The organism is Serratia sp. Tan611, from assembly GCF_905188235.1.
Lineage (GTDB): Bacteria > Pseudomonadota > Gammaproteobacteria > Enterobacterales > Enterobacteriaceae > Serratia_B > Serratia_B rhizosphaerae.
Genome location: NZ_LR994655.1, coordinates 57,672 through 115,342, shown reverse-complemented (window position 1 = coordinate 115,342; position 57,671 = coordinate 57,672). Strand labels below are relative to the sequence as shown.

Sequence of the window (57,671 nt, the reverse complement as noted above, 5' to 3'; positions counted from 1 at the left end):
CTATTTTTTAGTCGAGAATCAGGATGATTCTTAAGCAATGGGCGTGTTGCCGCTTCAGGACGCGGGGCGAGGCAGGAGAAAAAACAAAAAATGGAGGGTTTCCCCTCCATTGATCAGCGCTCGAACGCGTTATTTCACGTTTAATATAACATCAATATTGCCACGGGTGGCATTGGAATATGGGCAAACCACGTGCGCTTTCTGCACCAGATCTTCCGCCACGCTGCGCTCAACCCCCGGCAGACTGATATCCAACTGCACTTCAATGCCGAAACCGTTCGGGATTTCTCCGATGCCCACCGTGCCCTCAATGGCGGCATCGGCAGGAATTTTGACCTTTTCCTTCGCCGCGACGAACTTCAGCGCGCCGAGAAAACAGGCGGAATACCCTGCGGCAAACAGCTGTTCCGGGTTGGTGACCTCGCCGCCGGCGCCGCCCATCTCTTTCGGCACGCCCAGTTTCACGTCCAGTACGCCGTCAGATGAGGTAGCACGACCATCACGGCCGCCGGTGGCTTTTGCATGAGCGCGGTACACAACTTTTTCAATAGACATCTTTGCTTCCTTTTTTCGAGTGGGCCAACAGGCGTCGCCCGTCATAGATGCCGCGGCGCCAGATGAGCTCGCGATTAAATCGCACACTATATACTTAACAGACTCATTTTCAGTTTAGCGCACGATCGACGATCGTGCGTGCTGCCCGCCACCCGGCGTTACACCTGTCCGAGCAGGTTGCCGCGCAGCGTTTCCAGCTGCTGCTTCAGGCTCTGTACGTCCTCCAGGCTACAGGCAGAAGCACACATCACCGCTTCCGGCACCGACTGCGCCTTGGCGCGCAGCGCACGGCCGGCGTCGGTCAGCGCAATAATCACCTGCCGCTCGTCGGCGGCGGCACGATAGCGCACCAACAGCCCGGCGGCCTCCAGACGTTTCAGCAGCGGCGTCAGCGTGGCGGAGTCCAGAAACAGCCGCTCGCCAATATCGGATACGGTGATCTCATCCCGCTCCCACAGCACCAGCATCACCAGATATTGCGGATAGGTCAGCTCCAGCTGGCTGAGCAGTTTGCGATACACCTTATGCAGCGCCAGGTTGGCCGAGTAGAGCGCGAAACACATCTGTTGATCGAGCTGCAGCGCGTTTTTTTCGTTGAATGTATTGTTATCTTTCATTGTTTAAACATATATAGCACACGATAAAATAGCAAGCTAACACCCGACGATTGTGCTATTTTTTTATTTACAGGAACGCATTTGCGTGCCACAGGACGGGAGGGAACAGCCATGAGCGCAACGCTGGTAGAACGTGCGCGCCGCTATGCCACCAAGGCGCATGCGGCCATCGATCAACGCCGTAAATACACCAATGATCCCTATATTGTGCATCCGCAGGCGGTGATGGAGCTGGTCCGCAGCGTTCCCCATACCGACGAAATGCTGGCGGCGGCCTGGCTGCACGACACGGTGGAAGACACGCCAACCACGCTGGCCGACCTGGAAAGCCGCTTTGGCCCGCAGGTGGCGGAACTGGTCGGCATGCTGACCAACGTCAGCACGCCCGGCAGCGGCAACCGTTACCAGCGTAAGAATGACGACCGACGCCACAGCGCGCAGGCCTCACCGCAGGCAAAAACCATCAAGCTGGCGGATTTGATCGACAACACCCGCTCGCTGCTGACCTACGACAGCCACTTCGCCCGCACCTATCTGATTGAAAAACAGCGCCTGCTGGAAGTCCTGACCGAAGGGGATCGCCAACTCTGGCAGCAGGCCCACCATATCGTCGAACAGGGGCTGGCGGCGCTGCTGCTGCCTCCGCACAGCGTACCCGCCAGTTGGTTTGAGCATGCGCGTCAGCGCTACCGCGACAGTGAACGCGCATCCGCCTGAGCGCCGGACAACACCCGCCAATAGATAAGCTTAACTAACTAAATAATCTGCCACCAGGCGTGCGCTGCCGGCGGTGGCGGAGAAATAACCGGGTGAAAACTCGGTATTTATATCCATACCCTGACGTAAAATAGCGTTATTTTCAGCCGTCTGTATGTAAAATATTTTACATCAGCGCGTTACCTATCCCTTCAGCGGTCTTACCAACAATAACCATCAGAATTATTAATATTATTCTGGACAAAAATACTTCATGGGATTATTACTGGACCAGCGTAATTTGCTTTAGGGATTAAAAGCCATGACGTTGCGTAATGAGATAGGACGTATCCTGATTACCGGCGCCGGAGGCCGGGTGGCCACCGTCTATCGACGGGCTATCGCCGGACGCCATGCGCTGCGGCTGGCGGAGCGCGATACCGCCCTCCTGACCGATATCGGCGCGCATGATGAAATCATCGCCTGCGACATCCGCGATCTGCAGGCCTGCCGCCGCGCCTGCGACGGCATCGACACCGTGCTGCACCTGGCCGCCGACCCCTCGCCCGACGCCGATTTTTGCGGCTCGCTCAAAGACAACAATATCCTCGGCACCTTTAATATCTTCCGCGCCGCCAAAGACGCCGGCTGCCGGCGCGTGGTGTTCGCCAGCAGCGCGCAGGCGGTGGAAGGCTATCCGCTGGATTATCAGGTGCGGCCGGACGACGCGCCGCGACCGAAAAACCTGTACGGTGCCAGCAAGGCGTTCGGCGAAGGCATCGCCGCCTATTTTGCCTATCAGGAGGGATTATCCGCGCTGTCGGTGCGTCTCGCCAACTTCTGCACGCTGGAGCCGGGCCAGCAGGTCAGCGCCCGCGATATGAGCGCCTTCCTCAGCCACCGCGACGCTGCCGACCTGCTGGACCGCTGTATTCGCGTCGACGGTGTGCATTATGCGGTAGTGCACGGCATCTCCGACAACCGCTACAAACGGCTGTCGCTGGAGGAAACCTCCCGCCTGCTGGATTATCACCCGCAGGATGATGCTTTCCGTTTATTGGGGTTTGTCTGAGCGTTGCTCAGATCGGCGAGCGGCGCAACGCGCGTAAATGGCTGGCGATGCCCCAGTACTGCAGCGTCAGCCCCTGACTGCCGGCTTCAACAATCGAATAGCTGCCGCTCAGATGGCCGTACTTGCTGGTTTCTTCTTTGGGGTTGGCGCCCTGTAACTGCCAGATCAGCGCCTGAATGGCATGGCCGTGCGTCACCACCCCGGCGGTGCCGCAGGAGCCGGCGGGGAAACTGCGGAAAAAAGACATCAGCCGCTGTACCACCTGCAGCGCCGACTCGCCCTGCGGCGCAGTCGCCGTCGGTTCGCCGGCAAAAATACGGGCGAAACCGCTTGGGTCGCTGGAGATGGCCTGATGGTAGGATTGGCCCTGATAACAGCCGAAATGTTGTTCATAGAGGCGCTCATCGCTGCGCACAACGCACTTGCAGTGCGCCGCCAGCGCCTGCGCGGTGGTCATTGCCCGGCCGGAAGGAGAACTGAAAATCTGCGTCAGCGTGGTGTCTTTCAGCGCCGCCATCAGTGCTGCGATCTGGCGATAGCCATCGGCCGTCACCGGGCTGTCATGCTGTCCCTGAATGATCCCTTCGCGACTTCCCTGTGATTCTGCATGCCTGATGACGATAAAGCGCATAGCTCCCCCTCCGTGATGAAGGTTAACTATAGTTCATCGTGATAAAAGTGCTGGCTCACATATCACCAAATGTTTTACAAGCGGTAAATCACGGCAACGGCGGCGGCCACAACGGCCGCTATCACGTTATCAGGCTACTGATAAATATGGCGTTCCATCACCGTCATGGTGAACACCAGCACATCCGCGCCCTGATTGCGGTAGGCGTGCGGCACATCGGTTTTGGCGACGGCGGAGCTGCCCGCCGGCACCGTCAGCGACACATCGCCGACCTGCACGGTCAGACTACCGCTTTCAACATGCAGCAGTTCCGTGGTGCCTGCCGGATGCCCCTCTGAGGCAAAATCTTCACCGGGCTGCATGTCCCAGCGCCAAAGCTCCAGCATATCCGGGCCGCTGGTGCCGGCCAGCAGCCGGGCGCTGCCGCCCTGCGGTCCGTGCCACAGCGTGGGAATGTCCTGCTGTGAGATCAGGTGCGCCTGCGGTTTACTGGCGACATCGACAATATCGGCGACGGACAGCCCCATCGCGGCGGCGATTTTGCACAAAATGGCGATGCTGGGGTTAGCCTGCGCTTTCTCCACCTCCACCAGCATGCCTTTGCTGATGCCGGCGCGGCGCGACAGTTCGTCGAGCGACAGCTTCTGCTGACGGCGAAACTCCCGGATACGCCCGGCGACGGCGGCGCTTACCGAGACGACATCGGCCCCCGCTTCGGTCGTTTTATTGACTTTTTTGGTCATTGGTCGCTAGTATGCAATAAATTGGTCATTACAGGATTATTCTATGCCTAGCGTCACCCCGTCAATCGATCCGCAGATTACCCGCCTTGCGCCAGCCTTCCGGGCGCTGAGCATTCTGGTGGAACCCGTGCCGGTACGCCACCCTGACGTCGGGGAAACCGCGCTGCAGCAGGCCTGCCAGGCGGTGATGGCCGGCGAGCCGACGTGGGCGGACGCGCATCTGGCGGCCTGGGATAACGTGTTCAAGGCATTCGGCGCCAAACCCAAACGCACCCCCTGTTCGGCACTGGCGCTGCGCAAACGCGTACAGCGCGACGGCATGATGCCCGCCATCGACCCGGTGGTGGATCTCTACAACGCGGTCAGCCTGCGCTATGCGGTGCCGGTCGGCGGCGAGAACCTGGCCGCCTACGCCGGTCAGCCGCGGCTGGTCATCGCCGACGGCACAGAGCTGTTCGACACCATCAAAGAGGGGCAGCCGGCCCACGAAGCGCCGGAAGCGGGGGAAGTGGTATGGCGTGATGATACCGGCGTCACCTGCCGGCGCTGGAACTGGCGTCAGGGCGTCAGAACCCGCCTGAGCGTGGAAAGCCCGCTGATGTGGTTTATCCTCGAAAGCCTGCCGGAGATGCCGCTCGAGGCGCTGCAGCAGGCCGGCGACGCGCTGATCCAGGGACTGGAGGCGATGATGCCCGGCGCGGCAGTCCAGCGGCAGTTGATCGGGCCGGGAGCGTAGTCAAGCATCCCCTCTCTGGCGCTGCTACACTTTTGTGGCGCCGAGATATTTTTCAATGAGAGGGAACGCCGCATGCCTTACCGACAATCAGCCAACAGCAATAAATGGTTCGGAAAACTGGCCGGAGTGCTGCTCGGCATCGCCGCCTGCCTGCCGGCCCTTGCCAACGCCGCCCCGATAACGCTGACGCCGGACAGGCAAGACGCCTTTCGCTCCGCGTTTTATCAGGCCTACAGCGACAGCATGGAAAAAGGCGGCTGGACCAACGTCATCAAGGAAGGGCGAAAACCCAAATTACACATCGTCGATTGCGCCAACGATCTGTGCGTGGTCAATCTGATTGTCGACGCCGGGTTTGATGAGCAGCCGTATCTGGTGCATATCGGGGCCAACGAGACGTTTTCAGGCATGACGGCCGTGCGCTATTACGGCAGGGCGCTCGGCAAGGCCGCTTTCGTCACGGTTAACAACCGGCCTGCGATTTATGTCACCTCCAAAACGCATATGGGCACCCAGGCCGAGCAGCTGTTTGCCGTTGACGGCGAAAAAGTCGGCAAGATGCTGGCGCTGCGCACTTTCTCCGGGGGAAAAACCGAAAACGAGCAAGGCGATCGGCACGCCTTGCAGCGGGCGGCGACGTTGAGCCGGCAAACTGTACCGCCGGTGGTTTTTTGATGTCGCGACAAGGTTAACGCACTGGCTGACGCTGCCCTCTTGCTGCTGTTTTTACCAGTCAGGACCTCGTTGTTCTTCGCCGACACCAGGTTCACATCCCGCGCCGCTTCCAGACTGACGTCCTTGCCCGCCTGCAGCTGGCTGCCCGTCACGTTGACGTCACCCTCTTTGGCGCGGATGGTCAGGTTATCGCCCGCCGTCAGGCTGCTGCCCTGCGCGCTGCTCTGTCCGCTGTGCTGCACGGACTTGGAAGACTGGCTGCCGTAAGACAGGCTGATCCCCACCGAATTATTGTTCGACGGATCGTCACCCTTCGCCGCATCCATCCGCCCGGCCTGCACCGCCGCATTCAGCGCAACTCATTGATATGGCTTCGCAAGCCTAAGTCAGAACCCGCCACACCCCAAGCCCGCAGACATATTATCGGCTATCGCCCCAACGGTGGCAGACCCAATCCCCCCCCGCAGCTCACCCTCACCGGTAAATGGCTGGAGCCGCTGGGCTTTACCACCGGCCAGAAGATAGAGGTGCTTGCCGCACCGGGGCAGCTGATCGCCCGGCTGGCTGAAGAGACATAACCGACTGACCAGTAAAGTAAAAATCCCAGCCGTAAGGGCTGGGGTTTCTTATTAGTCATCATACAGGAAGCTGATGTTTATTTTCTCTTCCGGTATATCAATGGTTATTTCACAAGAAGTCCACGCGGGTTTTCCGTTAGTCATATTATTCTTGATATAGAAATTTCTCATTTCGACCAGCAGAAGACGAAGGTCATAACTGGCTAATTTATCTGGTACAAACCAATCTTTTTCATCTTCCTGATCAATATAATCATATTCATACTCACATGACTCACCATCAAGAGGTAAATTTGCACGAGCGATAATCTTCTTGGCATTTTCAGGCCCAGCATCTACTAATAACTGACCAATTTTATTATGCAGATCATCTAGTTCGCTCATTTTACCCCCCCTGGAGTATTGCTAATATCTTTAATGACAGGGCGACCGCCATCGATAGAGTATGTCACACTAAAGCTATCAGGCCGTTTGTTATTTCCCGAGTAAACAGGCTCTATCTTAACGTCAACCTGCTTCCCATCTTTTAGAGCTTTAGCCCAAGAATTTTCCATACTTTTCCAGACACCTTTATTAAGATTTCCATCCATAGGAACAAGATTCAACTTTTCCCCTGGACCATTAAAGATACTGGCTATTAAATGCCCACCTTCATTACCCGTATTTCCGCATTTCCCTGCTTTACATTGCTGATACCCATTACGATCATTTTTCGTCGGGGACAAAGTACTTGCAGCTAGACTAGTTCGACCTTGTGCATCCGTATGGAATGTTTTATCACCATCCACCTTATAAACCGTATTCGGTTCTGGCTTGTTCATCGCCTTGTTCCAGGCTCCTTTCTTACCCGAGTCTACAACAACGATGTTTTTACCGGCCTCAGGTTTACCACCTTTACCCATTCCACCGGTAACAGCACCTAAAGCAGCACCAGCCAAAAGTTCGGCCTGCTGGCTGTCTATTCCGTATCGGTTTTTAAGCTGATTCGCAAACTCTGTGCTCGATACAACCCCTTCCGCTTCTATCTGTTGCGCCAGTAATGAAGACATATCATTCTTCATTTTTGACGGTACATCCGCGCCTAAGACCCTATCGATTGCCTCACGAACCAGCATTCCATTAGCCGGAATATCTCCATATTTTTCTTTACAAGCGGAAGGATTGGAAGAGCATACCGCTATCATTTCCTGCTGCTGCTTAAGACTCAGATCTTCCATTTCTTTGACGACTTTTCCGCAGTCGCCACGGGCTTCACACCCTTTCGCTCTCGCCGCAAAGTCATCAATCTGCTCGGCATGCAGCAAGTTATTCTCTACCGTCGTCTTACCAGACTGCGCTCCTGCCAACGTATCAGCTGTGCTGCCTCCAATCAATCCTCCCGCCAGGCCTGACGCCAGCGTGGCCAGTGCCGACACCGTCTGTTTTTCTGTCTCACTCAGTTCACTTACCGGCTTGCCGTACGCATTAACCGCTATCATCCCGATAAGCTCACCCGTGGCCGCACCGCCTGCACCAACCAGCGCATTATTGCCCTGCGCCGCCGCCAACGCGGCATTCACTGCGGCGTGCGCCAGTACCTTGCCTGCATCATCCAGGCCACTGCTGCCGATGATATTCGCAATATACGGCGCTGAACCGCCCGCTATCGCCTTCGTCAGGTCTCCGCCGGCCAGCCCCTGGATCACCGCCGTCGCCGCCTGCATCGCACGCTGTACCTTGCCGCCCGTACCAAACCCGGAGTCATTCAGCGCCTGGTTGTACGCCGTTTCATAGGCCTGTTTCTGGATCGCTTCCGCCGTCGTCGGCTTGCCTTCTTTCTCCAGTTTTTCCCTGGCCGCTGCTAATGCAGCCGGGTCTTTCTGTTTCTCCCTGGCTTCTTTCGTCGCTGCTATCGCACCTTCCGTCTCTGCAATATTCATCAGTTGGCTGCCAATTTCGCCAATCAGCTGCGCTTCCTTCAGTCGGTTCTGCTCCTTTTCCTTATCAAATATCGGGCTTAACGCCTGATTGGCGTGCTCCACGTCGCGGCTCAGCGCCTTAACATCCTGCTGCTGCTTGTCCTGGTCGCGGATAACTATCGCGCCCTCGCTCACCGCCGACTTCGTCGTCGAACTGGCATGCCCCTCGTTGTTCGCGCCCACCAGCAGGTTGTTCGCCACGTTACCCAAGAACTGGCCGCCGACGCTGCCGCTGGTGCTCACGCTCACGCTTTGGTGCTCGGTCTTAAAGTCCGCCTGATTGTGGATATCCTTAAAGCCCAGCGTTCCCGTCTCCAGCCGGTTCTTGTCCGCCGTCGCCGTACTGCCTATCACCGCGCCTTCCAGCTGCGTATGTTCACCCACCTTGACGTCAAAACCGCCCTTGCCGGCAAAAATACCCGTCTGCTCCTGCACGCTGTCGTAGTTGCTGTGCAGTTTGTCGCGGCTGGCGCTGACACCCGCCGATGCATTCATCGAACCAAAGGTGAAGCTGCCACCGACGCTGCCGCTCTGCTGTTTGGCATCGTAACGGTCGCTGTCCCGCTCCGAGGTCAGCGACAGGTTGCGCCCGACGTCCGCGCTCACCTGTTCGCCGCTCACCTGCGCGCCCTTCAGCGTGGTGTCACGTCCGCTGCTGATGTTGACCCGCTGGCCCGCATTGACCGTAGTTTCCCCATGCGTTGTGCCGTTACCGCTCTCCGAACCTTTGCCCTTGTTCACGCTGGCGGAAACGCTCAGGCCCGCGCCGCCGGAGCCTACGCCAAGTCCCAGACCAACGCTGCCGCCCTTGCTGCTGTTTTTACCGGTCAGGAACTCGGTGTTCTTCGCCGATACCAGGTTCACATCCCGCGCCGCCTCCAGACTGACGTCCTTGCCCGCCTGCAGCTGGCTGCCCGTCACGTTGACGTCGCCCTCTTTAGCGCGGATGGTCAGGTTGTCGCCCGCCGTCAGGCTGCTGCCCTGCGCGGTGTTCTGCCCGCTGTGCTGTACGGACTTGGAAGACTGGCTGCCGTAAGACAGGCTGATCCCCACCGAATTATTGTTCGACGGATCGTTACCCTTCGCCGCATCCATCCGCCCGGCTTGTACCGCCTGTACGCCGGACAGCGCCGCCTTGGTGCCCTGCAGCGCCTGCAGCCGGCCGCTGCTCTCTTTGCGCGCCTGCTGGGCGGTGCTCACCGCGGTATTCAGCGCGCTGCCCACCGCGCCCGACAGCGCCACGCTCAGCCCGCTCTGTTTGGTCTCGAAGGTTTCCGTACGGGTGCGCTGGTCATAGCCCGGGTCGATCTGCACGCTGTCGCCGCTAAGCGTCATATCCTTGCCGGCCACCAGATCGGCGCCGCCGATATGCAGCTGCTTGCCCGCCGTGATGTTCACGTTGCCCTGATTGCTGCCCACCGTGCTGACGCTCTGGCTCTGGGTGGTGCCCTTCTCGTCAATCTGATGCCGGCTGGACTGGCTGCCGATGGTGAAGCCCAGCCCGCCGCCGCTCAGCAGCCCTTTCTTTTTCTTCTCTTCCAGCAGGTAGTGCGCGTCGGTCTCGGTGGCGGCGGAAATATCGACGTTGTTGCCCGCCTGCAGGTTGACGTCATGGTCTGCGACAACCGCCGAGCCGCTCACCGTCAGATCGTTGCCGGCGCTGATGCTGACGCTGTCGCCGCTCAGCAGGCTGCCCTTCTCGCGCGTCACCCGGTCGTTTTTCACCGTGCGGCTGCTCTGCTTCTTCAGGAAGCCTTTCTTCTCGGAGCGCTCTTCCGAGTACGTCGCCTCGCTTTCGGTGGCGCTGTTGAGCATGACGTCATTTTTCGCCTGCAGGGCGATCGCCCCGTCGTCGCTGTGCAGCGTGCTGCCGGTGACCGTCACGTCCCCGTCGCGCGCCACCACCGTCACGCCGTTCTGGCCGCTGAAGGTGCTGCCCAGCGCGTCGCTGCGCGAACTCTCTTCCTCGCGCCGGCTCTTGGTCTTGCCGACCCGTTTGTTCTCGCTGTCGCGGTCGTTAACCTGCTGCCGCGCCTCTTTGATGGTCACGTTCTGCCCGCTCAGGCCGATGCGTCCCTCCTGGCTGTCAACCTGCGCGCCCTCCGCCAGCAGGTTGTTACCCGCCGTCAGCGTCACGCCCTGGTCGCCGCTCAGGGTGCTGAGCAGCAGGCGCTCTTCCTCACGGCTGTTGTTCACCGACGAGGTGCGGCTGTCGGCCTTCAGGTTGGTGCGGTTGGTGGTGCTCTCCGCCAGCAGCTTAACGTCGCCGCCCGCTTGTACACCGAGCTGGCCGCCGGCCTTGGCCTGGCTGCCCTGCAGCGTAATATCCTGCCCGGCCTTCAGCGTCAGGTTGTTGCCGGCGCTGAGCGTGCTGCCCAGCGCCTGCTGCCACTCGCCGCTGACCTGCGCCATCCGCGAGCCGGCCTCTTCCATCCCGCCGCTGGTGCGGTTGCCCATCGCGCCGGAAATCACCTGCAGATCCGCCGTGTGGCTGCTTCTGGCGGCGCCGATCTCCAGATTGTTGCGCGCGCTCAGGCTCAGGTTGTGCGTCGCGTCCAGCTTCGCCCCCTGCAGGCGGATATCGCCGCCGCTCAGGCTGATGTCATTGGCGCTCATCGACGCCTGACGCAGCGCATCCTGCAGGTTGGTGCTCATGGTCAGGCTGTCCGCCTGCACGTTGATGCTGTCGGCGCGGATATCGCCGCTCTGATGCATAAACTGGCCGGCGTCAATGGTCAGCGCCTGATCGGCAAACAGGTTGCCGGCGTTGTGGATACTGTCCGCCGACAGCTGCAGCTCGCCGCCGGCGATCAGCGCGCCGTCGCCGTTCAGGCGCAGCGTGTTATTGGCCAGATAAACCTTCGGCACCCATACCGTCTGCGGGCCATTGGCGGTCTGCACCGTCTCACTCACCAGCCAGACGATATCCTGTGTCAGCGCCGCAATCTGTTCAGGACGCAGCGCCACGCCCGGCACCAGTTGGAAGTCCTGCGCCACCTTGATGCCGTTGTTCATCAGGCGCTGGTACTGCGCCATCGCGTCTTCACCGCGCACCGACGGCCGGCCGGTCAGCTTCAGCATCTGCTCGCGCACCAGGCGCTGCTCATAGAAGCCGTCACCCAGGCGCTTATGCACCTGCGCCGGATCGTAGCCCACCCGCTGCAGCATATAGTCGCTGCTGATAAATTTGCTGCGGCTGGTGAAACGCTCGTCGGTCACTACCAGATACGGGCTGTCCGCTTCCAGATGCTGGCGGAACAGGCCGTTGTCCGGGATTGAGGTCGCCACGTCACCCAGATGCTGCTTGTCGGTCAACGCCAATTCACCCGGCGTTAACGGCCGGCCGCCGGGGATCAGCTGCGTATCGCCGGACTGCCACTCCACGCCGTCAACCGTCACCGCCAGCGGATTGCGCTCCAGCTCCGCGCGTTCGGCCTCCGCCGCCTTCTGCGCCGCCTCCACGCTGCCGACCTGCGCCTGATTGACCGTGGTGTTCTCAATGCTGGCGCCGCGAATGGCGACGCTGCCGTTGCCGCTGATGATGCCGTCAATGGTGGTCAGCGCCGTGGTCTCGTCGCGGTTAAACGTCGGATACCAGTGGTGGGTGTCCTTGTCATAATGGTCGACGATATGCTCCTGACGCCGCTCATTGACCGAATAGCCGCGGTTGATCACCTTGCCGTCGCCGTCAATCGTCAGGTTGCCGTTGGCGGCGATGGTGCTGGCGTCGTTCAACAGCTGGCTGGCGATACGCAGCACCATATTGCCGCCCGCCAGGATCTGCCCGCCGATGCCGGCGGAAACCAGCCGGTCGCGCGTGACCGTGCCGGTGGCGGTGCGCTCGCGGAAGTTGTTGTAATCGGTGACAAAAGGCGCGTTGACGATATCGAGATGCTTCTCCGGATCCCACTGCTCCAGACGCCCGCGATCGTGCTCGCGCCACACCGTATTGTGGTACGGCGTCGGCACGTAGTTCTGCCGGAAGCCGCGCGTCTCGTAGAAGGTCATGGCGTAGCCGCCGTCGTCGTTCTGCTTCAGCGCCAGGTAGTTCACCCAGAGCTCCAGCATCTCTCCCTTCGCGCTTTTTACCCGCACCTGCGCACGCTTGCCCGCCGGGTCAATCGCCAACAGGGTGCCGTACGGGTTGTTTGCCGCCGCCGCGTCATCGCGGAACGTCAGATTCTGCGTGGTCGGCGCCATGGGCTCTTTATCGGGGTTAACCGGTGAGTCGTAAGAGCGCCAGTAGTAGTTGTAACGGTGCCACTTGTAGTCACTGCTTTCCGCCTCGCGCTCAATCTCCAGCCCTTCGCGCAGGTTGTCCAGCCGCTTGGCCTCCACCGTCACGTCACCGTCCGCCTCGATGTTGCTCGCCCGGTTCTCGATCAGATCGCCGCTGCCCAGATGCAGGCTGCCGGCGCTGTAGATCAGGCTGCCGTCGCGGTTGCTCAGGCGTTCGCCGGCCTGCAGCTGCAGCCGCTCGGTGGCGGCGATCACCGCATCGCGCCCGTGGTTGTCGATGGTTTTGCCGCGCAGCGTGATGTCATCGCCCATCACCGTCGCCAGGTTATCCAGCGTGTCGGCGTCGACCGCCATGCTGTCGGCTTCCAGCCGCCCCTTGTTCAATAGCGCGCCGGTCGTCAGCCGCAGCGTTTTCCCCACCAGCGAACCCAGGTTAGTGATATGCGTGCTGTTGACGGTCAGGCTGCCCGGCAGCAGCCACTCTGTCAGGTTGGTCAGGCCGCCGGCCAGCGTCAGCGTCAGCGCTTCGTTGCTGCTGAGCGTATCGCCGGCGCGCTGGGTGTAATCCTGCTGCAGCGACAGCGTCAGCGCCTGCTGGCTCAGCAGCGTGCCGCCCTGGTTGTCCAGCGTGCCGGCGTCCACCGCCAGCGTGGCGCCGCTCTGGATCAGCCCGCCCTGGTTCAGCAGCTTCAGGACGGAGACGGCGCGCTGCTGGCCGTTAATTGCCAGCGCGCCGTTGGTCACTATGCGCCCCTGCTGGTTGTTCAGCGTATCCAGCAGCGACAGCGTCAGCGAACCGGCGCTTTGCAGGCGGCCGCCGCCGTTATCCAGCGTCTGCGCGCTCACCTCGGTGTGCGTCGTGCCCATCAGCAGGCCGCCGTCGCGGTTGTTAACGCCGCTGCTGTGCAGCGTCAGCCGCTCCTGACTGGTGACGGCACCGCCGCGGTTATCCATCTGCGCCACCTCCAACCGCTGGGCGCCGGTGGAAACCAGCTGTCCGTCCTGATTGTTCAGCTGCTGGCCGCGCAGCGTCAGCGTCTGGCCGCTGTGAATCTTGCCCTGCTGGTTATTCAGCAGGTCGATACGGTAGTCGCCGTCGCCCTGACCAATCAGCGTGCCGTTCAGGTTATCCAGCCGCCCGGCGCTCAGCGCCAGCGAGCCACGGCTGCTGAACACCCCTTCGCGGTTCTCGACCTGCTGGGCCGTAACCTGCTGCGCACCGTTGCTTCTGATCGCGCCACGGGTATTGTCGAGCAGCCCCAGAATCCGCAATGCCACCTGCTGCTGGCCATCCAGCGTGCCGCCCTCGTTAAGCAGCGACTGCGCGTCGAGCTGTAGCTGCTCCCCGCTCTGCAGCCGCCCCCGGCGGTTATCCAGCGCGCCGTTCAGGTTCAGCCGCATCGCCCGCTGGCTGTAAAGCAGGCCGCCCTGCTGGTTGTCCAGGCTCTGCGCCGCCACGCTGAGCGCATCGCCGGCCAGCAGCTGACCCGCCGCGTTGTGCAGCGTGCCGGCGGCCTCGCCCGCGTTCGCGCCGCGCAGCGCCAGCTGCCCCTGCGCGCTGAGCTTACCGCCGCGGTTATCCACATCCTGGCCGATATGCAGCGCCAGCGCCCCGGCCGACTGGATGCTGCCGCCCTGATTGTCCAGCCCGGCGCTCGCCAGCTGCGCATTCTGCTGGCTTTGGACGCTGCCGCCCCGGTTGTCAAAACGCCGGGCGACGGCGGACCAGCCGCCCTGGCTGCCCATCCAGCCCTGATGGTTCAGCAGATCTTCCGCCCGCAGGGTCTGCGACAGCTGACTGAAAATCTTGCCGTTGCCGTTATCCAACTGGCGGGTGAACTGCATATCCAGCGCGTCCAGCGACTGCACCGCGCCGCCGGCGTTCAGCAGGCTGTCGGCGCGCACCCGCGTCATCCCGCCGCCAAGCAGCGTGCCGTCCCGGTTATCCCAGCCGCCGTCCAGGCCCAGCGTCAGCGCCTGTCGGCTCTGCATCAGTCCCTGTTGCCGGTTGCTCAGGCTGCCGCCCTGCAGTGACAGATCGCCGTCGCTGAGCACCTTGCCGCCGTCGTTGTTCAACAGGCTGCCTGCAGCGCCCTGCCAGCTCAGCCCCTGCTGCGCCGTTAACAGCCCACCCTGGTTGCTGACGTTGCCGGCGCTGTTGAGCGTCAGCGCGCCGCCGGACTGCAGCCTGCCGCCGTCGTTATTGATCTGGCGGGCGGTAACGGTCGCCCGCCGGCCGCCGGTGGCGCGCCCGCCGCGGTTATCCCAGTCGCCCGCGCTGTTAATCGTTAATTCATCGCCCGCTTCCAGCAGCCCCTGCCGGTTGTCCAGCCCTTCGTGTGCCGTTAGCTGCAGCCCGCGCTGGCTGACCAGCCGGCCCTGCGCGTTGTTCAGGCTGTGCGTCGTCAGCCTCACCCCTGCAGCGTTGATATCGCCGTCGCGGTTGCTCAGCGCACCGCCGGCGTTCAACATCAGCTGCCGGCCGGCCAGCAGCTGACCGCGATCGTTGTCGATCCCCGCCGCCGAGGTAAGATCCAGCGCCGACTGGCTCTGCACCACGCCGGCCTGGTTATGCAGTTCACCCGCCGTCAGCGTCAGGCTGCCGTTGCCGCCCAATACGCCGCTGCGGTTATCCAGCAACCCGCCGATCTGCCAGCGCTGAGCTGCGTCATCCAGCGCCACCAGACGCCCGCGCTGATTATTCAAAGACGCCGCATCCAGCTGCAGCCGTCGGGCTTCGATGCTGCCGTCGCTGTTATCCAATGCGCCGCCCAGCGCGAAACGGCTGTCGCCGTCCCCGCTCTGCGACCAGATCGCTCCTTGTCCGAACAGGTTATTGCCGCTGACGTCCCAGCGCCCGGCCTTGATGTGCGCCTGCTGCGCGTCGATATCGCCCGTCGCGCTGAGCGCCAGTTCCCGGCTGTCCACAGTGGCCTGCCGCAGCGCCACGCCGCCTGCCGTAGCGCTGACTTCCGCACGGCGCGCGCTGAGCGTCGCCTGGCTGAGATCGGCCTGCCGGCCGCTGACCTTCAGCGTTTTCTTACTCAGTAATTGACCGCTTGCCTGCACCTCGCCCTGGCTGGCCAGCGTCAGATCCGCCTCGCGCACCAGCTGGCTGTTAATATCGCTGCCGGCCAGCAGGTTGCCGCTGCTGCGGATGCCGCGCGCGGCGTTAAGCCGCACGTCGCCGGCCGCCGCCAGCGTGCCGGACTGGCGCAGCTCGCCGTCACGGCTCTGCACCGAGAGCGTGCCGCCGCTGTGCAGCTTGCCGTGGTAGTCAATGTCGTCGCGGGCGGCCAGTTGGATATCGCCGCCGGCCTGGGTGACCGCCTCCTGTTTTGCCGGCTGCCAGCTCAGTTTGCCTTCGCTGCTGACGGTCAGCGTTTTGCCCGCCTGCAGATGGCCGCCCTGATTGCGCACGCCGACGCCCGCTTCGGTGCCGATCATCTGGATATAGCCGCTGTACATGCCGCCCATCTGGCCCATATCGATCGCCAGTTCCGGTTTTTTATCGTCGGCAGCCAGCGGCGTCGCCGTGTTGCCGTCGGCGCTGACGCGGTTGCGTCCGGCCACCACCTTCAGCCCCTGTTTGGCCCATACGCCGGCGTTCACTTCCACCGCGCGCGCCAGAATATCGACATATTCAGTGTCATGCCGGGCGTCACCATTCAGGCCGCCGCCCTCGATGCGCACCATGCCGCGCTCCACCTGATAACCGCCCAGACTGCCGTCGGCGTTCAGCTGCGGTTTGCCGGTGGTCAGCGTCATGCGCCCGGCGTTGATGGTGCCGCAGCCGTTACAGACGATCCCCGCCGGGTTGGCGACGATCACCTGCGCCCGGCCGCCGGCCACTTCCAGGAAGCCGCGCAGCTGGCTGGGGTTATTGCTGTTGACTTCGTTCAGGATCACCCGCGCCGGCGCGCCGTTGGGGTTCAGGTTCGGGTTGCCCTGGATCATGCCCCCCAGTTGGGTTGAGGTCATCGTCGCCGAGTTATTGAGAATCGCACCCTGCCGATCGACGTCGAACTGTTGGTATTTGTTATGCGACACCCCGGCCTGGTTGGGCGCGGTGATATTGACCTGCGGCAGTCCGTTCTGGGTGGCGATCACCTCAGGGCGCTGCCCCGCCGGGCCATCGGCCACGATGCCGCCCGCCCAGGCCGGGCCGGTGAACAATGCCAGCCCCAGCAGCCACACCGCCCGGCGCACCGTCACCCATAGGCGCGGCGCATGCCCGCCGCGGCTCTGGCCGGGCTCGGCGCTGCAGCTGCGCGCCAGTTCGGAAACCACCCGCAGCTCCCCGTGGGTGCGGCTAAAAATCAGGCGATAGCAATGTTTATTCATGAGTCACGTCCGTGTAAAAGATCCATCCAGTGAACAGCCCGCGGCCATCCGGCAGATTAAATTTCCAGATTGACGCTGAAGCCGGCGGTGGCGCCCGAGGTGTGGAACGCATCCGGCTTGCTCAGCGGTACGCCGGCGAACAGGTCATAGCTGAAGCGCCGCCACAGCGCGCCGCGCACGCCCAGCGCCGCCCCCGTCAGCTGTTTGCCGACCAGCCGACGCGCGCTGGGGCCGCCCACGCGGCCGTAGTCCAGCGCGGTATACAGTTCATGGCCGCGCGACTGTACGTTCCACGCCAGTTCGTTGCGCCACACCATGCCGCGCTCGCCGGACAGCGACAATTCACCGTCGAAGCCGCGTACGGTGTAGCGGCCGCCGATCGCCATCCGCTCCTGCGGCGTCAGGGCGTTGGCGCTCCACTGACCGCGCAGGCTGGTGTAATAGCGCCAGGGCTGCTGCCCCAGGGCGAATGGCTGGTTCAGGCTGACATCCCCCATGGCGAAGCCGACGCGGGCGCTGCCGCTGTGCATTGCCTCTTCCGGCGCCGGTTTGGCGCCGAAGGCCCCGGTGCCGCGGTGCCAGTTGAGGTTGGCGTCCAGCGTGGCGCTGCCGAGGTAACTGCGCTGGTTGAGGCCAAGTTCCCAACCGGCGGTGCGACGCTCCTGGTTATCAATGTTGTAGCCGTCGACCGCATTGGTGGCATGACGACGATAGGCGCGCATATTGAGCGTCAGCTTATGGGACTGGTTACGAAACAGCAGGCGGGACAGCGTCAGCTGCAGGTTTTCGCTTTTACCGCTGTAGCTCAGCACTTCGTTGGCGTTGGGGATATTCTGGTGATAGGTGTAATCGTTATAGTTGGCGGCCAGGCTCCAGTAGCCGATCGGGAAAACGTAGTTCAGCGTATGTGAGCGGTTGCCGAACGGCCCGTGTTCGAACAGGTTTTTGCCGATATTGGCGTAAAACAGATCGTTTTGGGCAAAGGGCGCGTCAATCGCCAGCGTGGCGGACCCCAGATAACGGCCGGTGCTTTTCGAACCGCTGTCATCCAGCCCCAGGCTCAGGCGCACCGGGCGTCCCTCCTTCCAGCTCACCAGCAGGTCGCTGGTCGCCTCTTGTTCGCCGGGAGCGATTTTAATATCGGCCTCGACGCTGGGCACACGCTTAAAATTCTCCAGCCCCTGCTCAATCGCACGCAGGTTGAGGATATCACCGGTCGACGCCGGCAACGCATTCCACAACCGCCCGCGCCAGGAGACACCCTCCTCAAAACGCACGCGGGCAATGCGGCCAGGCTGTAGCGTCAGCGTCAGCACGCCGCTGGTCAAATCCTGCTCCTGCGCCATCACCCGGGTGGTGACATAGCCTGCGGCCAGAATGCGGTTCTGCACCTTGTTGATCGCCAGCACGATGCCCTGCTGGCCCAGACAGCGGCCTTTGGCGTCTTGCGCCGCGTCCAGCGCCCACTGAAAGCGTCCGGCCGCTTCGCCAATCAGTTGCAGACGGTTGATGGTAAAACAGGGGTGTTCATCAGACGGGTAATCAGGCAGCGCGACATCGGGGCGGTTCAGGCGTACGTCGCTGTGCGGCGCATTCTGCTGCTGCAGCGCGCGTTCACGCTCCTGCTGGCGCTGCTGTTCCTGCGCGTCCCGCGCGGCGGCATGTTGTAATACACCGTCCGGCGTCGGCGCACCGAGCGTCGGCATGGAGAGCGTCAACAATACGCCGGCGAACAGCGGAACAGGCAGCGCCCGTCGCCATAAAAGCGAGGATAAATTCCCTTTCATGCTATGAATTCCGTTTCATAAATTTATATCCGACGCATTATCCACCCAGCTTATCAAAAATCAAGTAATGCCTTAGTAGTAATAATGATATTTTTAGAAGCCCCTAATTTATTATTTACGTTTTCAATGAATTACTACGCAGAACCCTCATGACGAACCGGACAATAAATATAAATAATCTTAAATTTAAATTCTCATCGGATAGTCAGAAGAATTCATTCGCTAATCAATTATTCTATTTATTTACTATTAAGCACTATTTATTTTCATATATTAAAATATGACCTCCCGCTCACACTTTCTCCGCAGAGAGGCGTAAGCGGGCCATTGTTCCTCACGGTTTTTAAATGCGGGGCAACATGACGAAATTAGCCCCTCTTATTTGCAGGGTGACTATTCTTATCCGCCATCTCCCGCGGCATCACCGCCCACCCCGCCAGCAATGCCGCAATCACCACGAACAGGTGCCCTTCGGAAGAATCCAGCAGGAACGAGTTGAACAGATGACAGGCCATATAGCTGCACAGCACCGCCACCAGCAGGTTACGACGCTGCACCGGCTGTCGCCAGGCCACACGATAGCAGCACCACATCCAGCCAATAAATAACGCCAGGCCCAACAGGCCGTTTTGCACCGTTTCCAGCAGATACTCATTGTGCGGATTATGCACGCTGTAGCCGGTCTCCGCGTTGCCGTACCAGAAACTGCCGGCGCCGTTGCCCAGCAGCGGCGCCTGTTGAATCAGTCGCCACGATTCGCGGGCAAAGGCGGTGCGCTGCCCCATCGAGTTATCGCAGGCTTGATAAGCCGTTGCTGCGGGGGCCAGCACGCAATGCCGCACCTGCTGCACCCCCAGCGTCAGTCGCTCCATCGCCAGATTAGGGATCAGCGCCAGCATCGCGACGGCCACGACGCCGCAGGCGATAACGGCCACCCGCTGCCGTCGGCGCAGCGTCAGCAGCAGCCAGATCCCCATGCCGACCACCAGCGCCACATAGCCGGTTCGCCCCTGCACCATCAGCAATACATTGGCCGCCGCCAGCAACGCCAGCGCACCGTACAGCCAGCGGCGCATACCGTGGCAGGCAAAGGCGCGCGTCAGCCAGACCAGCGCGGCCAGCGCCATAAAGACGTTCTGGGTAATTTGCAGCTTAAACACCGTCGGGTTGTCAGGGCTGATGCCCCAGCGCGTCGCCAGTCCGGCGCCGCCGGCCAGGCTGATGGCCAGTATCAGCGCATTGGCCCACAGGAAACCGCAGAGAAAATGCGCCGCCAGGCGGCGGTCGGCCAGAAAAAACAGCGCCAGCGGCAGCACATACAGTAACTTTTTATACTTGCCGACCATCGACGCCCCATACGCATGGCTGTGCGTCAGCAGCGACAACGCCAACAGCGCGAACATCAGCGCCGGCAGCCATACCAGAGGATGAGCCGCCAAAGCCTTCCACTGACGGCAATCCCGCTGCCACAGCAGGCAGACCACCGCCAGCCCCAGGGCGACATTCATCAGGAAGTTGGAGGTCGACAACGATGCGCCAAGTAACAAGGCCGTAAAGGCGAATAATCGTTGCCGGTACTGCGGGACAGTAAGAGCAGGAACAGAAACCATAGTGAAATACTCATCGCAGAGAATAAAAACGTGGCGCAAGCGCCATAGAGAAACGACGACGCACCAGCGTCATCAACCCACAGAAGCGGGCGCATCCGACGGCGCCAAATGCCGGTCGACCGCCCGTATCACATCGCCGGGCGGGATCGCGGCCAGATAGCGTTCTTCCGTCGCAGTATCCACCGCTTCCGGCGGCGGCAGCAGCCGGTAATCACCGGCCCACAGCAGCGTGTGCGATGCCTGCCACGGCGCCCACTGCGCCAGATTGCTGGGGCCGAACAGCACTACGGACGGCGTCAGCAGGGCGGCGGCCATATGCATCGGCACCGAATCCACGCCGATAAACAGCCTGGCGCGGGAAATCAGCACCGCCAGTTCCGGCAAGTCCAGCCGCCCCGCCAGATTAATCACCCGCTGCGGTGAGATGCAGCCGGCCAGAATGGCGTCGATCATCGCCGCCTCTTCGGCCGAGCGCCCGCCGGTGAGCACCACCGTCTCCCCTCTGGCGGTCAGGTGATTGATCACCTCGCTGAAGCCGGCCGCCGTCCAGGTTTTGAACGCCCAGCGCGCCGCCGGCTGAATCAGGACAAAATTCCTGAGCCGGTAATGGCGGCCAAGCCGCTCCACGTCATCGATATCGCACTGTCGCCAGGATTGCGTCACGCGCGTGACCTGCATCGGCAGCGCCAGCGGCGCCAAAATGCTGAGGTTATTGAGCACGGTATGTTGCCGCTCATGCCCCTCGGTATCGACCAACAGAGAATGACAACGCCGCCACAGCCGGTTGTTACGCTTCGGATGGGCGAACCCAAGGCTGAAAGTAGGTTTGAGGAAGCGGCAGTACAGCGCCGCACGCCACTGATCGGAGAGGTTGATGACCAAATCATAATGCCCGGTGCGCAAGCTGTTCCACAGCGCGTACTCGCCACGGTATTGCGCCTTCAGCCCCTGATGTTTGAGGCTGCGATCCACGGTATAGGCCAGATAAACATCGCGGTTGCCGGCCAGCATGGCCTCGGTACCGTCATACACCAGCACATCAATCAGCGCGTTGGGATAATTCGCCCGCAGCGTACTGAGCAACGGCGTCGTCAGTAGTACGTCGCCAAAGTGCCGCAGTTTAATCACCAATATGCGCTGCACCCGTTCACGGTGTAATAAAACATTGGGGAGACGACTATCGGGCAATAACGCCTTATGAGGAGAGTTAAATACGGCGTGGGGGTGACTGCTCATAATTCGTCGTCTCAGGAAAAATGCCACGGGCTTTACTTTCGCACCTATGTCGAAAGAGCGAATACACAAGAAAAATTAACACCGAATAAACAACGATGCCGGCACGCCGGGAAGGATCGTCAGCAAAAAAATAGCGGCAAAGCCCTACAGCGGCGATCCGCTCCGATCTTAACCGTGTAAACAGCGCAAAGATAATTGGTTGTGCAGATCAATGTGATCTGATTGATCGCTGAAAACGATCAATCCACGACAAAATAAAAGGTTATTACTTAGGGTATTATTTAAATAATCAATTAATATTGAAAATATATTGATTTTTAATTGCGCAGAAATTGAATGGAAACAGCGATTCAATAACCTGCCGCAGTAAGATTAATGCTGTAGAACCGGGCGGTTATATATATTTTAGGAGTAGTAGATTAGGGCTTATCATCCGTAATATAAATAAGAAAAAACCTATAAAATGACGCCGTAAGGGAAACAGGCGCCATTCGCAACGGGGAAGACCTTCATACCGGCGCGGCTACCGTCGCCCGGCGATATCGCTCAGCGCCTGCTGCAACTGCCGGTACAGTTCGCGAATCGCCGGCGAAAACTGGCGCCGGTGCGGGCAGATAAAGTTAAGCGGCGCCGCCTGGCCCGGGATCTGCGGCAGCAACACTTCCAGCCTGCCGGCGGCGATATCCGGATAGAGATCGATCCACGACTTATAGACAATGCCCATGCCGTCCACCGCCCAACGCCGGGCAACGTCGGCATCATCGCTGATCAGCCGCCCGTAAACCTTCAGCTCCCGGCTCCCCTCCTCGGGATAAAACGGCCAGCGGTCCCAGGCGTGACCGTTGATGGTAAACAGAATGCAGTGGTGATCCACCAGCGCGTCCAGCGTCTCTGGCCGGCCGTGGCGCGCCAGATAGTCTGGCGAGGCGGCCAGCACCCGCCGGTTATTGTCCGCCAGCGGCAGCGCCACATAGCTGCTGTCGTTCAGCACGCCGTAGCGAATCGCCACGTCTACCGGGTCGCGGAACACATCGCTTACCTGATCGGAGACCGACAGGCGCAGCGTCAGCTTCGGATGCTGCCGACAGAAGGCATTGAGCAGCGGCAACAGCAGATTGCGGCCGGTGTCGGAAGGCACGGCGATTTTCAGCTCGCCGCTGAACTCATGATCCGTATTGTGCAGACTTTCGGCCCCCGCCTGCACGATCGCCAACATCTCCAGCGCGTAGGGCAGATATTTTTCCCCCTCCGCCGTCAGGCGCAGGCTGCGGGTGGAACGGGCAAACAGCCGCTTATCCAGATCCCGTTCCAACCGCTGCACCGCCGCACTCACCTGTCCGGGCAACAGGTCCGCTTCCCTCGCGGCGTTGGAAAAACTGCCCAGCGCGGCGGAGCGGACAAACAGCGTAACGTCCTCCAGACGAATCATCATTTATCCCCATTATTTGAAGTCTGACGCTATCACTGTAAATGATTTTCACAGCAGGAGTGAAAGTCCTGCTCTCTGTCCGGCATGTTTCACCCACCGGCCGGCGTTTAACATACATTCATTATTCGTCGTATTAATAAGGAACCGCATGATGAAAGCCATTGTTTACAGCCAGAACGGTTTACCCATCGCCGACCCGCAGTCGCTGTACGAAACCGAGCTGCCCAAGCCACAGCCCGGCCCGCGCGATCTGCTGGTAAAAATCCGCGCCATCTCCGTCAACCCGGTGGATACCAAGGTACGCAACGGTGCGCCGACCGATGCGCCGCGCATCCTGGGCTGGGACGCCGTCGGTGAAGTAGAAGCCGTCGGGGCAGAAGTCAGCCTGTTTAAACCGGGCGACGAGGTGTTTTACGCCGGCTCCATCGTGCGCCCCGGCTCTTATGCCGAGTACGGTCTGGTGGACGAGCGCATCGCCGGCCGCAAGCCGCAGTCGCTGAGCGACGCTGACGCGGCGGCGCTGCCGTTAACCTCGCTGACCGCCTGGGAACTGCTGTTTGACCGACTGGAAGTAAAACCGGACGAAGACGCAGCGCTGCTGATCGTCGGTGCCGGCGGCGGCGTCGGTTCCATCATGACCCAGCTGGCGCGCAAGCTGACCGGCCTGACGGTGATCGGCACCGCCTCGCGGCCGGAAACCGCCAAATGGGTGAAATCCCTCGGCGCACACCACGTCATCAACCACAACCGGCCACTGACGGAAGAACTGAAAAAAATCGGCATCGATCAGGTGCGCTATGTCGCCAGCCTGACCCACACCGATAAACACTTCGGCCAGATTGTCGAAGCGCTGGCGCCGCAGGGGAAAATGGGCGTTATCGACGATCCGCAGACCCTCGACGTGATGCCGCTCAAACGCAAGGCTATCTCGCTGCACTGGGAGCTGATGTTTACCCGCGCCATCTTCGAGACCGCTGATATGCAGCGCCAGCACGAGATTTTGCAAAACGTCAGCCGCCTGATCGACGACGGCACCCTGCGCTCGACGCTGGGCGATCACTACGGACCGATCACCGCAGACAACCTGCGTAAGGCCCATGCCCTGATCGAAAGCGGCAAAGCGCGAGGCAAAATCGTGCTGGCCGGGTTTTAACGCGCTATTTTGGGCTTTATGGTAAGGAAAACAGGATGCGTATTTTCACAGGTAAAACAGCGATTGCCGCGGCAGTAACCGCCGCCCTCGCCGCCGTGCCGCTGTCCGCGCCGGCCGCCACACAGCCGGTAACCCCGCTCTCGCAGCTGGCGGCCGATAAAGCCATCGGCCACGCCGAGCTGGTCGCCACCTTTAGCGGCGCCAGCGCGATGCCTACCGGCGTCACGGTATCCAGAAACGGCCGTATTTTCGTTAACTTCCCGCAGTGGGGGGATAATGTGCCCTTTGCCGTCGGCGAGGTGAAAGACGGCAAGGTCACCGCCTGGCCCAACCAGGAAATTAACCGCCCCGACAGCGACCAGCCTGCTACGCATTTCCTGAGCGTGCAGAGCGTGGTGGCGGATGACCGGGGGCGTATCTGGGTGCTGGATACTGCAGCGCCGAAATTTGCCGCCCCGCAGCCCGGCGGCGCCAAACTGGTGGCCATTGACGAGCAAAGCGGCAAAGTGGTGAAAAGCGTGGTGTTCCCGCCCAAGGTGATCCTGCCGACCACCTACGTCAACGATATGCGTTTCGACTTCCGCATAGGTAAAGAAGGCGTCGCCTATATCACCGACTCGTCGCTCTCCGGCCCCGGCGGCATTATCGTAGTCGATCTGGCCAGCGGTAAAGCAACACGCCGCCTGAGCGGCGACCGTTCAACTTCGGCCGAGCCAGGGTTTACGCCGGTGGTAGAAGGGGAAAGCCTGCTGCAGCGCCGGCCGGACGGCAGCACTGCGCCATTCAGCGTGGCGTCGGACGGTATAGCCCTGTCTCCGGACGGCAAAACGCTCTACTACTGCCCGCTGTCGAGCCGCCAGCTGTACGCCATCGACACCGCCCTGCTGCGCGACCCCAACGTCAGCGAGGCACAGCTGGCAAAAGCGGTGCGCCACCTCGGCGAGAAAGGCGCTTCCGACGGGTTGGAATCCGACGCCAATGGCACAATTTACGCCGGCGACTACGAACGCAATGCGATTCGCAAAATGACGCCGGACGGCGTCTGGAGCACGCTCGTCCACGGGCCGCACATCCTCTGGCCGGACACGCTCTCCGTCGGGCCGGACGGCTGGCTCTACTTTACCGTCAACCAACTGCACCGGCAGGCCGGGTTCCACGGCGGTAAGGATATGCGCCAGAAGCCTTACGCGCTGATGCGCGTACGCATCAACGCCGCGCCGGCACCCATGCATTAATCCTCATCTCCCGCCGCCTATGGCTGCGGGAGATAGGGTGGGTTGTTGAATAAATCGAACTGAACCGCAGGCCGATAAACCGGCCTGCGCCGGTTTATCGGGACATCATCAGCAACTCTTGTCCTTATGATGCGCTATCTGGAAGAACCTGCATTCTCATTAATGTTTCCTGTCGACTCACGGATCAGGTTTACCTCAGCGCGGTTGTTAATCCAGTAATCCGCCCGCTCAATGCCCAGCTTCTCCGGATGGAACACGGGATCGACGCCTTCAGCCAGCTGCTTCTCATAATCCTTCAGGCAGGTGAACGCCGTCTTGCGCAGCAGCAAAATGGCGATGATGTTCAGCCAGGCCATCAGCCCCACGCCAATATCCCCCATCCCCCATGCCAGATCCGCCGTTTTCACCGTGCCGTAGACGGCCGATGCCATCAGCCCGATTTTCAGCACCAGAGTGAGCCACGGACGATGTATTTTACGGTTGAGGTAAGCGACGTTGGTTTCCGCGATGTAGTAGTAAGCCACGATGGTGGTGAAGGCAAAGAAGAACAGCGCGATGGCGACGAAGTAACTGCCAAAGCCCGGCATCATGCTTTCCATCGCGGTTTGCACATAGCCGGGGCCGGCGGCAACGCCGGCAATCCCCGTATAGAGGGCGGCTCCCTCAGGCCCCTGAACGTTGTACAGGCCGGTAATCAACAGCATGAACCCGGTGGCGGAGCACACGAACAAGGTGTCGATATAAACCGAGAACGCCTGCACCAGCCCCTGCTTGGCCGGGTGGCTGACAGCGGCGGCGGAAGACGCGTGCGGGCCGGTTCCCTGTGCGGCTTCGTTGGAATACACCCCGCGCTTCACGCCCCACATGATCGCCAGCCCTAAAATGGCGCCAAAGCCGGCATCAAGGCCGAACGCGCTCTTCCAGACCAGCAAAATGACGCCGGGCAGTTGGTCAATATTGAGCGCCACGATCACGCAGGCCACGATGATGTAGCCGAGCGCCATAAACGGCACCACGGTACCGGCGAAGCTCGCAATGCGCTTCACGCCGCCGAAGATGATGAACCCCAGCAGCACGGCGATGATCGCCGCCGTCACGTTCGGGCTGATGCCGAACGCGATATCCAGGCTGGCGCCGATGGAGTTGGCCTGCACGCCCGGCAATAACACGCCGCAGGAGAAGATGGTGGCGATGGCAAAAATCCAGGCATACCACTTCATACCCAGCCCTTTTTCGATATAGAAGGCCGGGCCGCCGCGATACTCGCCATCCAGCTTCTCTTTATAAACCTGGCCTAGCGTCGATTCCACAAAGGCTGAACTGGCGCCGAGAAACGCGACCGTCCACATCCAGAACAAGGCCCCCGGGCCACCGAAGGTGATGGCGGTGGCTACCCCGGCAATATTACCGGTGCCTACCCGTCCGGCCAGCGTCATGGATAACGCCTGGAAAGAAGAGACCCCGGCGGCATTCGCTTTACCCTGGAAGATCAGACGCACCATCCCCTTCAGGTGACGCAGTTGCAAAAATCGGGTACGTAAAGAAAAGTACAGGCCGGTGCCCAAACAGAGATAAATGAGCGCCTGGCTCCAGATCACGCCGTTGACGGCATTGACAAGTTCATTCATGCAATCCAACTCCTTCGTTGATACCCTGGTAACATTGGCAGTTCACCTGCCTAACACCGGGCTGTGCCGTCGAGCGTGAGAGTTATTTTTTATCAGGTGACATAGTTACTTTACGTAACTAATTAACACTTATGTAACCTGTCGTAAAACGCCGATCTTTGCAAGCCTCTCGGTGTGGAGTACTTCCCATATTTAAACAATTTTTCTGAACGGCAAGCACGGCGGCAACGTAAGAAAAACCGACTATCTATTGAATAATCTATTGGTTAATCAATATGTAACGCGCAGAATATGTAACGCCGAACGCATTGAGCCTGCAGATCTGACGTTCTGATAAAGCGTCGCGCTACACCGGTTATCATGCCGATTGATAAAATATCGCATAACCCTTGGCGCAAGCGTCATACGGTTTCCGAATGGAACGGGGTGTTGGGCAGGGTCGTAACGGAGGGGGTAAGTTTTTCCTGTGGTTTGTTGCGTTGAATTTGCCTCTCAGAGAGCGCTATTGCCAGATTTTTATTTATCCTGCTCAGTTTTCTCGATACCCGCAAGCACGCGCAAGAGCAACCCCTTGCCATCCTCCGGCGAAAAATAATTAACATAACGCGCGTTGAATTCAGATTCGATAATATCGTCATCGTTCGACAGAAAGACCAACACTTCTTTTTTCAACGCTTGACGATCTTGCGTTGTTAATTCTTTTGTATAGATGTCGATGGCATCATCAATCGTCTCCGCCCCGGTAATATAATCAAAATCCTGATTCAGCGTACCTTCAATCATAATGTCAATGTTAGTAGTTAAAAGCATAAATTAAACCTTTGTGGATGCGGTTAAATATAATATGGATTACCATTATAGGTTTCTTATTTAAGCATTAGATTTATTTCAATGGCATTTTTATCCTGATTTCAAGAGAAAGTAATGAATTGTAATAAGGAGTACCATAAGTTTTTTTGAGTTTAATCGCATTCAGGAGGGAAAATTGGCGGAAGATCACAGGAGTCGAACCTGCCCGGGACCGCTGGCGGCCCCAACCGGATTTGAAGTCCGGCCGCCCCACCGGGGACGATGATCTTCCGTAGACATCGCAGCAAGGGGGCGGATTATAGCGCGAATTGCGGCCGCGCGCTAAGTGGCAATTGGCGATCGCCGTATCAGCTCAGGCGCTCCTCAAACGGTCGCTCGCCGACAAACCCCTGGCGCAGCCAGTCATACAGCTCCGCATTGCGCTGAAACCCCATTTTATGCATCACGTTGATCTTATGCTGGCTGGCGGTTTTAACGCTGATCGCCAGCCGCCGGGCGATCTCCGTGATCCGCATCTCCTGGCGCAGGCAGAGCATGATTTCCCGCTCGCGAACCGTCAGCGCATAGCGCTGGCAAGGGCAATGCTCTGTCACATACGGCAGCACCGGCGGCGCGATACGCCGCTGCAACAGCGCGTTTTCCACCTGCCGCAGCACGTCGTCGATCGGCATATTCTGCACGATCACCCCGGCCTGCAGGCGGCAGTCGGGCCGCACATCGGCGTGGCCGTAGCCGTGCGGCGGCCGCACGGCAAAATAGAGCGGCAATGCCGACGGCCGCTTTTCTGCATAGCGGCAAAAACAGCTCGGGCTGCCGGGCGGAAAATAGTGGAACAGCAAGTCAGCCAGATACGCCTGCGGCCCCTCCAGCACGCGGGTTTCCACGCCGGCGGCGTAAAAACGCGCGGTCAGCGCTTTTTGCAGCCCGCCGGCAAAATAGCGGTTGTCGTCCAGTACGGCCAGTGTCGTTACGGCATTCATCTCAGCTCTCCTGCGGTTTGCTTTCCGTTTTTGCACACCCTTAGTCATCCGCCGCCGGCTGCGGCGCCCGGCTGTTGTCGATGCGCAGCTCGTACACCATGGTGGCGTTCGGCGGCACCTTCGGCGGATAGCCGGTTTCGCCGTAGGCCAGCGCCGGCGGCACCACCATGGTGATGCTGCCGTGGTCGCGCAGATGGCCGATCGCCTCACGGAACAACGGCGGAAAACCGGACAGCGGCAGCGACAGCACTTTGCCGTTCAGATCCATATCCTGGATCACCGTGCCGTCCGTCAGTTTTTCCTTTACCACCACGTCGATCACCGCATCCTGCGGCAACGCCCGGTCACCGGCATAATCCACCCGGTACCAAAACCCCGTCGGTGAACGCTGCACGCCCGGCCGTTTGCTGAACTGCGCCACATAGGCCCGATCCCGCCGCTGCTGTGCGTTGACAATACGCTCCCGCGCCGCGCCGGCCTTCTCATCGGCCTTGGCCATCAGCGCATTCAGCTCCTGCTGCGGCAGCCGTTCACGCCCCGTCAGGTTATCCAGCACGCCGGCCAGCAGGCTGCGTCGATCCACCGGCACGCCCCAGCTCTGGCGCTCCGTCAGCATGGTCTGAATATCGCGCCCCAGCGCGCTGCCCGCCGCGTAGGACAGGCGGTTATTCTCGTCCTGCAGCTGCTCTGGCGTAACGGTCCACTGCGCCTGCGCCTGCGTCTGCTGCTGTTGCCTCCATGCGCCACGCTCTTTGGCAAAGCGTTGTTCCTGTTCCCGCCGCTTCTGCGCCTCCTGCGCCACCTGCTGCTGCGCCTGCTTGACCAGCTCAGCGGCGCGCCGGCTATCCGGCGTGCCCTGCCAGGCGCGACGCAGCCCGGCCAGCCACTGCTGCAGCGGAGCCAGATCGGGCAGCGCCGTCGGGGCCGGCGTCTCATGCGCCGCGGCGCGCAACGCGGCGTTCTCCTGCCGCAATGCCTGCAGTTCCAGCCGCTGCCGGGCCAGCTGTTCATCACGTTCCAGCAGGCTGCGGCGCGGCATCAGCGTTACGGCGGCGGGAGGCGAGGGTTTTACCACCGGGCGGGCGCTAGCGGTGGTTTTCGCGGTATGCGGCGGCACGGCGGATGGCGTTTTCCGCGCCGCATCCGGCGGCGTATCGCTGCGCTGTTGATACTGCTCGGCAAACTGCAGCAGGGCGGGAATGCCGTCATCGGCCAAGGCGTGCCGGGGCAGCGCACAGGCCGCCAGCGCCAGCCACGCCGCCACAGGCACACGGCGCATCATTTAACCTGCTCCCCGCGTTCGGCCAGCCCGATCAACACCGACTGTTCGATCTCCGCGCACAGCCGGCTGACCTTATAGCGATACAGCGCATCCACCGTCTCCTGCGTATCGTCGTTCACCCGGGCGCGCAGGCCTGCATACTGCGACGCGCCGCTCATCAGGCTGTCGAAAGCGCGCTGGTTGTCCTGATAGCGTTCAGGATTGATTTTTTGCAACGCCGCCAGTTCTTGCTGGCACTGCTGTAAACGCTTTGCCTCGCGCTGCTGACGCTGCGTCTCGACGGACGGCGCCGGCTGCGGCTTGTCGGCCGCTTTGGGCTTGACGTTCTGGCAGGCCGTAGCGCCTAACAGCGCCAGCATCAGAATGCCCGCCCGGACGGCAAGGCGCACAGAGTTATCGGTCATGGTTTTTTTGCTTCCTTTCGTGGTTAAACGTGACCTGCCGCGAGCCGGAAAAACGCCGGTCGGCGGGGAACAACAGCGCGGCGGCGGTGCGGTATTGCTCGGCCTCGGCGTCGCGTCGCTGGTAACGTAAAATGGCGATCAGGTTGGCGTAGACGTTGGCGTCGATGCGTACCTTCAGATAGCGCCTGGCCCAGTCGCGGTATCGCGTCAGTTCGCGCTCATCGCGCGTCTGGTTGTAGGCCAGCAGGCGGTGCGTCTGTAAATCAAACTCCCGCCGCGGCTGCTGGCTCCAGGCGACGACGGGCGACATCTCGCGCAGCGGGCGCACATCGCGCAGCCCGCCGCGTTCCGCCTGCGTCAACAGCCAACCCGCGCGCAGCGCCGCCAGCATCAGCACCAGCCCGCCTACGCACAGCAGCGTGATACCGAGGCGCAGCGGCACAGTGCGGCGGATCGTCAGCGCGACGCGGCGGCTGCTCAGGCGATCCAGCTGCGCCAGCAGCAGCGTAAACAGCAGCCAGTGCAGGGCCGAAAGGTAAAACGGATACTCCAACTGGCTGTGCAGCAGCATCGGCAGCAGCACCAGACACAGCGCCGTCGCCTCGCCGGCATGGCGACGGCGGCAGGAGAAAGCCCGACGGTCAACGCGTAGCGCCTGCCGCAGCAGACGCACGCCGCCCAGCACCAGCAGGACAATGCCCGCCAGCGCCACCAGGCCGCCCTCCACCCACCACAGCAGGATCTCATTGTGCGGATGACCGGCAATCTCCAGCACCGGCGTCAGCGGCAACTGGGCGATGCGGAAATGCTGAAACGCATACTCAAACTGGCCGTAACCCCAGCCCAGCCAGGGCTTCGCAGCGATCATTTTCAGCGTGTCCTGCAGCATGGCGATCCGCGCCTGGTTCGACAGCGCGTGGGACACATACGCCATCCCGCCGTCACCGCCCGGCCACAGCAGCATGCCCACGCCGAATGCCCCGCCCAACAGCACCGCCAGCCCGGCCCGGAGCAGCCGGTCGGCGCAGACGCGGCGGAACGCCAGCCAAAACCCCGCCAGCACCAGCACGCCCCCCAGCCAACCGGCGCGCGACTGCACCCATACCAGCAAGGCGGCCAGCAGGGCCAGCAACGCCGCCAGCCCCATTTGTCTGGCGCGCTCCGCCCGCGCCGAGCGCAGCACATAGCCCGGCAGTACCGCCAGCATCAGCGCCAGCGCCAGGCCGGTGGCGATAAAACTGCCCAGCACGTTCGGCTGCTGGAAGATGCCGAAGACGCGTCTGCCGCGCAGCGGCACCCAGCTCCAGGCGGGCCAGAACAGCTGCAGCAGCGCAATCAGGCTCTGGCCGATGACCAGCGCCAGCAGCAGCGTAATCAGCGCCGTGCGCCAGCGGAAGGCAAGACGAACCTGCAGCCAGCCGCAGTACCAGGCCCCGCCGGCCAGCAGCGCGCTCACCCGCCACGCGGCGGCGGCGTAACCGTCCGGCGGCGCATAGGCCAGCGGCAACGCCAACAGCGCGACGCCCGGCAAAAAATACGCCGCGCTGCGGCTGAAGCGCCACGTGCGGCGTCCTGGCTGTCGCCAGCAAATCAGCAGCAGCATCGCCGCCATCAGCGCGTAGGTCAGCGCATTCAGCGGCAGCTTCAGCCCGCTGCCGCCCATATTGGGCAGATAGCACAGCGACGCGGCCAGCAGGGCGAGAAAGCCCGCCGCCAGCGCGTTATTCGTATTCCAGACTAAAAGTGGCCGTCGCACTGAATTCCCCGCGTCCGATGGTTTTGTCGGCAATCGCCTGTGGTTCGCCCCGCACATAGGCCTGCAGCGCAATCAGGTTGCTGCCCGCCGCCAGGCGATATTTTTTACTGGCGTCATTGAGCGGCAGCGCCGTGCCGTCGAGGTTTTCCAGCCCGATGGCGACGCCGGAGGCGCTGCTGCCGCCGTCCAGCGCCAGCAGCCCCGGCAGCCTGGCGTTCTCAGCGCCGCTGAAGGTCACCGCCACCGTATTGCCCAGGCTGAGATCGCACTCCGCCAGATGCAGAGAAAACGGCTGGCTGAGCGTCCGGCCGTTCAGATACAGGTACTTGTCGACAATGGTGCCGAAATCGAGCCGAATCAGCTCCTCGCCCGGCGGGATCACGCAAGGTTCCGCCACCAGCGTGCCCTCAAAACGCATGTTCTCATCCGCCGCCGCCGGCCCGCCCAGCATCAGCACGCCGGCCGCCAGCAGCGCGCCGCGCAGTTTTCTCACGGTGGTTCTCATGGTCGCCTCCCTTAATGGCATAACGCCGCACCGCCTTGCGCACGATGCGCATCAGTCGTAATACAGGCGAAAATCAATGGTGGCGCGATAGGCGCCGACGCCCAGCGTCGCCGGCGTACGCACCGGCGTGACGGTATAGGTCAGCGTGTTCTGCCCCGGCGTCAGCAACCGCGGTGTGTTGCGCGCCCCCAGCCGCACCGGCGTGCCGGCATCGTCCGCCAGCCGCAGCGCCAGCCCGCTGACGCCGCTCACCCCGATCAGCGACGGCGCATCCGCATCGGCAGGCGCGGTAAAACTGACCGACACCGCCGGCTGGCTGCCGCTCCAGGCCAGCGCGCCTCCCCACGGGTCGCGATTGCTGGCCGGTGCGCGCAGGCAGTCCTTCAGCCGCAGTTGAAAAGCCACCGGCGTGCCCCGGTCACCCGGGTGCTGAAAACCGGCGCTGCCCAGCTCACCCAGCCAGACCTCCTGCCGCGCCGTCTCCATCTCCAGACTGCAGGCGCTTTCACTCAGCGCGCCGTGCACATGCAGTACGCCGTTCGCGCCCTCGACGTCCCAGTTATCCACCGCCTGCGCCGGGGGCATCAGCAGCACCACCACACCCGCCGTCAGCGGCAGCATCATCGCCGCCGCCACCGTCAGGCCAATCAGCCGCCGCTGGTAGCGGATAAAAGCCCGGCCGGACAACTTCTGGCTCTTGCGTCGCATTGTTATTGTCTCCGCTGTGTTGAAAATGCCGGTTACTGCTTGTCCGCCACCGTCAGGCAAAGGTTGCCCGTACAGCGGAAGACCAGCTGCGGACGGCCGCCGTAGTCATTGATATAGGTCAGCACCGGGGCGGAGCCGATCGCCGAAGCGGACACGCCGAGGGGCGCGCTGCCTTTCGGCGCCACCATCACCGGTTCAAAACCGGCAACGCTCTTGCCGCCCTTGCGCGCCGCACCGTCCACCAGCGTCACGTAGTAAGGCGTCGGGTTATTCACCACATATTTATCGCCCTGACGGGTCAGCGTCAGCGACTGCTGGCTGGGCGCCGCGTTCTTCTGCGGCGCGACGGCCGCCGGACGGTAGAACATTTTGATCCGCGTCTGCAGCGCGATCTGCAGGGTATTCGGCTTGTTGCTGCGCGGCGGTATCTCACGCAGGTTGAAGTAGTAGAGCGTCTCGCGGTCCTGCGGCAGCAGTTTGGCCGCCGGCAGCGCCTGAATTTTCACCTGGCTGGGCTTGCCCGGATCAACCCGCTGCACCGGCGGCAGCACCGTAAACGGCGATTGAATCTTGTTGCCCTGCTCATCCTCGATCCAGCCCTGGGCCAGATAAGGCAGCTGTTTGTTCTGATTGCTGATATTCAGGCTGACCGTCTTCTGGTCGCCGTCAAAAATCACCCGCGTGCGATCCAGCGCAATCGCGCCCTGCGCCGGCGCGGCCGTCAGCAGCGCGGCAATCACAAGCGGTGCGCCCAATACGGCGATGTTCAGTCTGGTTTGAGTCTGGTTAAGCATTGTTTTCACAGTTATCAGTCCGTTATCGGTGACCGTGCGCCGCAGCGCCGGTCTGGTCATCGGGTCGGGGAGTATCCTGCGCGCCTGCGCCGACGGGGCGGCAAGGCAGCAGCAGGTTATTCATCAACATATCGGCCGGCAGCGGCGTCGGCAGATGCACCTCGCACTGCGCCGCGCCGTTCCAGTGCACCGTCATCACCTCGCCCGGGTTGATCCCGGACAGGTAAACGCTGCCGCCGTCGTTGACGATCCCGGTTTCCTGCTTACGCGCATTCATCACCGTGGCGCCGAACGGCGGTTCGCTGCCGTCCGCCAGTTTGATAATCGCCATCGCTTTCTCACCGGCGATCACCGCAAAACGCCGGTAGCCGATGGCGCCTTCGGTCAGGGTGGCCTGCACCACCGAACGCGTCGCCTCCACCTTGTCGCCCAGCGCGTTGAGATCGATGCTGGCCTTATTGCGGTAATAGCTGTTCACATCCGTCACCACCGCCTGCCCAAAGCGGTTGGTCGCCACCGTGCTGCCGTAACCGCGCACCGGCACGTCGGGCACGCCGTCGGTATCCAGCAACAGCCGGGTGCCGCCCGGCGTCGCGATGCGGTGCAGCGCCGCGCCTTCCGCCGTGAGCGTCATCCCGCCCTGCGCGGCCAGGCCGACGGCGCTGTAGCGGCCGGCCTGGTAGCTGGCGTTGGCGTTCACCTGCGCCATATCGCCTTCGTGGCTGTAGTAACCGCTGAGCGTCGCTCCGCTGCGTCCGGCGCCGGCGCTCAGCTGATAGTTGTCGTGTTCATTCACCCGGTCGTAGTAACCGACGCGGTGCGTGTTGTCGTTCCGGTCAATCGTGGTGTTGTAGCTGATCGTGCCGCTGCTGCCCCACGGCACCGACAGCGACAGGTACATGCCGTCGTCATTGCGCGCGTTATAGCGGTTGCGGTAGGCCGACAGCGACAGGCTCAGGTTTTTAAACTCGCCCAGATCGAAATAGCGCGACAGCATCAGGTTGTAGCGATCGTTCGCCGCCCGGTCCCAGTAGGTCTGATGGCTGTAGTTGAGGTAGGCGCTCAGCCCCAGATCGCGGAATTGTTTATTGAAGGAGAGGGTGTACATCTCCTTGCTCTTGCCGTTGCGGTCCCCCTGATAGCGGGCGTCCAGATACTCCCCCATGCTCATAAAATCTTCCTGGGAGAAGCGGTAACCGGCGAAGGTGACCTGGCTGTCGTACTCGTCAAAGTTTTTCGAATAGCTCAGGCGGTAAGAACCACCGCTTTTGACCCCTTCCTGCGGCAGTCTGGCCCGCGACTGGGTGACGTCGAAGGAGAGCGCCCCCAACAGCATCAGATCGCGCCCCAGCCCCAGCGACAGCGCGTTGTAGTCCCCGCCGCCGATGGCGCCGCCGTACAGCGACCAGCCGTTGCTGATCCCCCAGGAAAACTCGCCGGTGCCAAACAGCGGCCCGCGCAGATGGTGCCCCCACTCCGTCGGTTTGCCGGCGGCCAGCTTGTAGCGCACCCGGCCCGGTCGCGTCAGATAGGGAATGCTGGCGGTGCTCATCTTGAACTGCTGCACGCTGCCGTCCTGCTCTTCCACCCGCACGTCCAGTTCGCCGGACACCGCATCATTAATGTCCTGAATGCGGAACGGGCCGGCGGCCACCTGGGTTTCATACAGCACGCGCCCCTGCTGGCTGACCACCACCTTGGCGTTGGTTTTCGCCACGCCGCTGATTTCCGGCGCGTAGCCGCGCAGGTTCGGCGGCAGCATATTGTCGTCAGAACGCAGGCTGGCGCCGGTAAAGCGCAGGCTGTCGAACAGATCGGAATTCAGGTAGTCCTCCCCCATCGTCAGGCGGGAGCGCAGCGCCGGTATCGCCCGGTAGGCGTAATAGCGGCTCCAGTCGAACTGCTTGTCGCTCGCCTTGCCCGAGCCGGTCTGGTGGTTAACGCTGGCCTGCCAGTCAGCGCGCAGACGCCAGGCGCCCAGGTTGCCGCCGGCGGTGCCGTTGCCGCTCAGGCTGTAGCTGTCGCCGCCCGCCTTCAGGTTCTTTTGCGTTTGCGCATTGAGGTTGTAATCCAGCAGCAGCCCCGGAATACCGTTATCCCAGCGCGACGGCGGGTCCCAGTTTTCCGAGCTGTATTCCAGATAGGCCTGGGGAATATTGAGATACAGCGATGAAGAGCTTAAATCGCCGCGCGCCTCCATGCCGGCCAGGCTGTGTACATCCAGACACTGCCCGCCGTGCGTCCAGCGCAGCGTACTTTCCAGCTTTTCTTTTACGCCCAGCTGTTTGACCAATGCCGGCGGCAGACAAACTTCACTGCCTTTGGCATTATTTTCCGGCGCAACAAAGCGGATAGGCTGCTCCGGCAGATCGTTTTTATTAACGTGAACCACCATGGTGTAATTACCCGGCATAATGTAACCGCTGCGGGTAAACTGGCTCAGATCGATATTCTGACGATCGTTAATATCTAATACGTCGGTATTAAACTGAATTTCTTCAGCGGCAAACACCCACGTTACGGGGCTGCCAAACGCCAAAGCAACGCACAGCCCCAGCGTTTGCAGGCGAAATAACTTCCCTGCCGGTGAAAGCATAATAAACATCCCTTCAACATGTATTAACCGTCAGTACGACAAGAAATCAAAAGTAATCCAGCTTAAAACGCACTGTGGAAAAATATGCTCCCGCCTTCAGCGGCTGGTGATTTGGCATTAATGTCATTGAATATTTCAGCACGCGGTTTCCCGGCGTCACGCTTTCCTGCGCCAGAGGTTCGCCAGGGATCACCACTTTGCCGTTGCTATCATCAATTTTTAACGCGACGCCCCGGGCTTCGCCCTGCACGCCGAATAGCGAGCCGTCCGCATGGCCGTCGAACGTCACCTGAAAAAACTTCCAGTCAGGTTTATTTCCCGGCCGCTCTACGACGCAATTCACCAATTCGATACTGAACGTTTTCGTTATTCCCCGACCGTCGCGCATTATCTGCCCCAGCGGAACCGTCTCCATATCGATGGTCTGATCGCGGCTGCCGGCGGCAATCGCGCAGGCGGTATCGATAATGGCGCCGTGCATATTGACCTGGCCCCACCCCTGCCCGGCAGGCGCGGCCTGGCCCGGGGCGGAAAACAGCGCGCAGCTGGCCAGCAAAGCAATGGCGCTGGCCTGGTTCCATTGTGACAACATCGCGGCATTCCTTTGACGGGAGATAACGGCCGGGCATGTCGCCATGCCCGGCGACGCTATGGCTTACTGATAAGCCAGGGTGAAATCGGCTACGGCAGAGAAATCGCCCGGAACCACGGCGGCGGAAGCGCCTTCGCCCTGCAGGTAGGCAGCAAAACGCAAGGTGTTATTGCCTTCATTCAGGTTCTGAGCAGTGGTGGCTTTGCCCAGTTCAACGGCTTTACCGCCGTAAGTGATGGCAACGCCGGCGCCGCTGGCGGTACCCGTAATGCCCAGCAGATCTTTATTGGTCGGCGACGCCGAACCGGTAAAGGTGGTGGTGACGCTCTTCAGCGTGGCGATATCGCACTGCTCCAGCTTGATATCAAACGAACGCGGATTGGAAGAGCCGCCGTTTTTCAGCGCCACGTTGGATACCTGGCCCAGATCGACGGTCTGGTCGAGAGACTCAGGGGCGATAGAGCAAGGCGCATCAATAATAGAACCAATAAAGTTAACTTTACCGTGCCCCTGATCGGCTGCGTGAGCGAAAGAGGTTGCGCCAAATGCCATCGCCGCGGCCAGCATGATTTTATTAAGTTTCATAGAACCTATATTCCTTATAAGAAGAGAATGCACATATCCAATAAATAAAGAACAGACCACACCGGAAATTTATCCGCAGATAAATAACGCGCTCTGATTCTTTAGCATTTTGTGAGTAGTAAACGTACCTAAACCAAAGGTATAACGGAAAAAACCACCGCTACAGCAAAGGTAAAAAAGCAAAGAAAACCCGCTGTGATTTCATAAAAATCACATTAAATTACAATTCAACTTTACCCGGCATACCCTTATGGCTGGTGACGGTTATTCTGGCAAATAGCCCACATTAAAAAAAGTGATTTCTAGTTAAGCCGCAATATTCGCAATATATTTCCTTTATCCGGTAAAATTATTGTTATTTTTAGCGCCATAGATCGTAAATAATATAAAACTAGAACAATATCCTGTTTTTTATTATTTCGCGAACAATGAGATCTAAAATGAGGCCATTTTGAATATAATAAACCAAAAATTGGCTTTATCTGATGCTCTGCACGGGTCTTTCGCCTGTCGCAACGCGATCGCTGACGCCATAAATAATCACCATTACATACCGTTAATCTTTTGCTTTAACTGGGTTTTATCCTATACACAGCATATAGATAAACACCGCCATACCCGGGTAAAGCTATAAAGAAGTCCGAGGAGATACTATGGAAGTGTTATCGCCCAAAAAGAAGGAAATACGGCAGCTAAAACAGCGGCTGCTGTACGCATTATTGACGTTATCTCCCCCGTTAACTCAGGAGAATGAACTGCCTCCCCAGCATGAATGGCTATCTACTCGACAACTGGCGGAATATATAAACGAGGGTGTATATAGAGCCAGGAATTTATTACTGGAAATGGTTGCTAATGGCGATGCCATTGTCAGCCACGGATCGGTAAAAAACTCGCTGAGATGGTATCCCGCCGCCACGGAGCAACAAAGGATGGTTGCCGCATGCCGCAAAACGGCGCGTGCACTCTTTAATGACTAAATATTTGGGATACAACAGTGAAAAAATTTGTTTTTTTATTATGCTGCCTGGCGCCGTTGCTGCTGGCCGGCAAGGCGCAGGCGTTTACCTGCCGGACTTCCGACGGCGGTTATATTCCCCAGGGCGGCTCGACAACGCCCGTTGACGTACGGGTGCGCATCGGGCCGCAGCTGTCGTACGGTAAAAACGAGATCGTCAACGTCAGCCAGGTCACCTGTAAAAACGACGTGGCCAGCTGGACCGACTTTCTAAAAACCGACAGCCCGGCGTTAACCATGAACAATGCGATTTTTGGCGGCATCGGCAGCGGCACCACCATTAACGGCGCCGACTATAACTCCCCGGTGCCGGCGGGCATCAGCGTGATGACGCTGACCAACCTGGACCAGCAGACGGTGAATATCCGGGTCTATATCGTGCTGAGCCGCTTTCCTACCCCGGATATTAAAATCAACAAAGGGGACATCATCGGCCAAATCAATTTCAGGCAGACCAATGACCGACAGGGATGCCCGAACTGCGGCCCCTACCGCTGGCGCCTGATTGCCGATAACGACGCCTATTTCGTGACCACCAGCTGCACCATCAACAATGGCCGGCAGATTAACGTCGACTTTAACCAGATACGCCAGGACTTCCTGACGCAAACCGTCACGGATGCGCAAATCAAGCAGGATAAGGCGCTCAGTTATCAGTGCGACGACAGCAGCGCCACCCAGGATGTGCTGATCAGACTGGTCAGCGACGCCACCGGGTTTTCGCCGGACTTCATCAAAACCAGCAACGCCAACGTGGGCGTCGCCATGGTGTATAAAGACGCGGTGATCAAACCCAACAATGCTTTCCGCACCCGGATCGTCAACGGTATGGGCAGCGACACCCTCACCTTTGTGCCGGTAAAAAACAACGTGCCTTATACCAGCATCGCCACCGGGCCGCTGTCCGGTTCAGCTACGCTGATTTTCAGCGCGCCTTGAGGACGCTCCCGCCATGACATGCATTGGAAGAACATTGGCCGCCGGCCTGCTGGCCGCGCTATCCGGCTACGGCGCTTACGCCGCCGATCAGGGGACGCGGGTCAGCATCACCGCCACGGTGGTGGCGCCGCCGCCCTGTGAGATTAACGACGGACGCACCATCGACGTGGACTTCGGCAAGGTCGGCGTTAACCGCATCGACGGCAGCCGCTATATGCAGCGGCTGAGCTACAGCGTGCACTGTGAATTTCTCGACCCCGCCAGACAGCTGAAGATGAAAATCGTCGGCACCGGCGCGGCGTTTGACGCCAACGTGCTGCACACCAGCATCAACGGTCTGGGCATTAAACTGCTGGCGGACGGCAAGCCGTTTAACCTCAACAGCGCGCTCAATATCGATTACACCACGCTGCCTGCGCTGGATGCCGTGCCGGTCAAATCCGCCTCCGCCACGCTGACGGAAGGGAAATTCACCAGCGGCGCCACCATGCAGATCGATTATTTTTAACGCCACCGGCGGGCGCCGTGTCAGACGGCGCGCGCCGGACATACTTTAAGGTTTTAACAGCTGCGGCACATCCAGCAGGATAAACTCATTGTCGTCCGCCTTATTCGGCTGGCGGCTGGAGGAGAACGGGAAGTTGTTATCGTTGCCGACGATGATATGGCGCTCGTCCACCACATCGACATTTTCAATAGTAAAGAACGGGAAGGTCAGCACGCCATTATTCAGCGGCTTGCGCGCCAGCTTGTTCGGGTCCTGGATCTTCAGCAGGTCGATATAAGCCTGCTTCTCCACCGGTTTACCGACGTTGGCGTCGGAAAACGCGATGCGGTACACCCGTTTGAACTTCGCCACCTGGCTGAAGCAATTCTCCGTCGGCGCGCCGGCGGCGCAGGCCTGGTCCGCCGTGCCTTCGCCGTTATCGCGCTCGATCACCAGCCCGTGCGTGGCGTCGATCATATTAAAATCGCCGATCGCATGAGCGTTATCCTCCAGCACGTACTGCCAGCTGCGTCCGCTCCACTGCTGTTGCTTAACGTCAAACTCCAGCACCCGCAGATAGCGTTTGCCGCCGACCTGCTCGAAATCTTCACCGTCCCACAGCGCCCCTTCCAGCAGCGGGTACAGCTTGCTGCCGTCTTTAGACAGCGCCATACCTTCAAACCCCTTGGAGCGCGCCACCTGGAAGTTCTGTTTGCCGTCCGGCGCGCCCGGCAGCGTCAGGGTCGGGTTGTCCGGCGATTTCACCACCTTGCCGTTCACCTGGGTGTCGAACACCGCCAGAATCTTACCGTCCAGCGTGGCCTTGATCAGATAGGGGCCGAATTCGTCGCCGATCCACAGCGCATTATCGGCGAACTGGAAGCTTTCCGGATCGAAATCGCCGCCGGTCAGATAGCGCGTGTCGGTGCTTTCGTTAACGATATGAAACGGCACTTTCTTGTCCGGATCGTGCAGAAATACCGTGTTTAACGGCTCAACCGCGCCGGTTTTAAAATCGATGCGGTAGTGGCTGAGATACAGCATCGCGTCCGGTGAGTTGGCCTTGCTGCCGAAGCCGTTATCGGTCAGCACCCAGTAACTGCCGTCCGGCATATGTTTAATGCCGGAGTGCCCCTGGCGCGGCTGGCCGTCGATCGGCAGGCCGATGCCGGTAGGACGATCGGCCGACAGGCCGGCAACGCTGCCCGGCACGCTGACCCGCTGGCCGCTGGTGTATTTGCCGCTCTGGCGCAGATCTGCCGGCGCGTCGTCCGGCGGCGTCACCGTGCTGCTGACCGGCAGCAGCGCATGGCCGGCCAGCTGCGCATCGACTTCCTGCTGCGCCCACAGCGTCGTGCTGCACAACATACTGGCGAACAGGCATGCCAGAGGCGTGGTTTTCATCATTGTTTTCATTGTCATTTTCCGTCTCCCTGATGAGGTGGTCTACCCGGAGGTAAAGGCACCGTCACTATAGGCAGCCGCAATGACAGAAATATTACCCGCCGCCACTCTGCCGGTAGCTGCGCGGATGGAAACGCGCCGTCAGCGCCATCAGCAGCAGCACCAACAGCGTATGCAGCTGCCAGTCGAGCAGGAAACCGCCGCTGTAGTCACGCAGCAGGCCGGAAATATACGGCGCAACGCCCGCCAGCAAAAAGCCGATGCCCTGCATAAAGGCCACCAGCCGCCCGGCCGCCGCCGGCTGCGGCAGGTGATCCAGCGCCAGCACCAGACACAGCGGAAACGCCCCGCCGAGGCCGACGCCGGCCAGCAGCGCCCACAGCCACGGCGTCTGCAGCGGCCAGCCGATCAGGCCGATAAACCCGACCAGCTGCATGATCAGCGCCGCCCACAGCAGCGGACGACGATCGTGACCACGCGCCAGCGCCGGCAGCGCCAGCGCGCCCGCCACCTGTCCCAGCGTCATCAGCGCCAGCAATACGCCGCTGGCCTGCGGCTGCCAGCCAAGCTGCATATAGTACGGCGGCAGCCAGGCGATCAGGCTGGCGTAGCCGCCGTTAATCAGGCCGAAGTAAATCCCCAGCAGCCAGGCGCGCGGGCTGCGGAACAGGCTGCCCGCCTGCCCGCCCGCCGGCGACGTCAGCCGCCCCAGTCCGCGGCTCGCCCACAGCCAGACCGCCAGTGCCGCCAACGCCGGCAGCGCCCACCAGGCCAGCGCGCTGTGCCAGTCGTGGCCGCGGTTCAGCCACGGCGTCACCGCCGCCCCCAGCCCGCCGCCGCCCATTAATGCCGCCGACCATAAGCCGGCCACCAGCGCCATCCGCTTGAGAAAATGGTGTTTGATAATGCCCGGCATCACCGCCTGTATCACGCCGATGCCCAGCCCGCCCAGCACCGCGCTGAGCAGCAGCTGCACGCTGTCCGGCGCCAGTTCGCGCCACAGTGCCCCCAGCGCAATCGCCAGCAGGCTCAGCAATACGCTGGCGCGTTCGCTCAGCAGGCGGTTGATCCATCCGCCGGCCAGCGCCATCAGGCCCATCATCAGCACCGGCAGCGCGGTCAGCAGCGCCGCGCCGCCAAAGCTCAGGCCGGTGGCCTGGCGCAGCGTGGGCAGCAGCGGGCCGACGGAGGTTAACAGCGGGCGCATATTGAGGCCGATCAGCACCAGCGCCCATAACAAAGGATGAAACCAGCGGCGCGCGACTGACGCCTGACCCGCCGGTTGAGAGTGATTTTCCACCATGGATTCCAGTCTGTGAATACGGAAGGGGGGCCGTCACAAGGCGGTGACGGCAACGTTGCCTCACTGTAGAAAATGCCGTTAGTATTTGGAAATTAAATAATGGAATGGTCAGCAGTGACAAAATGAATCGTTATCCGATGTTCAACCCGCAGCTGCTGCTCAGCTTCGTTGCCGTATGCGACAGCAGCAGCTTTACCCGCGCCGCCGAGCGGGTGTGTCTGTCGCAGTCGACCGTCAGCCAGCAGGTGCGCCGGCTGGAAGAGATGCTCGGCAAGCCGCTGTTTGAACGCTCCTCCCATCAGGTGCTGCTGACCGAAGAGGGCGTAAAACTGCTCAGCTACGCCCGGCGCATTATCGCGCTGAACGAAGAGGCGCACGACGCGCTGACCGGCATCTGGCGCGACGGCGTGCTGCGCCTCGGGGTGCCGGAGGACTTCGCCGCCTCCACCACCGATCTGCTGGCCGAATTCAGCCGCGAGCACCCGCACCTGCGGCTGGACGTCACCAGCGGCCTGAGCGCCGATCTGCACCACGCCTACGGCCGTGAAGAACTGGACCTGATTCTGGTTAAACAGCGCCGCAGCCAGCCGCCGCGTGCCGCACGGCCGGAGCCGCTGCTGTGGCTGGACAGTCTGGCCTTTCCCGCCATTGAACAGTCGCCGGTACCGCTGGCGGTGTTTCCGCTCAACGGGCTGTACCGCGACGAGCTGTGTCAGGCGCTGGACAACCTCGGCAGGCGTTGGCGCATCGGCTACAGCAGCGCCAGCCTGGCGGCGCTGACCGCCGCTTCCGCCGCCGGACTGGGCGTCACCCTGCTGCCCGCCGGCTGCCGGCTGCCGAGCCACCGCGTACTGGGTGAGGCGGAAGGCCTGCCGCCGGTGAATGATTTCGAGCTGGCGCTGTATTACCGCGACGGCGCCCCCGCCGCCGCCGGCGCGCTGGCGCAGCGGTTGACGGCGTTTTGCCGGCTGGCATGAACGGCGTCAGTAGGCCGTTTCGGCGTATTTTTCCCGGTACTCTTTCGGCGTCATGGCGTCGCCCTTGCGGAACACCGAGTAAAAATATTGCAGCGACGGGTAGCCGCACATCTGCGAAATCTCATTGATCGATAACGCGGTCGTCGCCAGCAGGTTACGCGCCCGCTCCAGTTTCTCGGCGTGGATCGCATGGTGAATCGTCTGGCCGGTTTCCTCTTTAAAGCGCTTCTCCAGATTGGAGCGCGACAGCCCCACCGCATCCAGCACCTGTTCCACCTTGATGCCGCGGCAGGCATGATGGCGGATATAGTGCATCGCCTGAATCACCGCCGGATCGCGCAGCGAACGGTAATCCGTCGAGCGCCGTTCGATCACTTTCAGCGGCGGCACCAGAATACGCTGCAGGGGCAGCTCACGCTGTTGTAGCAGGCGGTGCAGCAACTTGGCGGCGTGGTAGCCCATCTGCCGCGACCCCTGCGCCACCGAAGAGAGCGCCACGCGCGACAGATAACGCGTCAGTTCTTCGTTATCAATGCCGATCACGCTCAATTTCTCCGGCACCGGAATCGCCAGGTGTTCGCACACCTGCAGCAGATGGCGGGCGCGCGCATCGGTCACGGCAATAATGCCGGTCTGCTGCGGCAGGGTCTGCACCCAGTCCGCCAGCCGGTTCTGCGCGTACTGCCAGTTTTCCGGCGCGGTCGACATCCCCTGATACACCACCCCCTGATACTGTTCCTGCGCCACCAGCCGGCGGAATGCATTCTCGCGCTCCTGCGCCCAGCGTTTACCGCCCTCAGGCGGCAGGCCGTAAAACGCAAAGCGGTTCAGCCCTTTTTCTTTCAGATGCATAAACGCCGCTTCCACCAGCGCATGATTGTCGGTAGCGATGTAGTGCACCGGCGGGTAGTCGTCGTCACGGTGGTAGGAGCCGCCGACGCCGACAATCGGCACCTGAACGTTATCCAGCAGCCGTTCAATCTCGCGGTCGTCAAAATCGGCGATCACCCCGTCGCCCAGCCACTCTTTAATGTTATCGATGCGACAGCGGAAGTCCTCTTCAATAAAAATATCCCAGTCGCACTGCGACGCCTGTAAATATTCCCCCACCCCTTCCACCACCTGGCGGTCATACACCTTATTCGCGTTAAATAACAATGTAATACGGTAACGTTTTTCGAACATGCGATATCCCCGGAAAACAAACCACTCCCTGAATAGCACAGCCGTTCAGGGAGCAGTAAAAATGCGGCGAGATTTGTGAGGTAAAACGTTTATGCGCGCCGCTTGGTGGCGGAATCCATCCACACCGCCAGCAGCAGGATCGCGCCTTTGACGATGTACTGCCAGAAGGTGGGCACGTCCAGCATGCTCATGCCGTTATCCAGCGACGCCATGATAAATGCCCCCAGCACCGCGCCGGCAACGCTGCCGACGCCGCCCGCCAGGCTGGTGCCGCCAATCACGCAGGCGGCGATGGCGTCCAGCTCGGCAATATTGCCCGCCGAAGGCGAGCCGGCTCCCAGCCGGGAGCTGAGGATCAGCCCGGCGATCGCCACCATCAGGCCGTTAATGGCGAACACCGCCAGCTTGGTGCGCTCCACATTCACCCCCGACAGCCGCGCCGCGTCGATATTGCCGCCGATGGCGTAGATACGCCGGCCAAACGCGGTGCGGGTAGCCATAAATATCCCCGCCAGCATCAGCGCCGTCAGGATCAGCACCGGCGTCGGCACCCCGCGATAATCGTTCAGCAGATAGATAGCCCCGAGCACCACCACCGCCATAATGCTCTGCCGGGCGACGGCGCCGCCGGCCGCCGGCAACGGCAGCCCGAGCTGCGCGCGTCTGCTGCGTCGCCGCCACTGCCAGATGACGAATAGCCCCAGCCCCAGCGCGCCGATGCTGAACCCCAGGCCGCCGGGCAGATAGCTCTGACCAATCTGCGACATCGCGCCGCTGGTCGGCGCAACGGTGGTGCCGTTGGTGATGCCGACCAAAATGCCGCGGAACGCCAGCATGCCGGCCAGCGTGACGATAAAGGAAGGCACTTTGCGATAGGCCACCCACCAGCCGTTCCACGCGCCGAGCAGCAAGCCGGCGAGCAGCGTCACCGCGACGGTCAGCGGCAGCGGCCAGCCGAGCCAGACGTCAAAAATCGCCGCCGCGCCGCCCAGCAGCCCCATCATCGAACCGACCGACAGATCGATCTCCGCCGAGATAATCACAAACACCATGCCGACCGCCAGAATGCCGGTAATCGCCGTCTGGCGCAGCAGGTTGGAAATATTGCGCGCGCTGAGATACGCCCCTTCGGTGGTAAAAGTAAAGAACAGCAGAATGACAGCGATCGCCGCCAGCATCACCAGCACCTGCAGGTTCAGCGACCTCAGCGGCAGCAGCGCCTTTTTGGCGGGCGCAGACGGCAGGCTTGCCTCAAACAGCGTGTTTTTCGACATGTTTTTCACTCCTCAACGCGGCTTCCATCACCTGTTCCTGGGTCAGATTGCGGTTTTCCAGCGAGGCCTTGATTTTCCCCTGGTGCATCACCAGCACGCGATCGCTCAGGCCCAGCACTTCCGGCAATTCGGATGACACGACGATCACCGCAATGCCCTGCTGCACCAGCTGATTGATTAATTTGTAGATTTCGTATTTTGCGCCGATATCGATACCGCGCGTCGGTTCATCCAGAATCAGGATTTTCGGGTTCAGCAACAGGCACTTGGCGAGGATCGCTTTTTGCTGGTTGCCGCCGCTCAGGCGACCGATGGCCAGCTCCGCCGATGCGGTTTTCACCTTCAGCCGCGCCAGCGACTGCTCAATGGTCACCTGTTCCCGCGCCTCGTCCAGCGCCGACAGCGGGCCGCTGAAGTCACCCAGCGCCGCCAGCGTCATATTCGCGCCGACCCCCATCACCGGCACGATGCCGTCGCGTTTGCGGTCTTCCGGCACCATGGCGATACCGTAGCGCATCGCCTGACGGCAGTTGCCAATCGTCGCCGCCTGCCCCTCGATCGTAATGTTCCCCTGCCAGCGCCCGGGATAGGCGCCGAACAGGCACTGCATGGTTTCGGTACGCCCGGAGCCGACCAGCCCGGCGACGCCGAGAATTTCCCCGCGCCGCAGCGTAAACGACACGTCGTCAACCCGGCGGATATGCCGGTTAACCGGGTGCCAGGCGGTCAGGTTATCAACCTGCAGCACCACCTCGCCGATCGTGTGCGGCGCCTGCGGATACAACTCAGTCAGTTCGCGGCCGACCATCATGGCAATAATCTCCTCCTCGCTCATGTCGGCTGCCGGGCGGGTGCCGATGTGCCTGCCGTCGCGGATCACGCAGATCAGATCCGAGATCGCCTTCACCTCGTTCAATTTATGGGAAATATAAATACAGGCGATGCCGCGATCGCGCAGATCGCGCACGATCGTCAGCAGCGTGGCGGTTTCGCTTTCGGTCAGCGAGGCGGTCGGTTCATCCAGCACCAGCAGGCGCACCTGCTTGTTCAGCGCCTTGGCAATCTCCACCAGTTGCTGCTGGCCCAGCCCCAGTTCGCCGATGCGGGTATCCGGGTCTACCGCCAGCTTGACCTGCGCCAGCAGGCGCTGGCAGCGCTGATACATGGCGTCATAGTCCATCAGGCCATAGCGCCCCCACTCGCTGCCGAGAAACATGTTCTCCAGCACCGTCATCTGTTTGACCAGCGCCAGCTCCTGATGAATGATGGCGATACCCTTTTTCTCGGTATCGCGAATGGTTTTCGCCGTTATTAACTGACCGGAAAAATAAATATCGCCCTGATAGCTGCCGTGCGGATATATCCCGCACAGCACCTTCATTAACGTGGACTTTCCCGAACCATTTTCACCGCACAATGATAAAACCTGGCCGGCTTCAAGTTGCAGACTGATATTATCCACCGCTTTTACCGCGCCAAATTGTTTCGTGATTTCCTTCATTTGCAATAAACAGGACATAACGACCTCCGTACGGCGGCGTTTATTTACCCAGATCGGATTTTTTATGGAAACCATCAGCGACTATCGTGCTGTCGATATTCGATTTATCGACGGAAATAGGCGTCAATAACCAGGCCGGCACGTCTTTAGTACCGTTATTTAATTTGGCGTTGGATTTCGGCTGTTCGCCCCGGCCCATTTGCACCGCAATATTGGCGGCCTCATCGGCCAATTTACTGATAGGTTTGTACACCGTCATGGTCTGGCTGCCGGCGAGAATGCGTTTTACCGCCGCCAGGTCGGCATCCTGCCCGGAGATCGCCACCTTACCCGCCAGCCCCTGCGCAGCCAGCGCCTGGATCGCGCCGCCGGCGGTCGCATCATTGGACGCCACCACCGCATCGATATGGTTGTTATTGGCCGTCAGGGCGTTCTCCATGATTTTCAAGGCGTTTTCCGGCAGCCAGGCGTCCACCCACTGATCGCCGACCACTTTGATTTTGCCGCCGTCAATCAACGGTTTCAGCACGTTCATCTGCCCCTGACGGAACAGTTTGGCGTTATTGTCCACCGGCGAGCCGCCCATCAGGAAGTAATTGCCCTGCGGCACGCGCTGCACCAGGCTCTGCGCCTGCAGCTCGCCCACTTTCTCATTATCAAACGAGATATAAAAATCGATGTCCGCATTATTAATCATGCGGTCGTAGGCCAGGACTTTGATCCCTTCACGCTTCGCCTCGCCGATAACGTTGCTCAGCACCTGCCCGTTATAAGGAATGATCACCAGCACATCGACGCCGCGGTTGATCATGTTTTCAATCTGCGCCATCTGGGTTTCTTCATTGCCGTTGGCGGACTGCACAAACACTTTCGCTCCCTGCGATTCGGCTTTTTTGACAAAAATATCGCGGTCTTTCTGCCAGCGCTCCAGGCGCAAATCGTCAATCGCCATACCTATCTTGACGTCTTTACTGAACCCCGGCTGGCTGACCAGCGCCAGCATGGCGCAGGCGGAGAGGAATAAGTGCTTAAATTTCATCTTATATACCTTCTTTATTGAAATTGTAGGGTAATAATTGAAACGACTTTTTGTGGCACAACGTCCCGGGAATTGTTGTCGCTTACCTATCGCACAGCAATTACTGATTTTTACCGGCGAATTACGTTTTTTGGTTTAATGTTATTTTTATGATGGCGATCATGTTTTAACCTTGTGACAATTTGTCAGCGACAATAAAAACGTCTCATGGCGCCATCGGGCAGATCGCGTAATTAAATGCGCAATATGAGATCCGACGCACATTTAATAATTATCTGAATTTGAGTGTGAAATAACATAATTGAGACAATCATCACGAACTCCGAAGATTAAGGCATCCCGTAAAGCCGGGTTCCGTTACCAAGGAGTCGAGAATGCAATCTTATTTTGATCAGCTTGAACAAGTTCGTTACGAAGGCACCGGCAGCAACAATCCGCTGGCATTCCGCCACTACAACCCGGATGAAATCGTATTGGGCAAACGCATGGCCGACCACCTGCGCTTTGCCGCCTGTTACTGGCACACCTTCTGCTGGAACGGCGCGGACATGTTCGGCAGCGGCGCGTTCGAGCGTCCCTGGCAGCAGGCGGGCGATGCGCTGGAGCTGGCGCGGCGCAAGGCGGACGTCGCCTTTGAATTTTTCCATAAGCTCAACGTCCCCTTCTATTGCTTCCACGACGTCGACGTGGCGCCGGAAGGACATTCGCTGAAAGAGTACCTGCATAACTTTGCCGTGATGACCGACGTACTGGCCGAAAAACAGCAAAGCAGCGGCGTCAAACTACTGTGGGGCACCGCCAACTGTTTCACCAACCCGCGCTTCGGCGCCGGCGCGGCCACCAACCCGGACCCGGAAGTCTTCAGCTGGGCGGCAACGCAGGTATACAGCGCCATGAACGCCACCCAGCAGCTCGGCGGCGAAAACTATGTGCTGTGGGGCGGCCGCGAGGGGTACGAAACGCTGCTGAACACCGATCTGCGTCAGGAGCGCGAGCAGATTGGCCGCTTTATGCAGATGGTGGTGGAGCACAAACACAAAATCGGCTTCCAGGGCACGCTGCTGATTGAGCCGAAACCGCAGGAACCGACCAAGCATCAGTACGATTACGACGTCGCCACGGTTTACGGCTTCCTGAAACAGTTCGGGCTGGAAAAGGAGATTAAGGTCAATATTGAAGCTAACCACGCCACGCTGGCCGGCCACTCGTTCCACCACGAAATCGCCAGCGCCATCGCGCTCGGCATCTTCGGTTCCGTAGACGCCAACCGCGGCGATCCGCAGCTCGGCTGGGATACCGACCAGTTCCCGAACAGCGTCGAGGAGAACGCGCTGGTGATGTTCGAAATCCTCAAGGCCGGCGGCTTCACCACCGGCGGCCTGAACTTCGACGCCAAGGTGCGCCGCCAAAGCACCGATAAATATGACCTGTTCTACGGCCATATCGGCGCAATGGACACCATGGCGCTGGCGCTGAAAGTGGCGGCCAAAATGATCGAGGACGGGCAGTTGGATCGGCAGGTCGCCAAACGCTATGCCGGCTGGAACGGCGAACTGGGCCAGCAGATTCTGCAGGGAAAACTGTCGCTGGAAGCGCTAGCCAAGTACGCTGAACAGCATGATCTGGCGCCGCAGCACCACAGCGGCCACCAGGAAAAATATGAGAATCTGATCAACCGTTATCTGTTCGGTTAACCCTGTCAGGGGCGGACGCGTCCGCCCCGCAGCCGCGTTAATCCGGATATGCCACTTAAAGGGACCTTCTATGTATATCGGCATCGATCTTGGCACCTCCGGCGTGAAGGCCATTCTGCTGGATGAACACGGGCAGTTGCTGGCCAGCCATACTGAAGCGCTGACCATCTCCCGCCCGCAGCCGCTGTGGTCCGAACAGGATCCGCAGGACTGGTGGCAGGCGACCGATCGCGCCATGCTGTCGCTCGGCCGGCAACATGGCCTGCGGCAGGTGCAGGCCATCGGTCTGACAGGCCAGATGCACGGCGCCGTGCTGCTGGATCACCGGCAGCAGGTGCTGCGCCCCGCCATGTTATGGAACGACGGCCGCAGCTTTGAGCAGTGCCGCCAGCTGGAGCAGGCGGTGCCGCGCTCGCGCGCCATTACCGGCAACCTGATGATGCCCGGCTTTACCGCGCCGAAAGTGCAGTGGGTGCGGCAGCATGAGCCGCACATCTTCAGTCAGATAGACAAGGTGCTGCTGCCGAAAGATTACCTGCGCTGGCGGCTGTGCGGCGTATTCGCCAGCGATCTGTCGGACGCCGCCGGCACGCTGTGGCTGGACGTCGCCCGGCGCGACTGGAGCGATGAGATGCTGGCCGCCTGCGGCCTGACGCGCAGCCAGATGCCGGCGCTGTTTGAAGGCAGCCAGCTCACCGGCCGGCTGAATGCCGAGCTGGCGCAGCGCTGGGACATGCCGCAGGCGCCGGTGGCGGCGGGCGGCGGCGACAATGCGGCCGGCGCGATCGGCGTCGGGCTGTATCAGCCCGGCCAGGCGATGCTGTCGCTCGGTACCTCTGGGGTCTATTTCGCCGTCAGCGACGGTTTCCTCAGCAACCCGGCCAGCGCCGTCCACAGTTTTTGCCACGCACTGCCCGATACCTGGCATCTGATGTCGGTGATGCTCAGCGCCGCTTCCTGCCTGAACTGGGTATGCCGGCTGACCAACGTTGCCGACGTCGCTACCCTGCTGCACAACGTCGAGCAGGCCAGTCCGGCGGACGCGCCGCTGTGGTTCCTGCCCTACCTGTCCGGCGAACGTACGCCGCACAATAATCCGAACGCCAAAGGCGTATTCTGGGGGCTGACCCATCAGCACGGGCCGGACGATCTGGCGCGTGCAGTGCTGGAAGGCGTAGGTTTCGCGCTCGCCGACGGCATGGATGCGCTGCACGCCAGCGGCCTGCATCCTGACAGCATCACGCTGATCGGCGGCGGCGCACGCAGCCCGTTCTGGCGGCAGATGCTGGCGGATATCAGCGGCCAGCGGCTGGAATACCGCACCGGCGGCGACGTCGGCCCGGCGCTGGGCGCGGCGCGGCTGGCGCAGATTGCGCTCAACCCGCAGCGTCCGTTGGCCGAACTGCTGCCCCCGCTGCCGCTGGAGCAGCTGCACACGCCGGATGCCGGGCGTCATCAGGAGTACGCGGAGCGCCGCGCCACCTTCCGCGAACTGTACCGCTGTCTGCTGCCGTTGATGTGAACAAAAGGGGCCAACCCGCGTTGGCCCCGATAAGAATCCGCAGAACGACGGATCCGCCAGCATTGCACCGCCTCTTGTTGCGACCGCCTCTCCTTCATCATTACCAAATCGAATAATCACCAGTGGCAAATGTCGCTGCCAACCCCGGCGCGACTTTTTTAAATTAATGGCTGCAACACAACACCTCTGGATAAGGAACCGATTGTGGAAAACAGCCAACAACAAAGCCGCAGAACCTTTCTCAGCCAAACCGGCAAGCTGACCACCGCCTGCGCGGTGCTCGGCCTCAGCGGCGGCGTGGCGCAGGCGGCCACGCCCGCCAATAGTGACCCCAGCGCCGCACCGGCGCCGCCGATGACCCTCACCGACCGCCACTACCTGCTGAGCGACGTCCTGCTGGAAGAGGGCTTCGAATACGACGGCGACACGGTGATCGGCACCCGCACCGCGCGCTACACGCTGGAGATTAAAGACGGCAACATCGCGGCGCTGCACCCGGCCGGCGCCACGCCGCCCGCCGCTCTGCCGCGCTATTCGGCAGGCGGCCAGTTGCTGCTGCCCGGCACGCGCGATATGCATATCCACCTGGATAAAACCTTCTACGGCGGCCCGTGGCAGGCGCCGCGCCCGCGCCAGGGCAAAACCATCATGGATATGATTGCGCTGGAGCAGACGCTGATCCCCAAACTGCTGCCGACCTCGCAGCAGCGCGCCGAAGGGTTGATCGCCCTGCTGCAGTCCAAAGGCAGTACGGTGGCGCGCAGCCACTGCAATATCGACCCGGTCAGCGGGCTGAAAAGTCTTGAACACCTGCAGCGTGCGCTGGAAAATCAGCGCGCCGGCTTCAGCTGCGAGATCGTCGCCTTCCCGCAGCACGGCCTGCTGCATTCAAAGGTGGATGCGCTGATGCGCGAAGCGATGCAGATGGGAGTGCAGTACGTCGGCGGTCTCGACCCGACCAACGTCGACGGCGCGATGGAGAAATCGCTCGACGCCATGTTCCAGATCGCACTCGACAGCGGCAAGGGCGTCGATATTCACCTGCATGAAACCAGCCCGGCGGGCGTCGCGGCCATCGACTATATGATTGCCACCGTCGAGAAAAACCCGGCGCTGCGCGGCAAGGTCACCATCAGCCACGCCTTCGCGCTCAGCACGCTGGATGAAGGACGCGTGGCGGAGACCGCCGAACGGCTGGCGGCGCAGCAGATAACCATCGCCTCGACGGTGCCGATCGGCAGCCTGATGATGCCGCTGCCGCAGCTGAGTGAAAAAGGGGTATTTGTGATGACCGGCACCGACAGCGTGATCGACCACTGGTCGCCGTTCGGCAGCGGCGATATGCTGGAAAAAGCCAACCTCTATGCCCAGCTGTACCGGGGTTCGGACGAGTTCCACCTGTCGCGTTCCCTGGCCATTGCCACCGGCAACGTGCTGCCGCTGAACGATAAAGGCCAGCGCGTGTGGCCGCAGGCCGGCGACGACGCCGGCTTTATGCTGGTCGACGCCAGCTGTTCGGCCGAAGCGGTGGCGCGCATGTCGCCGCGCCGCGCCACTTTCCATCAGGGGCGTCTGGTGTACGGCAGCGTCACCATAGCCTGAGGCGAATAACGGCTGCGGCGGCTATGCCGCAGCCCGTTCAGGACACCAGCCGGCGGCGGTCGATTTTCTGCAGCCCGGCGGACAGCAGCAGGCTCAGGCCCAGCGCCAGGCCGAACACCCAGAAAATATCCAGCAGCGGATGGCCGCCGAGATCCCAGCCCTGATGGCGCACCAGATTGACAATCAGGGCGTGCAGGCCGTAGATCGCCAGCGAATGGCGGGAGAATACCGCCAGCCAGCCCACCGGCTGCGCCAGGCAGTTTTTAAACCACACCAGCAGCGACACCGCCGCGATAAACACCAGCGGGTTGGCGTACAGGTAGTAGGTGGCGGCAAAATTGCCGTTAATCAGCGACTGATGCCGGGTGCCGATGATAATCAGCGCCACACTGCCGACAAAGGCCAGCGCCGCCAGCAGGCTGACGCCGCGTCGTCCGGTATCCATCATGCCGATCGCCCGCCCGGCCAGCGCATACAGCAGGTAGTAGAAGGTATCGCCGGCGATATACAGGTTAACCGGCAGCAGGTGCACGCCGTCGATGGCGAACTTATCGGTATTCGGGTTGGCCATCACCGCCAGAATCAGCAGCGCCGCCGCCAGATAGCGGCCGGATACCGGCTTGACGTTGATCAGCGGCGACAGCAGATAAACCACCACGATGGCGTAGAAAAACCACAGGTGATAGAACACCGGTTTTTGCAGCAGCGTGCGCAATGAAGGCCAGAAGCCAATCTTGGTGAAGAAGGCGATATACGCCAGCGCCACGGCGCTGTAGAACAAAATACAGCAGCCGATCCGCACAAAGTGTTTGCGGTTGGCGCTGCGCTCGCCGAAGAACAGGTAGCCGGAGATCATAAAGAACAGCGGCACCGCCGCGCGGGACAGGGCATTGAGCAGGTTGGCCGCATCCCAGGCGAGGCTGCCCAGTTTCTCCGGCGTGGTCAGCAGCGCGGTGGTGGCGTGGATCATCACCACCATCAGGCACGCTACGGCGCGTAAGTTATCTATCCAGCCAATTTTATTGCTCATCCACGCCCTTGCATGTCACTTATCGTTAACGAAGTTACAGCGCAGGGTATAGCGTGCGGATTTGGGCGACAAGCCCAACGCGCACTATCAGATTCGGCCTAGCGATCTTTATCAAACACAAACGCGATATGGTCGTCGTCCAGATAGCGGATCGTCACTTCGCTGCCTTTTTGCACCTGTGACGAGTAGAAGGCCGGGATGGTCTCCCTGCCCTCCACCTGTTTGGTGCCGCCGTCTTCCGGCCACGACAGCCGGTAGCGGATATTGACGCTGCCGGTATCGTTGGCGCTGCGGTAATGCACTTCCTCCACGCGCGCCAGCAGCTCCCGTCCCTGGGCGTCTATCTTGTGGTCGCGGTAAAACAGGTGGGCGATATATGCAAAAAAACCCGCAAAAATAATCACGGAAATAATGATAGCGAACTTCATAACTATATCCCTCAGCCTATGATTGTCAGGCCGTTAAACTGCGACATGATCTGCCCAACCTGCACCATTGCCTGACCAAACTCCACCCGCCCCTCTTTGGTCGAGAGATCAAAACCGGTCTTGTCGAATTTCATCGTTGCCAGACCGAGTTTTCCGCCGACGGTAATGGTGGTGGAATAGCCCTCCGTCACCACCTTCGCCGCCGTGAAATCGAACGAGAACATCGACATAGTCTCTTTATGGTCCTTGTACTCCAGCGCCGCCGGCGTTTTGATACTGACCTTAACCTTACTGTCGATGGTAATCATCTGATCTGAGGTCAGCGTCATGCCCTCTTTGGCATCCTGCTTCCAATTACCGAGAATTTTGGTGTCGACATTTTTGGTGATCGTTTGGTTCAGGTTGCTCTGGTACTCGTCGGTAACGTCATCGGTCACGATAACATGACGTTCGCCCGTTATTTGGTCATAACGTTTGCCGTCCAGATAAAAATCCATACCATCGTTATAACGCCGGGTCACCTTTTTCGACACAATCTGCTCTTCGGTACCCACCGTCTCTACCCTGCGTTCGCCGGTAATCTTCAGCTTTTCGCCGCCGCTGGCGATCTCCGAGTTGCGGCCGTTGGTGATGGTGACCTTTTCGCCGTCCTCAAACGTTTTCGTCTCTTTCTTGGTTACCGTGGTGGTGCGCGTACCGTGGTAGATAAAGGTCGCGTCGCCGATCACCTCATCTTTCTGTTTTTTCTGAATGGTGGTGGTGCGGTTACCGTCAATGGCCACCGTTTTATCGTTCTCCACCGAAATATTCATATCCTTTTCGGCGTGCAGCTGCACCATCTCCGAGCCGGCCTTGTCCTCAAAGAACAGATGGCTGGAGTTGTCGCTGTGGCCGTCTTTGGAGCGGGTCATAAAGCCCATCATGGTGGCGCCGGCGGGCAGCGCCCACGGCGGCATGCTGGCCTCGTTATACACCCGGCCGGTGACCATCGGCCGGTCCGGGTCGCCGTTGATAAAGTCGATCACCACCTCGTCGCCGACGCGCGGGATCTGCACGCCGCCGAAGCCCTGACCGGCCCAGGCGCTGGAGACGCGCACCCAGCCGGAGCTGGTTTCGTCGCCCTTGGCCTGCCGGTCCCAATGGAATTTCACCTTCACCCGGCCGTACTTATCGGTCCAGATCGATTCGCCCTGCGGCCCCACCACCCGCGCGGTCTGCGGGCCGTGGGTGCGCGGCCACGGCGTGCGCTGCGGCGAACGGTACGGCGTATCGGCGGGGATCACCGTCATCTCGATGCGGTGCACCGCTTCGTCGCCGCCGCTGGCGTAGCTGTTTTCCTCCAGATCGTAGCGGGCGCTCAGCACCAGATACTCACCGTTGTCGCTGGTAAACGGCGGGTTGAGCAGCGTAAAGGTGCAGCCCGGCACGATGCCCAGCGCAGTGGCGGTGGCGTTAATACGCTGGTGCTCCGCCTGCCACTCCTCCTGCCGCACCCGGGCGTAAAATTCACCGTCGCCGTGCTCGACAAAATGTCCCGGCCAGTCGTAGTAGTCAATCTGCCCCGGCTGCGGCGAGCTGGGGTTCTGCCGCGCCTGGAACAGCCAGGCGTTGGGCTTGCGGAAGTCATAGTCGTCGATGCTGTAGATCCCCGGCGTCACCCGCTCGGAGATCGCCCACTGGCCGATTCCCTGTTCGCCGGTGCTGCCGCCGGACGGCGTGGCGTGATAGGGAATCACCTCATAACCACTGAACGGCTGGTGCTGCTGCGGCGCATCGTGCAGCACCAGCGTGTGTTTGTCCGCCTCGTGGCGGAAAAAGAAGTAAATCCCCTCCAGCTCCATCAGCCGGGAGATAAAGTCGTAGCTGCTCTCCTGATACTGCACGCAGTACTCCCAGCTGCGGTAGCTGCCGGAAAGCTGCTCCTCCACCTGTACGCCGTACTCGCCGAGCACCGTTCTGACGATATCCGGCACGCGCTGATTCTGGAAGATACGCTGGTTGCGGTCCCGCTTCAGCGGCCACAGGTCAGATTCCATCGTCAGGGTGTAAACGGCGTAGCGCGCGCCGTTAATATCGGCGCTGTGCACGTTGACCGAGGTGACCTTGCCGTTGAGATAACGCGGTGCGGACAGTACGCCCTGCGTCGGAATGGTCAAAGTGATCGGCTGGCCCAGCATCGCCCGGCGGTCCAGGCGGGCATCGGTGCTGAGCAGCATCACCTGCAGTTCGAACGAGCTGGAAACCTCTTCCACCCCGCTGAGCTTCCAGAACTTCAGCGCACCGGCGCCCGCCGGCGTTGTCACAGTAATACGGTCAAACATGACTGCTTCTCCC

45 protein-coding genes, 1 tRNA gene and 1 pseudogene are annotated in these 57,671 nt (G+C 60.7%); 14 read left to right on the top strand and 33 right to left on the bottom strand.

Features of this window, described 5'->3' with window-relative positions; all coding sequences use genetic code 11:
* Positions 1 to 129 precede the first annotated feature (129 nt).
* Complete coding sequence (locus tag TAN611_RS00465) at positions 130 to 555, bottom strand: organic hydroperoxide resistance protein (RefSeq protein WP_105229299.1); 426 nt, start codon at positions 553 to 555, stop codon at positions 130 to 132.
* Positions 556 to 713: 158 nt separating this feature from the next.
* Positions 714 to 1,172: a MarR family winged helix-turn-helix transcriptional regulator gene (locus tag TAN611_RS00460; RefSeq protein WP_105229298.1), complete on the bottom strand. Its 459-nt coding sequence runs from the start codon at positions 1,170 to 1,172 to the stop codon at positions 714 to 716.
* Between the two features lie 111 nt (positions 1,173 to 1,283).
* On the opposite strand from TAN611_RS00460, the gene TAN611_RS00455 reads away from it, so the two are divergent.
* Positions 1,284 to 1,889, top strand: a complete 606-nt coding sequence (locus TAN611_RS00455; RefSeq protein WP_105229297.1) for an HD domain-containing protein — start codon at positions 1,284 to 1,286, stop codon at positions 1,887 to 1,889.
* A gap of 301 nt (positions 1,890 to 2,190) precedes the next feature.
* Complete coding sequence (locus tag TAN611_RS00450) at positions 2,191 to 2,940, top strand: NAD(P)-dependent oxidoreductase (RefSeq protein ID WP_105229296.1); 750 nt, start codon at positions 2,191 to 2,193, stop codon at positions 2,938 to 2,940.
* Between the two features lie 7 nt (positions 2,941 to 2,947).
* Here TAN611_RS00450 and TAN611_RS00445 read toward each other — a convergent pair whose 3' ends face one another.
* Both TAN611_RS00445 and TAN611_RS00440 read right to left on the bottom strand, forming a co-directional pair.
* The gene (locus tag TAN611_RS00445; protein WP_203067089.1) at positions 2,948 to 3,571 is read right to left on the bottom strand and encodes a histidine phosphatase family protein; all 624 of its coding nucleotides are present in this window, start codon (positions 3,569 to 3,571) and stop codon (positions 2,948 to 2,950) included.
* Positions 3,572 to 3,705: 134 nt separating this feature from the next.
* Positions 3,706 to 4,314 (bottom strand): helix-turn-helix domain-containing protein, encoded by a 609-nt coding sequence (locus TAN611_RS00440; RefSeq protein ID WP_105229294.1) that lies wholly within the window; start codon positions 4,312 to 4,314, stop codon positions 3,706 to 3,708.
* Between the two features lie 43 nt (positions 4,315 to 4,357).
* On the opposite strand from TAN611_RS00440, the gene TAN611_RS00435 reads away from it, so the two are divergent.
* Positions 4,358 to 5,050 (top strand): B3/4 domain-containing protein, encoded by a 693-nt coding sequence (locus TAN611_RS00435; protein ID WP_203067088.1) that lies wholly within the window; start codon positions 4,358 to 4,360, stop codon positions 5,048 to 5,050.
* A 72-nt stretch (positions 5,051 to 5,122) separates the two neighbouring features.
* Positions 5,123 to 5,725 (top strand): hypothetical protein, encoded by a 603-nt coding sequence (locus tag TAN611_RS23440; RefSeq protein WP_238404491.1) that lies wholly within the window; start codon positions 5,123 to 5,125, stop codon positions 5,723 to 5,725.
* A 38-nt stretch (positions 5,726 to 5,763) separates the two neighbouring features.
* On the opposite strand, the pseudogene TAN611_RS23435 reads toward TAN611_RS23440, so the two are convergent.
* Positions 5,764 to 6,051: pseudogene (locus TAN611_RS23435) on the bottom strand (hemagglutinin repeat-containing protein); the annotation flags it as partial.
* Positions 6,052 to 6,090: 39 nt separating this feature from the next.
* Between TAN611_RS23435 and TAN611_RS00425 the strand changes: the two are divergent.
* On the top strand, positions 6,091 to 6,303 hold the full coding sequence (locus TAN611_RS00425) for a SymE family type I addiction module toxin (protein ID WP_203067739.1): 213 nt from the start codon (positions 6,091 to 6,093) through the stop codon (positions 6,301 to 6,303).
* 51 nt (positions 6,304 to 6,354) lie between these two features.
* Here TAN611_RS00425 and TAN611_RS00420 read toward each other — a convergent pair whose 3' ends face one another.
* The 6 genes from TAN611_RS00420 to TAN611_RS00395 all read right to left on the bottom strand — a co-directional run bounded on the left by TAN611_RS00420 (position 6,355) and on the right by TAN611_RS00395 (position 22,906).
* Positions 6,355 to 6,687 (bottom strand): hypothetical protein, encoded by a 333-nt coding sequence (locus tag TAN611_RS00420; protein WP_203067086.1) that lies wholly within the window; start codon positions 6,685 to 6,687, stop codon positions 6,355 to 6,357.
* Positions 6,684 to 16,844: a hemagglutinin repeat-containing protein gene (locus tag TAN611_RS00415; protein ID WP_203067085.1), complete on the bottom strand. Its 10,161-nt coding sequence runs from the start codon at positions 16,842 to 16,844 to the stop codon at positions 6,684 to 6,686. The genes TAN611_RS00420 and TAN611_RS00415 overlap by 4 nt, the downstream gene beginning before the upstream one ends.
* Positions 16,845 to 16,900: 56 nt before the next feature.
* A complete protein-coding gene (locus tag TAN611_RS00410) occupies positions 16,901 to 18,631 on the bottom strand; it encodes a ShlB/FhaC/HecB family hemolysin secretion/activation protein (RefSeq protein ID WP_187043838.1) in 1,731 nt (576 codons plus the stop codon).
* Between the two features lie 368 nt (positions 18,632 to 18,999).
* Positions 19,000 to 20,241, bottom strand: coding sequence for an O-antigen ligase (locus TAN611_RS00405; protein WP_203067084.1), 1,242 nt, complete (start codon positions 20,239 to 20,241; stop codon positions 19,000 to 19,002).
* Between the two features lie 72 nt (positions 20,242 to 20,313).
* Positions 20,314 to 21,477, bottom strand: a complete 1,164-nt coding sequence (gene rfaQ / locus TAN611_RS00400; RefSeq protein ID WP_203067083.1) for a putative lipopolysaccharide heptosyltransferase III — start codon at positions 21,475 to 21,477, stop codon at positions 20,314 to 20,316.
* Between the two features lie 523 nt (positions 21,478 to 22,000).
* Positions 22,001 to 22,906, bottom strand: a complete 906-nt coding sequence (locus tag TAN611_RS00395; RefSeq protein WP_203067738.1) for a LysR family transcriptional regulator — start codon at positions 22,904 to 22,906, stop codon at positions 22,001 to 22,003.
* Positions 22,907 to 23,057: 151 nt separating this feature from the next.
* Here TAN611_RS00395 and TAN611_RS00390 point away from each other — a divergent pair, with 151 nt between their 5' ends.
* Both TAN611_RS00390 and TAN611_RS00385 read left to right on the top strand, forming a co-directional pair.
* On the top strand, positions 23,058 to 24,059 hold the full coding sequence (locus TAN611_RS00390; RefSeq protein ID WP_203067737.1) for a zinc-binding alcohol dehydrogenase family protein: 1,002 nt from the start codon (positions 23,058 to 23,060) through the stop codon (positions 24,057 to 24,059).
* Positions 24,060 to 24,094: 35 nt separating this feature from the next.
* The gene (locus tag TAN611_RS00385) at positions 24,095 to 25,294 is read left to right on the top strand and encodes an L-dopachrome tautomerase-related protein (RefSeq protein WP_203067082.1); all 1,200 of its coding nucleotides are present in this window, start codon (positions 24,095 to 24,097) and stop codon (positions 25,292 to 25,294) included.
* Positions 25,295 to 25,428: 134 nt separating this feature from the next.
* Here TAN611_RS00385 and TAN611_RS00380 read toward each other — a convergent pair whose 3' ends face one another.
* The 13 genes from TAN611_RS00380 to TAN611_RS00320 form a co-directional block, all read right to left on the bottom strand.
* On the bottom strand, positions 25,429 to 26,922 hold the full coding sequence (locus TAN611_RS00380) for a sodium:alanine symporter family protein (protein ID WP_105229277.1): 1,494 nt from the start codon (positions 26,920 to 26,922) through the stop codon (positions 25,429 to 25,431).
* Between the two features lie 516 nt (positions 26,923 to 27,438).
* Positions 27,439 to 27,732 carry a contact-dependent growth inhibition system immunity protein gene (locus TAN611_RS00375; protein ID WP_105229276.1) on the bottom strand — a complete coding sequence of 98 codons (294 nt, stop codon included), beginning with the start codon at positions 27,730 to 27,732 and terminating at the stop codon, positions 27,439 to 27,441.
* A gap of 176 nt (positions 27,733 to 27,908) precedes the next feature.
* Positions 27,909 to 28,003: transfer RNA gene (locus TAN611_RS00370), tRNA-Sec, on the bottom strand.
* A 76-nt stretch (positions 28,004 to 28,079) separates the two neighbouring features.
* Positions 28,080 to 28,712: a LuxR family transcriptional regulator gene (locus tag TAN611_RS00365; RefSeq protein WP_203067081.1), complete on the bottom strand. Its 633-nt coding sequence runs from the start codon at positions 28,710 to 28,712 to the stop codon at positions 28,080 to 28,082.
* A 40-nt stretch (positions 28,713 to 28,752) separates the two neighbouring features.
* On the bottom strand, positions 28,753 to 29,994 hold the full coding sequence (locus TAN611_RS00360; RefSeq protein ID WP_238404490.1) for an FKBP-type peptidyl-prolyl cis-trans isomerase N-terminal domain-containing protein: 1,242 nt from the start codon (positions 29,992 to 29,994) through the stop codon (positions 28,753 to 28,755).
* A complete protein-coding gene (locus tag TAN611_RS00355) occupies positions 29,991 to 30,398 on the bottom strand; it encodes a hypothetical protein (RefSeq protein WP_197950313.1) in 408 nt (135 codons plus the stop codon). The genes TAN611_RS00360 and TAN611_RS00355 overlap by 4 nt, the downstream gene beginning before the upstream one ends.
* On the bottom strand, positions 30,388 to 32,154 hold the full coding sequence (locus TAN611_RS00350) for a Wzy polymerase domain-containing protein (protein WP_370576237.1): 1,767 nt from the start codon (positions 32,152 to 32,154) through the stop codon (positions 30,388 to 30,390). Before TAN611_RS00350 ends, TAN611_RS00355 begins: the two co-directional genes overlap by 11 nt.
* Positions 32,120 to 32,659, bottom strand: a complete 540-nt coding sequence (locus TAN611_RS00345) for a fimbrial protein (RefSeq protein ID WP_105229267.1) — start codon at positions 32,657 to 32,659, stop codon at positions 32,120 to 32,122. Before TAN611_RS00345 ends, TAN611_RS00350 begins: the two co-directional genes overlap by 35 nt.
* A 51-nt stretch (positions 32,660 to 32,710) precedes the next feature.
* Entirely contained in the window at positions 32,711 to 33,367 is a 657-nt protein-coding gene (locus TAN611_RS00340; RefSeq protein WP_111736189.1) for a fimbrial protein, read from the bottom strand.
* Between the two features lie 32 nt (positions 33,368 to 33,399).
* Positions 33,400 to 34,161, bottom strand: a complete 762-nt coding sequence (locus TAN611_RS00335; RefSeq protein WP_187044793.1) for a fimbria/pilus periplasmic chaperone — start codon at positions 34,159 to 34,161, stop codon at positions 33,400 to 33,402.
* 22 nt (positions 34,162 to 34,183) lie between these two features.
* Positions 34,184 to 36,757, bottom strand: a complete 2,574-nt coding sequence (locus tag TAN611_RS00330; protein ID WP_238404489.1) for an outer membrane usher protein — start codon at positions 36,755 to 36,757, stop codon at positions 34,184 to 34,186.
* Positions 36,758 to 36,803: 46 nt separating this feature from the next.
* Positions 36,804 to 37,349, bottom strand: coding sequence for a fimbrial protein (locus TAN611_RS00325; RefSeq protein WP_105229265.1), 546 nt, complete (start codon positions 37,347 to 37,349; stop codon positions 36,804 to 36,806).
* Positions 37,350 to 37,412: 63 nt separating this feature from the next.
* Positions 37,413 to 37,934 (bottom strand): fimbrial protein, encoded by a 522-nt coding sequence (locus TAN611_RS00320; protein WP_105229264.1) that lies wholly within the window; start codon positions 37,932 to 37,934, stop codon positions 37,413 to 37,415.
* Positions 37,935 to 38,587: 653 nt separating this feature from the next.
* On the opposite strand from TAN611_RS00320, the gene TAN611_RS00315 reads away from it, so the two are divergent.
* The 3 genes from TAN611_RS00315 to TAN611_RS00305 are packed head-to-tail and all read left to right on the top strand — an operon-like array spanning position 38,588 to position 40,399.
* Positions 38,588 to 38,914, top strand: coding sequence for a hypothetical protein (locus tag TAN611_RS00315; protein WP_111736188.1), 327 nt, complete (start codon positions 38,588 to 38,590; stop codon positions 38,912 to 38,914).
* Between the two features lie 17 nt (positions 38,915 to 38,931).
* Positions 38,932 to 39,891, top strand: coding sequence for a fimbrial protein (locus TAN611_RS00310; protein ID WP_232251589.1), 960 nt, complete (start codon positions 38,932 to 38,934; stop codon positions 39,889 to 39,891).
* A 13-nt stretch (positions 39,892 to 39,904) separates the two neighbouring features.
* Positions 39,905 to 40,399: a fimbrial protein gene (locus TAN611_RS00305; RefSeq protein ID WP_105229262.1), complete on the top strand. Its 495-nt coding sequence runs from the start codon at positions 39,905 to 39,907 to the stop codon at positions 40,397 to 40,399.
* A 45-nt stretch (positions 40,400 to 40,444) separates the two neighbouring features.
* On the opposite strand, the gene TAN611_RS00300 is transcribed toward TAN611_RS00305, so the two are convergent.
* Positions 40,445 to 41,785, bottom strand: a complete 1,341-nt coding sequence (locus TAN611_RS00300) for an esterase-like activity of phytase family protein (protein WP_105233173.1) — start codon at positions 41,783 to 41,785, stop codon at positions 40,445 to 40,447.
* A 91-nt stretch (positions 41,786 to 41,876) separates the two neighbouring features.
* The gene (locus TAN611_RS00295) at positions 41,877 to 42,989 is read right to left on the bottom strand and encodes a cyanate transporter (protein WP_269656454.1); all 1,113 of its coding nucleotides are present in this window, start codon (positions 42,987 to 42,989) and stop codon (positions 41,877 to 41,879) included.
* Positions 42,990 to 43,207: 218 nt separating this feature from the next.
* Here TAN611_RS00295 and TAN611_RS00290 point away from each other — a divergent pair, with 218 nt between their 5' ends.
* Positions 43,208 to 44,062 (top strand): LysR family transcriptional regulator, encoded by an 855-nt coding sequence (locus TAN611_RS00290; RefSeq protein ID WP_111736186.1) that lies wholly within the window; start codon positions 43,208 to 43,210, stop codon positions 44,060 to 44,062.
* Between the two features lie 6 nt (positions 44,063 to 44,068).
* Here TAN611_RS00290 and xylR read toward each other — a convergent pair whose 3' ends face one another.
* The 4 genes from xylR to xylF form a co-directional block, all read right to left on the bottom strand.
* Positions 44,069 to 45,247 (bottom strand): D-xylose utilization transcriptional activator XylR, encoded by a 1,179-nt coding sequence (gene xylR, locus TAN611_RS00285; protein ID WP_105229260.1) that lies wholly within the window; start codon positions 45,245 to 45,247, stop codon positions 44,069 to 44,071.
* Positions 45,248 to 45,336: 89 nt separating this feature from the next.
* Positions 45,337 to 46,521: a xylose ABC transporter permease XylH gene (gene xylH, locus TAN611_RS00280; RefSeq protein ID WP_203067080.1), complete on the bottom strand. Its 1,185-nt coding sequence runs from the start codon at positions 46,519 to 46,521 to the stop codon at positions 45,337 to 45,339.
* Positions 46,499 to 48,040, bottom strand: coding sequence for a xylose ABC transporter ATP-binding protein (locus TAN611_RS00275; protein ID WP_203067079.1), 1,542 nt, complete (start codon positions 48,038 to 48,040; stop codon positions 46,499 to 46,501). The genes xylH and TAN611_RS00275 overlap by 23 nt, the downstream gene beginning before the upstream one ends.
* Before the next feature lie 22 nt (positions 48,041 to 48,062).
* Positions 48,063 to 49,061: a D-xylose ABC transporter substrate-binding protein gene (xylF, locus tag TAN611_RS00270; RefSeq protein ID WP_105229257.1), complete on the bottom strand. Its 999-nt coding sequence runs from the start codon at positions 49,059 to 49,061 to the stop codon at positions 48,063 to 48,065.
* A 374-nt stretch (positions 49,062 to 49,435) separates the two neighbouring features.
* Here xylF and xylA point away from each other — a divergent pair, with 374 nt between their 5' ends.
* From xylA to TAN611_RS00255, 3 genes are all read left to right on the top strand, one after another.
* Positions 49,436 to 50,755 carry a xylose isomerase gene (gene xylA, locus TAN611_RS00265; protein ID WP_105229256.1) on the top strand — a complete coding sequence of 440 codons (1,320 nt, stop codon included), beginning with the start codon at positions 49,436 to 49,438 and terminating at the stop codon, positions 50,753 to 50,755.
* A 70-nt stretch (positions 50,756 to 50,825) separates the two neighbouring features.
* Positions 50,826 to 52,277, top strand: a complete 1,452-nt coding sequence (gene xylB, locus TAN611_RS00260) for a xylulokinase (RefSeq protein WP_203067078.1) — start codon at positions 50,826 to 50,828, stop codon at positions 52,275 to 52,277.
* 204 nt (positions 52,278 to 52,481) lie between these two features.
* On the top strand, positions 52,482 to 53,879 hold the full coding sequence (locus tag TAN611_RS00255) for an amidohydrolase family protein (protein WP_111736178.1): 1,398 nt from the start codon (positions 52,482 to 52,484) through the stop codon (positions 53,877 to 53,879).
* A 37-nt stretch (positions 53,880 to 53,916) separates the two neighbouring features.
* On the opposite strand, the gene TAN611_RS00250 is transcribed toward TAN611_RS00255, so the two are convergent.
* From TAN611_RS00250 to TAN611_RS00240, 3 genes are all read right to left on the bottom strand, one after another.
* Positions 53,917 to 54,909 carry an acyltransferase gene (locus TAN611_RS00250; RefSeq protein WP_105229244.1) on the bottom strand — a complete coding sequence of 331 codons (993 nt, stop codon included), beginning with the start codon at positions 54,907 to 54,909 and terminating at the stop codon, positions 53,917 to 53,919.
* Positions 54,910 to 55,007: 98 nt separating this feature from the next.
* Positions 55,008 to 55,337, bottom strand: coding sequence for a hypothetical protein (locus TAN611_RS00245; RefSeq protein ID WP_203067077.1), 330 nt, complete (start codon positions 55,335 to 55,337; stop codon positions 55,008 to 55,010).
* A gap of 11 nt (positions 55,338 to 55,348) precedes the next feature.
* Positions 55,349 to 57,658: a type VI secretion system Vgr family protein gene (locus TAN611_RS00240; protein WP_187043853.1), complete on the bottom strand. Its 2,310-nt coding sequence runs from the start codon at positions 57,656 to 57,658 to the stop codon at positions 55,349 to 55,351.
* Positions 57,659 to 57,671: the final 13 nt, after the last annotated feature.

Bases quoted from the DNA above. Each gene is read 5' to 3' on its own strand.
- TAN611_RS00295 (WP_269656454.1), bottom strand. From the start codon at position 42,989: ATGCGCCCGCTGTTAACCTCCGTCGGCCCGCTGCTGCCCACGCTGCGC.
- TAN611_RS00365 (WP_203067081.1), bottom strand. From the start codon at position 28,712: ATGAATGCCGTAACGACACTGGCCGTACTGGACGACAACCGCTATTTT.
- TAN611_RS00290 (WP_111736186.1), top strand. From the start codon at position 43,208: ATGAATCGTTATCCGATGTTCAACCCGCAGCTGCTGCTCAGCTTCGTT.
- TAN611_RS00385 (WP_203067082.1), top strand. From the start codon at position 24,095: ATGCGTATTTTCACAGGTAAAACAGCGATTGCCGCGGCAGTAACCGCC.
- TAN611_RS00460 (WP_105229298.1), bottom strand. From the start codon at position 1,172: ATGAAAGATAACAATACATTCAACGAAAAAAACGCGCTGCAGCTCGAT.
- xylH (WP_203067080.1), bottom strand. From the start codon at position 46,521: ATGTCGAAAAACACGCTGTTTGAGGCAAGCCTGCCGTCTGCGCCCGCC.
- TAN611_RS00355 (WP_197950313.1), bottom strand. From the start codon at position 30,398: ATGACCGATAACTCTGTGCGCCTTGCCGTCCGGGCGGGCATTCTGATG.
- xylF (WP_105229257.1), bottom strand. From the start codon at position 49,061: ATGAAATTTAAGCACTTATTCCTCTCCGCCTGCGCCATGCTGGCGCTG.
- TAN611_RS00410 (WP_187043838.1), bottom strand. From the start codon at position 18,631: ATGAAAGGGAATTTATCCTCGCTTTTATGGCGACGGGCGCTGCCTGTT.
- TAN611_RS00345 (WP_105229267.1), bottom strand. From the start codon at position 32,659: ATGAGAACCACCGTGAGAAAACTGCGCGGCGCGCTGCTGGCGGCCGGC.
- TAN611_RS00435 (WP_203067088.1), top strand. From the start codon at position 4,358: ATGCCTAGCGTCACCCCGTCAATCGATCCGCAGATTACCCGCCTTGCG.
- TAN611_RS00395 (WP_203067738.1), bottom strand. From the start codon at position 22,906: ATGATTCGTCTGGAGGACGTTACGCTGTTTGTCCGCTCCGCCGCGCTG.
- TAN611_RS00440 (WP_105229294.1), bottom strand. From the start codon at position 4,314: ATGACCAAAAAAGTCAATAAAACGACCGAAGCGGGGGCCGATGTCGTC.
- TAN611_RS00450 (WP_105229296.1), top strand. From the start codon at position 2,191: ATGACGTTGCGTAATGAGATAGGACGTATCCTGATTACCGGCGCCGGA.
- TAN611_RS00325 (WP_105229265.1), bottom strand. From the start codon at position 37,349: ATGTTGTCACAATGGAACCAGGCCAGCGCCATTGCTTTGCTGGCCAGC.
- TAN611_RS23440 (WP_238404491.1), top strand. From the start codon at position 5,123: ATGCCTTACCGACAATCAGCCAACAGCAATAAATGGTTCGGAAAACTG.
- TAN611_RS00335 (WP_187044793.1), bottom strand. From the start codon at position 34,161: ATGCTTAACCAGACTCAAACCAGACTGAACATCGCCGTATTGGGCGCA.
- TAN611_RS00330 (WP_238404489.1), bottom strand. From the start codon at position 36,757: ATGCTTTCACCGGCAGGGAAGTTATTTCGCCTGCAAACGCTGGGGCTG.
- TAN611_RS00380 (WP_105229277.1), bottom strand. From the start codon at position 26,922: ATGAATGAACTTGTCAATGCCGTCAACGGCGTGATCTGGAGCCAGGCG.
- TAN611_RS00250 (WP_105229244.1), bottom strand. From the start codon at position 54,909: ATGAGCAATAAAATTGGCTGGATAGATAACTTACGCGCCGTAGCGTGC.
- TAN611_RS00390 (WP_203067737.1), top strand. From the start codon at position 23,058: ATGAAAGCCATTGTTTACAGCCAGAACGGTTTACCCATCGCCGACCCG.
- TAN611_RS00320 (WP_105229264.1), bottom strand. From the start codon at position 37,934: ATGAAACTTAATAAAATCATGCTGGCCGCGGCGATGGCATTTGGCGCA.
- TAN611_RS00275 (WP_203067079.1), bottom strand. From the start codon at position 48,040: ATGTCCTGTTTATTGCAAATGAAGGAAATCACGAAACAATTTGGCGCG.
- TAN611_RS00415 (WP_203067085.1), bottom strand. From the start codon at position 16,844: ATGAATAAACATTGCTATCGCCTGATTTTTAGCCGCACCCACGGGGAG.
- xylR (WP_105229260.1), bottom strand. From the start codon at position 45,247: ATGTTCGAAAAACGTTACCGTATTACATTGTTATTTAACGCGAATAAG.
- TAN611_RS00240 (WP_187043853.1), bottom strand. From the start codon at position 57,658: ATGTTTGACCGTATTACTGTGACAACGCCGGCGGGCGCCGGTGCGCTG.
- TAN611_RS00245 (WP_203067077.1), bottom strand. From the start codon at position 55,337: ATGAAGTTCGCTATCATTATTTCCGTGATTATTTTTGCGGGTTTTTTT.
- TAN611_RS00445 (WP_203067089.1), bottom strand. From the start codon at position 3,571: ATGCGCTTTATCGTCATCAGGCATGCAGAATCACAGGGAAGTCGCGAA.
- TAN611_RS00360 (WP_238404490.1), bottom strand. From the start codon at position 29,994: ATGATGCGCCGTGTGCCTGTGGCGGCGTGGCTGGCGCTGGCGGCCTGT.
- TAN611_RS00375 (WP_105229276.1), bottom strand. From the start codon at position 27,732: ATGCTTTTAACTACTAACATTGACATTATGATTGAAGGTACGCTGAAT.
- TAN611_RS00300 (WP_105233173.1), bottom strand. From the start codon at position 41,785: ATGATGAAAACCACGCCTCTGGCATGCCTGTTCGCCAGTATGTTGTGC.
- xylB (WP_203067078.1), top strand. From the start codon at position 50,826: ATGTATATCGGCATCGATCTTGGCACCTCCGGCGTGAAGGCCATTCTG.
- xylA (WP_105229256.1), top strand. From the start codon at position 49,436: ATGCAATCTTATTTTGATCAGCTTGAACAAGTTCGTTACGAAGGCACC.
- rfaQ (WP_203067083.1), bottom strand. From the start codon at position 21,477: ATGAGCAGTCACCCCCACGCCGTATTTAACTCTCCTCATAAGGCGTTA.
- TAN611_RS00340 (WP_111736189.1), bottom strand. From the start codon at position 33,367: ATGCGACGCAAGAGCCAGAAGTTGTCCGGCCGGGCTTTTATCCGCTAC.
- TAN611_RS00315 (WP_111736188.1), top strand. From the start codon at position 38,588: ATGGAAGTGTTATCGCCCAAAAAGAAGGAAATACGGCAGCTAAAACAG.
- TAN611_RS00455 (WP_105229297.1), top strand. From the start codon at position 1,284: ATGAGCGCAACGCTGGTAGAACGTGCGCGCCGCTATGCCACCAAGGCG.
- TAN611_RS00420 (WP_203067086.1), bottom strand. From the start codon at position 6,687: ATGAGCGAACTAGATGATCTGCATAATAAAATTGGTCAGTTATTAGTA.
- TAN611_RS00305 (WP_105229262.1), top strand. From the start codon at position 39,905: ATGACATGCATTGGAAGAACATTGGCCGCCGGCCTGCTGGCCGCGCTA.
- TAN611_RS00405 (WP_203067084.1), bottom strand. From the start codon at position 20,241: ATGGTTTCTGTTCCTGCTCTTACTGTCCCGCAGTACCGGCAACGATTA.
- TAN611_RS00465 (WP_105229299.1), bottom strand. From the start codon at position 555: ATGTCTATTGAAAAAGTTGTGTACCGCGCTCATGCAAAAGCCACCGGC.